Source organism: Novosphingobium sp. DS6-6 (genome assembly GCF_057784975.1).
The window spans coordinates 1-48461 of record NZ_JBYNTS010000016.1; the positions used below are offsets into that span (position 1 = coordinate 1).

The following is a 48461-nucleotide window of genomic DNA, read 5'->3' on the forward strand; positions in this document are numbered from 1 at the left end:
GCAAATCCTCGGATATCGGTCTCACCATGCCTGCTGGCCTCCTATCCAGCAAACAGGATGAATCAGATTTTCAGCGCCAAGGGAACCGCAAACGACTCTATCAGGTCGGATTATGCTCTAGTCGCTGGGCATCTGGAGGACCGGCTGCTCGACCCAGCACGGCTAGAGGAGGTGCTGGCGACGGTTCTCGACCGGCGACAAGAGCGCACCGAGCGCCGCCGCGATCACATCGCCGAGCTGAACAAGCGGGCGACGGAGACAGACCTGCGCCTCAAACGCTTTACGACGCCATCGAGAGCGGCGTTGCCGACTTGGATGACCCTGACCTTAAGGACCGGATTGCCAGTCTCAAGGCCATACGAGACCAGTCGCGCGTTGACGCCGACCGCGCATCGGCCATTCTGGAAAGCGCGGGGCAGAGAGCCATCACCGCGCCGATGCTCGCGAAGTTCGCGCAGACCGCTCGCCACCGGATGCGTTTACCCGGTGGCGGCTATCGCCGAGACCATCTCCGCGCCCTCGCCCAGCGCGTTGAGGTAAACGACGGTGAGGTACGTATCATGGGATCGAAGTCCGACCTGTTGCGGACCCTTGCCGCCGCAGGGGGCTCCGGAACACTGCCGGGCGCAGTGCCCAGCTTTGTTCCGAAGTGGCGGAGAGGGTGGGATTCGAACCCACGGTACGGTTGCCCGTACACCGCATTTCGAGTGCGGCGCATTCGACCACTCTGCCACCTCTCCATGAAGTGCCGTGCAATGGCAGCGCTGGCACTGCCCCGGTCGAGGCCCGGGCCACTAGCGTAGGTTTCAAGGCTTGCCAAGAGGAAAGGCGCTTTTTCCCCAACCACACTTTCCCAAAAGGCTTGCTTGTTTCGCAAGTGCCGCAAACCTATATCCCGACCATGTCGACCTTTGCCGAGAACACCAGTTACTTTTCGTATCAGGCCGGACGCCAGATCTCGGTGCCCGCAGTGAGCGAGGCGCGCTTTGCCATCGGCGATGTGGTGCGTCACCGCCTGTTCGGTTTTCGCGGCGTGGTTTTCGATGTCGATCCGGTTTTTGCCAATAGCGAAGAATGGTATGAATCCATTCCCGAGGACTTGCGCCCCCTGCGCGATCAGCCATTCTACCACCTTCTGGCCGAAAACGACGATAACAGCTACGTCGCTTATGTCAGCCAGCAGAACCTGACAGCCGATGCCGAGGCGGGGCCGGTCGATCATCCTTCGCTGCGCGACATGTTCGAAGGCTTTGCCGATGGGCGTTATCGCCTGCGGCGCAGCCTTTCGCACTGAGCCTGTCCGCAGCGCATAGCACCTCAGCGCTCGTTACTGCCCCGGCCGCTTGTTCAGGCCTTGAGCTTCCACCCGGAACGCAAGAGACCATACAGCGCGAGGCCCAACACCAGATTCAGAACGCCGAGGCCGATTGCGCCGTGCAGCACGGCCATGTTGCTGCTGCCGATGTCGCTCTGGCCCAGGAAGCCGTAGCGGAAGCCCGAGATCACGTAAAAAATCGGGTTCAGGCGGCTGACGGTCTGGAATGCCGGGGCCAGCCGGTCGATCACGTAGAACGTGCCGGACAGCATCGACATGGGCGTGATGATGAAATTGGTGACGGCGGCATTGTGATCGAATTTCTCCGCCCACAGTGACGTGAGCACGCCGATCAGGGACAGGAGAATCGAACCCATCAGGCCGAACCAGACGACCGCCCAGGGGTGGCGCACTTCCAGCGAAACGCCAGGCCAGAACACCATGGCCGCCGCCACGGCCAGGCCCACCAGGATCGCGCGGGTAACGGCCGCGCCCACCAGCGCCGCCAGCAGTTCACCCTCAGAAATGGGCGGCATAAGATAGTCGATGATCGTGCCCTGGATCTTGCCGCCGAGCAGGCCGAAACTGGCATTGGCAAACGCGTTGTTGATCATGCCCATCGCAATCAGGCCGGGGGCCACGAAGCTGGCGAAAGGCACGCCGAGCACCATCCGGCCGCCGCCGCCCAACGCCAGGGTGAAAATCATCAGGTACAGCAGCGTGGTAATCGCCGGCGCCCAGATCGTCTGGGTCTGCACCTTGAAGAAGCGGCGCACCTCCTTCATATAGAGGGTCCAGAGCCCGACACTGTTGAAGCTGCGGAAAATCGGCTGTCCGGGCGGCGGAAAACCGGCTAGATGCCCGTAAGCCTGACCTGCGGCGATGCCTGATACGGCAGTACCGGGGTCGAGCGGTTGCGTTTCTCCGGCAGGGGACGGGAATTGATTGGCCATGGGCTGCGCGGTATCGCGCGCCGGGGCCGATGGCAAGACATGGAAAAGGCAAGGGTCACGCCCACGCCGATGCAAGGGTTTTTGAACGGATGAGCTGGACCGACGAGCGGATCGAAAAACTGACCAAGATGTGGGAAGGCGGCGCTACCGCCAGCCAGATTGCCGAGGAACTTGGCGGGGTCAGCCGCAACGCCGTTATCGGCAAAGCGCATCGGCTGGGATTGAAGGCGCGCCCTTCCCCGGTGAAAGCGAACGACCTCAAGGCCAACGACCCCAAGGCCAACGACCCCAAGGCCAACGACCCCAAGGCCAACGACCTCAGGGCTAACGACCTCAGGGCCAGCGACCTCAGGGCCAGCGACAGGGCCGAAGCAGCACCGGCCGCGAGGCCCGCAAAGCCTGTGCCGCCCGCCCCCACCGTGGCCGCGGAGGCCCGTGCGCCCGCGCCGAAGTCCGCGCCCGCGCAAGTGGCCGCAGACGCCCGGCCCGCGCCAGCCCGTCCGGCTGCGCCCATTGCCGCTCCAACCTCGGCAACCGCCGATGCCGCCGGCCAGACCGACGCGGCCGCCCCGCCGGCACCGCGCGTCGTTTCCGTCGGCCCTGGTGGTTTCCTGCGGCAGGGCCCAGGCGATCAGCAGGCCCCGATCCCCCCTGCCCCGCCCCGCCGTCTGGTGCCGGCCCGGCCCAGCCCCGAAATTGCCGACAAGACCAGCCTGCTCGATCTCAACGATCGTATCTGCCGCTGGCCGATGGGCCATCCTGGAGAACCCGATTTTCATTTCTGCGGCGAAAAAGTGAATCCCGGTTTCCCGTATTGCGTGGACCATTGCGGCCGGGCCTATCAGGCCCAGTTGCCGCGTGGTCATCGGCGCCCGCCCCCGCCCATGCCGTTCGGCGGGCCACGCGTTCGCTGAGGCTGCATTACGCGCGATCGCCAGGTTTTGGCGCTCAATTATCAGGTGTTTCAGGGCCGCGCTCTTAACAGGAGTGCGGCCCTGTCGTTCTGGCCGGCATGGCCAAGCATGACCGGCGAGCGGATAGCCCCTTCCAGCGCCTGTGGCAAAAGCTGGGCCTGGGGCCTGGGACAAGCGATTGTGCCGATGTGGCCCGCACCGCGAAAGCCCTGGCAGCCCGCCGCGCCCTGCTGGCACGCATCGCGGCCCTGCTGGTCGATCACGATCTGCCGATCACGCCTTTCACGCTGGTCATGGCCCATGATTGCGTAACCGGTGCCAATCCCCGGCTCGCCGAACTGCTGGTGCGGCGCATCAGCGCCGGGCTGATCGTGGACGTTGCCTGGCTGGAACAGGCCTTGCGCCATCCCACGCAGGGCCTTGCCGCCGAGCAACTGGTCGTACTGCTGTGCCATGTTCGCGAAAACCTGGCGGCGTTCGATCGCAGCACCCATGGCGCCATGCAGGCAAGCGACGATTTTTCCGACACGCTGCAAAGCCATCTTGCGGACATGGCCAAAACGGGCGCCGACGAAGCGCTGGTACGCGATCTGGCCCAGGCCACAAAAGCGATGCTCGATCAGGCGAGCGCATTGCACGCCGAGCTTGCCGCCAGCCGCAAGCGGACCGCCGAACTGCAGAACATGCTCGAGCAGGTGCAACGCACGGCCGACGAAGATCACCTGACCGGCCTCGCCAACCGCCGCGCGTTCGAACGCCAGTTCGCGCAAGCCCTCGAAATCGCCCGCGCCGATGCGACGCCGCTCTGCGTGGCCGTCGTCGATATCGATCATTTCAAGCGGATCAACGATCGTCACGGGCATACCGCCGGCGATCGCGTGCTCCAGGTGATGGCCGAAACGATTGGTGCCCTGCAAGAGGTGGGGTGCATCGTCGGGCGGATCGGTGGCGAGGAATTTGGCGTGCTGTTTCCGGGGCGCGCGCCTTCCCAGGCGCAGGCCTTGCTCAACAGCGTCCGGATCAAGATGGCGAAGCGGCGTCTTATCAACCGCACCAATGGACTGCCCTTCGGCCATGTCACGTTTTCGGCGGGGATTGCCGACGCGGTGGCGTGCAATGACCTTGAAAGCGCGCTCACGGCGGCAGACGGCGCGCTCTATGCAGCCAAAGGCGCTGGCCGCAATCGCGTGGTATTGACCGACTGCGTTTGACCGGTCGCGCGCTGAAACGCGGCGACAGAGCGCATCATGGATCTTTACTGCATCTTCTTGCCCCGGCTGCGTTGACCGCCGCCCCGTTCACCCGCGCGCACGCAGCGACAGTCCTCGACGAGGCTTGCACCGGCAGGGATTTCTAGGTCCGGGCATCTGGGGGACCGTGACTCACGACATTTCCGCGACCTGCGTAGCGAGCAAGCCGTGATCGCAAATCCAGATATCGCAGGGCATCGACAGGAAAGGCTCGCACCGGGTGATGCGAGCCTTCCTTGTTATTGCCTTATGTCGGCGGAACCTCAGTCGTCAGACTTGAGGAACGCCGGCATGTGATCGGGCGCCGGGCCTTCGTCGCGGTCTCGACGCGGGCGGTCACCGCCTTCGCGGCGGGGGCCGCGATCGCCGTCGCGGCGCGGGCCGCGATCACCGCGGGGGCCGCGACGGTCGCCACCCCGGTCACCCCGGTCGCTGCGCGGTTCACGCGGTTCGCGCGCGGGGCGGGTGTCTTCCAGCGCTTCGCCGGTTTCCTGGTCCACCACGCGCATCGACAGGCGCACTTTGCCGCGGTTGTCGATCTCGAGGACCTTGACCTTGACTTCCTGGCCTTCCTTGACCACGTCGCCCGGCTTTTCCACGCGCTCGTTCTTCATTTCCGACACGTGGACGAGGCCGTCCTTGCCACCCATGAAGTTCACGAAAGCGCCGAAATCGACGATGTTGACGACCTTGCCGTTATAGACCTTGCCCACTTCGGGTTCTTCGACGATGCCGAGGATCCAGTTCTTGGCCGCTTCGATCTGCGAAAGATCGGACGACGAGATCTTGATCAGGCCTTCGTCGTCGATGTCTACCTTGGCGCCGGTTTCAGCAACGATCTCGCGGATCACCTTGCCGCCGGTGCCAATCACTTCGCGAATCTTGGACTTGTCGATCTGGATCGTCTCGATCCTGGGCGCATGGGCCGAAAGCTCGGTCCGCGCCGTGCCTAGGGCCTTGGTCATCTCGGCAAGGATATGCGCGCGGCCTTCCTTGGCCTGGGCCAGAGCCTGACGCATGATTTCCTCGGTGATCCCGGCGATCTTGATGTCCATCTGCAGCGAGGTGATGCCTTCGCTGGTGCCGGCCACTTTGAAATCCATGTCGCCGAGATGGTCTTCATCGCCCAGAATGTCGGAAAGGACGGCAAAGTCCTTCCCTTCCAGGATCAGGCCCATGGCAATGCCCGAAACCGGGCGTGCGATCGGCACGCCGGCGTCCATCATCGAAAGACAGCCGCCGCACACCGTGGCCATCGACGAGGAACCGTTGGACTCGGTCACGTCGGACAGCACGCGGATGGTGTAGGGAAACTCGTCCTTCGTCGGCAGCACGGGGTTGAGCGCGCGCCAGGCCAGCTTGCCATGGCCCACTTCGCGGCGGCCCGGCGCGCCGAAACGGCCCACTTCACCCACCGAATAGGGGGGGAAGTTGTAGTGCAGCATGAAGCGCTGGTAAGTGAGCCCGTCGAGCCCGTCGATCATCTGTTCCGCATCCTTGGTTCCAAGGGTGGTGGTGCAGATGGTCTGAGTCTCGCCGCGGGTGAACAGCGCCGAACCATGGGTGCGCGGCAGGAAGCCGACCATGGATTCGATCGGGCGCACCTGGGTGACCGAACGGCCGTCGATACGCTGCCCGTCCTTGAGGATCGCACCGCGCACGATTTCCGCTTCCAGTTTCTTGAGCGTCTTGATCGCCACCATCTGCGTCTGCGGGGTTTCATCCGCGAACAGCACCTTGGCCTTGGCGCGCACCTCGTTGAGCGCGTTGGAACGAGCAGACTTGTCGGTCAGCTTGTAGGCGGCGGCAATATCGCCGCCCACGCCCGCCTTGAGTTTCGCCTTGATGTCGGCGGTGTTGTCCGACAGGTCGATTTCCCAGGGGTCCTTGGCGGCCTTTTCGGCCAGGTCGATGATCGCCTTGACGACCTTGCGGCTTTCCTCGTGGGCAAAGACCACCGCGCCGAGCATTTCTTCTTCGGTCAGTTCCTTGGCTTCGGATTCCACCATCATCACGGCGGTGTCGGTAGCAGCGACGACCAGATCGAGCCGCCCGTTGGCCGTTTCGGCCAGCGACGGGTTGAGCTGATATTCGCCATCCTTGAAGCCGACGCGCGCCGCACCGATCGGGCCCATGAAAGGCACGCCGGAAATGGTGAGCGCAGCAGATGCGGCGATCATGGCGACGATATCGGGTTCGGTTTCGCCGTCATAGCTCATCACCTGGGCAATGACGTTGACTTCGTTGTAGAAGCCTTCGGGGAACAACGGGCGCACCGGGCGGTCGATCAGGCGCGAAACCAGCGTTTCCTTTTCGGTGGCGCCGCGTTCACGCTTGAAGAAGCCACCGGGAATGCGGCCGGCGGCCGAAAACTTCTCCTGATAGTGCACGGTCAGCGGGAAGAAGTCCTGTCCTTCCTTCACCGACTTGGCGGCGGTCACCGCGCAAAGCACCACGGTTTCGCCATAGGTGGCCAGAACGGCACCATCGGCCTGGCGCGCGATGCGGCCGGTTTCCAGAGTGAGGGTTTTTCCGCCCCACTCCAGCGATACGGTCTTGACGTCGAACATGAATATTCCTTCAGCCCGCAGCCCTATTGCCGGCGGGATTTGCTGCCGGGGTGCCGTCCCGGTCCGGTTTGGGGCTTGGCCCCGCGGTACCCGCGCCGAATTGCCGGGCATCTTGCTGTTACCATGGATCGGCATGGGTCCGAATGCCTTTTGCATCGGGCTGTCCGACCATGGGGTTTGCCGCGAAACGGCAGATGCGAAACGGCCCGCCAGCGGCGGGCCGTGGGGAAACTTACTTGCGCAGACCGAGCTTCTGGATCAGCGCGTTATAGCGCTCGACATCCTTCCGCTTGAGGTAATCGAGCAGCGAACGGCGCTTGTTCACCAGCTGCAACAGGCCACGACGCGAATGGTTGTCCTTGTGGTGGCTCTTGAAGTGCTCGGTCAGGTTGACGATGCGTTCGGTAAGAATGGCCACCTGAACTTCGGGCGAACCGGTGTCGCCGGGGGCGCGCGCGTTGTCCTGGATGATTTCCTGCTTCTTTTCCGGGGTCACCGACATAACATTTCACTCCGCGACATGCCTAAAGATTGAAACCCCGCTCGACGCGCAACGCGCCGCCTGAAAGCGTGACCAGCGCCACCGGCATTCCGCCCGATCGCGCCCACCACAGTCCATCAGGAAAGGGCAACCCCGCCAGAACGCGGCCGTGACCGACCGCCCTTGCCTGTTCGGGGTCGAGGTCAAGAGCCGGGATGTCGACCAGCCCTGCCTCAAACGGCAAGATTACGTTCTCAAGGGGCGCGCCTTGGCCCCAATCGTTCAATTTGTCCAGCGAAATCGCCTGGGCCATGGCAAAAGGCCCGGCTCTCAGGCGATGCAACATGGTGACGTGGCCACGCGTGCCCAAAGCCAGGGCCAAGTCTCGCGCCAGGCTGCGGATATAGGTGCCTTTGGATACATCGGCTTCCAGCGTGGCGCCGTGCAAGGCATCGTCGGGGCCGGCCGTTGCAAGCACGCGCAAGGCATGGATCGTGACGTTGCGCGATGCCAGTGTCACCTCCTCCCCCGCGCGCGCCAGATCATAGGCACGCCGGCCATCAACCTTGAGCGCGGAATAGGCTGGCGGCACTTGCGCGATCGGCCCGGTAAATGCGGCCAGCGCCGCGTCGAGCGCCGCGCGCGCGGGGCGCGCCGCGCTGTGCCCGGCGACCGCCCCCTCCAGGTCGAGCGTGTCGGTCTCGGTGCCGAACGCAACGGTGAAAGCGTAAGTCTTGCTGGCGTCGAGCATGCGGCCGCAGAGCTTCGTTGCCTCCCCTACCGCAATCGGCAAAACGCCGGTCGCCAGCGGATCGAGCGTTCCCCCGTGGCCTACCTTGCACCTGCCCAGGCCCCGCGCGCGCAGATTGCGCTTGGCCGCCGCAACGCCCTGGGTCGATCCCAGGCCGCGCGGCTTGTCGAGAATGATCCAGCCGTCCGCCATTGCCCAGCCCCTAGCGGCCCCGCGCCGACGTGTCAGCCCTCGATCAGGCGGGGCGGCGGCGGATCAACCCAGCGGACGCCCGGCGATGAGGCCGGCCAGAGCCCAGAACTTGTCCGCCAGCCACATGACCGGGGGGACAACCACGGTGCGCAATGGATCGAAGCCGGGCGCCAGCCAGGGCAGGACCACCAGCAGCACCAGCACCAACGGCAGGCCCAGCGGCCGCAGCCGGGCATATCCGCGCGCGGCGCCCGCAGGCAACAACCCTTCAACGATGTGCGAACCGTCGAATGGCGGCAACGGAATCAGGTTGAAGCACGCCAGAAAAAGGTTGATCGTCAGAAAGTTGATGAGGTTGTCGGCCACGAAACGGGTCATCGCGCCAGGCGAACCTTCTGCCCGGGCCAGCAGGCCGATGGCCAGCGCCGCCAGCGCGGCAAGGGCAAAGTTCATCGCCGGACCGGCCGCACCCACCAGCATCATCGCCCGCCGTGGATTGGGCAGCGCGCGTACGTCCACGGGCACCGGCCGGGCCCAGCCGAACACCGGCGCGTGGGCCAGCGCCAGCATCCCCGGCAGGATCACTGTGCCCACGGGATCGACATGTCGCAGCGGATTGAAACTGAGCCGTCCCATTTTCTGCGCCGTCCGGTCGCCCAGCATCCTGGCCACCCGGCCGTGGGCCACTTCATGGAACACGATCGCCACGATCATCGGCACGGCGATCGTGGCCAGCGCATAAAGCGTGTCGGTCATGGCCGCGCCAGCCATTCTTCGCGCAGGATCGAAAACATCACGGTATCGCGCACGCGGCCGGTCCATGTCAGGCGTTCATGGCGCATCGTGCCCTCTTCCACCCCACCCAGTTTGCGCACCGCAGCCTGGCTGCGCGTGTTGATCCGATCCACTTTGAAAATCACCCGTTCCAGCCCGCAGGCAAACGCATGATCCAGCATCAGCCGCTTGAGCCGCCCGTTGAATCCGGTACCGCGCAGCGCGGGAACGATGAAGCTGTTGCCGATCTCGATCGACCAGCCCGGCGCACCGTGCTCGATCCAGGCGGTCATCCCCACCACCACGCCATCGGCCAGAACGGCATAGGCGCGGCGCTGTGGCATGCCATCGAGCAGGCGATCGAATTGCGGATCGAAACCCTCGCCCAGGTAATTGAACGGATAAATCGCCCAGATCGCGGTATCCTGCGCGCAGGCATGGCGCAGTGGCTCGCGATGGTGGGCGGCCAGGGGTTCGAGGGCCAGGTCGCTCTCGTTCAAAGGCAGGTAAAGACCATCGGTCATCGGCGTTCGTCCAGACGCAGCGCCGCGCTGAAATGGGCACGGCACAAAGAAAGATAGCGTTCGTTGCCGCCGATCTCGGTCTGCGCGCCTTCGCTCACCGGCCGCCCATCGGCATCCACGCGCAAGTTCATGGTTGCCTTGCGGCCACAATGACAGACGGCTTTCAACTCGATCAGGGCGTCGGCAAGGCCAAGCAACGCGGCCGAACCTTCGAACAGATCGCCGCGAAAATCGGTGCGCAGGCCATAGCACAGTACCGGAATCCCGGCACGATCGGCAAGGTCGGCCAGTTGCCAGACCTGGGCACGGGTGAGAAACTGCGCCTCGTCCACCAGCACGCAGGCGAGCGGACCTTGCGCCAGCTCTGCCGATACGGCTTGCCACAAGTCCGTCGCCGCGGAAAAGCGATGGGCATCGGCGTGAAGCCCCACGCGGCTGGCAATGGCCCGGCCCGCCCCCTGATGCTCGGCCCGATCGTCGACCGCCGCCGTCCACAGCATCGCCGCCATGCCGCGCTCGCGGTAATTGAACGCCGCCTGGAGCAGGTTGGTGGATTTGCCGGCGTTCATGCTGGCGTAATAGAAATAGAGCTTTGCCATAGCGTTAAAAGGGCCTCAGCCCTCTCCTTCGCCCTTGGGCTCGTCCAGATCGCGGCGCACGCGCGGATCGGCCAGCAAGGCATCGATGCGGAACGCCTCGTCAAAGCTTTCGTCGGCCAGAAACCGGATCTTGGCCGCATATTTCAGCTTCAGCCGCTGTGCCACTTCCTTCTGGAAGAAGGCGGTATTGGTGCGCAGGGCCTTGAGCACTTCGTCTTCGTCCGTGCCGAGCAGCGATTTCACGAAAACCGTTGCGTGGCGCAGATCGGGCGACATCCGTACTTCGGTGACCGAAACGGTATGCGCGCTCAGCACATCGTCATGCACCTGCTGGCGGGTAAGCAGTTCGGAAAGCACGTGGCGTACCTGCTCGCCCACTTTGAGCAGGCGGACAGACCGTTGTTCGGGAGAAGCATTCTGGCGGTTCATCCCCCGTCATATGGAGCATTGCCGGCGATTGCGCCAGAACCCGCGATCAATAGCGGGAAAAGACCTTGCGCACGAGTTGCCCACGCCAGGGAAATCCGTGGTAATTGAAAAAGAACCAGCCGAAACAGCGCACCGCCAGCCACACCGGCAATGCCGCGGGATCGCCCTGCGCGCGCAAGGCGCGATAGAACGCCGCATCGGCCCGCCGCCGATCCGATTCCTGCCCGCCGCCCGCCATGCCATAAGCATTGTCGTGCTTTCTACACGATCCATTGCGGTTATACTTAAATCCATTGAGGAACAGACAATAGTTCCTCTGCCCCGGTTCGCACATGCCAGCCCCCTGCATCCGTGATAAGACGTCGCGGGGAATTTGGCGGGGCAGGGGCAATGTTCAAGCGGAAAGTGTTCTATATTGGCGGCTTCGATCCGCGTGGCGCGCGCTTCTATCATGATCTGATGCAACAACAGATCGCTTGCCACAACGCGCGTGATTGCGCAGGCAATCCCCTTATCCTGTCACCGCAACGCCGGATAACCAACATGCCCGGTTGCCGGGGCGATACCGCCTGGACGGTGACCGACGCGGCCGGCAGGATCGAGGCTGCTTTCCATTTTCTGGCATGGGACGATCTCGTGCGCCGCGCCTGGATCAGGGGCCGCCTGCGCCTGCTGCCGGCGACGGCGGGCGCTTATGCCCGGCTTCTTCTCCGATCGGACCTGTCGTGCCTGCGCCGCGTGCCCCGGGGCAGCCGCATCGCCTTGTTCCTGCCCGCGCTGACCTTGCTGGCACTGCCTGCCGCGGCCGGGCTGTTCGCCGCGGCGATCGCCCTGATCCTCGGCCATGCCGTGCTGGCCGCCACGCTTGCCGTGCTGCTGGCTCCTTTGGCGGCAATGCCGGCACTTGCCGGTGGGGGGCACCTTGCCTGGCTGGTGCAGTTCGTCATTTTCAACGACGCGCTGGCGGCGGGCCGGTCCAATCCGGCCCTCGGTGCCCGTGTCGACCGCTTCGCCCGGGCTGTCGCCCATGCCTTGTGCGACGATCCGGCCTGGGACGAAGTCCTGCTGGTCAGCCATTCCAACGGGGCGGTTCTGGCGGCGGACGTGATCGCGCGCCTGCTCGATGCGGGCGAAGGCGTGCTGCCGCCCCGGCTGGCGCTGGTCACGCTGGGGGCCAGCCTGCCCCTTCTGGTATCGCGCCGAGACGCGCTGGGATTTGCCGCCACCATGGCCAGCCTGGAACGCGGCCGCTTTGCCTGGCTCGATATCGGCTCCCCCACCGATGGCGCCGCAACACCGCTCGTCGATCCGTGGCTGGGGCGGGCCGAACGGCGCGCAGAGGGGCTGGTGCAGGTTTCGCCGCGCTGGTTCGCCTATTGCGACAGCGCCACATATGCCGCGCGGCGCAAGGACAAGTACCTTACGCATTTCGACTATCTGCGCCGGCTCGACCGCCCCTCGCCGCTCGATTACCTTGGCCTTACCTGCAGCGACCGACCGCTGGCCGCCAGTATCGCCGCGTTTCGCGCAGGGGCGGCGGCATGACGGAGCGCGGCGCTTTTTCCGTCCCCCCGTTTCCGGCTCCCCTGCGGCACAAGGCGGGGTTGCTGCGCCGCTTCGTGATCGGCTGGGGAAGCTGGATCCACACGCTGTTCGAAAAATCCTATCGGATGAAGATGGGCATGGTGCGCTTTCCGCTGCTGCGCTTCTTCATCGTCAACGACCCGGCCCTGGTGGCCGAGGTGCTGGAAGAACGGCGCTGCCCGTGGCCCAAGCACGGGTTGATGACCGAACTGCTGCGCCCCCTGATGGGGCAAAGCGTGTTTTCCGCAAACGGCGCGCAATGGCAGGCCCAGCGCGCGATGATGGGGCAAGCCTTTGCCCACGCCGGCCTTGCCCGCGCTTTTCCCGCGATGCGTGCCGCGGCCGAGGCCATGGCCGTCGATCTGCGGCAGGCCGCGATAAACGGCGCCGTGGACATGGAACGCGCGATGACGGCAGTCACCGCCGACGTGATCTTTCGCACGCTGTTTTCCCGGCCCCTGTCTCCGCAGGCGGCCGACCAGGTCTTTGCCGCCTTCGCCCGTTATCAGCGCCATGCGCAGCGCTATGCCATGCTGCGGTTGTACCGGCTGCCCCTGCTGGGCCAGGGCGCAGGGCTGCATCGCGCGGCGGCCAGTATCCGGGCCATCTTCGCCCCGCTGGTCGATGCCCGCATAGCGGCGCGGGCGGGGCTGGCGCAACCGGAAGCGGCGGCCGACATTCTCGATGCCCTGCTCGATGCGCGCCATCCGGAAACCGGCGCGCCGTTCACCGGGCCGGCGCTGCTCGATCAGCTTGCCACGCTGTTTCTGGCGGGCCACGAAACCTCGGCGTCGGCCATGGCCTGGGCGGCCTATCTGCTGGCCTGCGATCCGGCTTTGCAGGATCGCCTGGCAAGCGAGATCGCTGCCGTCGCCGCCGATCATCCGCTGGCTCCAGACCATCTGAAAGCCGTGCCCGGCTTGCGTCACCTGTTTCAGGAAGCGCTGCGGCTTTATCCGCCGGTCAGTTTCCTGATGCGTGAAGTGGTGGAGCCTCAGACCATGCGGGGCAAGGCACTGGAACCGGGCGATCTGGTCGTGGTTTCGCCATGGCTGATCCAGCGCAATGCCGATCACTGGGCATGCCCCCATGCTTTCGATCCCGATCGCTTTGGCCGCCCGGAAAATGCCATGGCCGCGCGGCATGCCTGGCTGCCCTTCGGCAAGGGGCCGCGCGTGTGCATCGGCCAGGGTTTTGCCATGCAGGAGGCCATGATCGTTCTGGCGACGCTGCTCCGCCAGTTTCACCTGGCCCCGGCGCCCGGCCCCGCCCCCGAACCGCTCAGCCGCCTGACTCTGCGCGCCCGACGGGGCATTCCTCTGGTCCTTACACCGCGCGCGACCACGCCGGCCGCGTTTCATCCGCAGGACGCGGTTGACGTTGAATCCACATATGTCGATTGTTCCCCATGACACGCGATAGGCGGCTTCCAGACGAGTGCTGCCTATGCTTCGGGTCGCCGCCACCGCCGCAGTCTCGGCACTGTTTCACCCGATCGTCGCAGCACCGCTGCTGCGCAAGTTGCGGTACGCGATCCCTGCCCGGATGACGCCCTGAGCCAGCCGCGCGCCAGCTACGTCCCGCCTGGCTCTCTTTGGCGCTTGGCCTTGGCGATGGTTCACGGCAATAGTGCGCCGATGGAACCGGTCATTACCGCCTTTGCTCGGTCGCCCGATCGTGGCAGAGGACTGGCGCGTGACATGGCGGTGCGATGGGCGCTCGAGGAAGTCGGCAAGCCCTATGCCGTGCGCCTGCTGTCCTTTGCCGATCTCCAGGCCCCCGCTCATCTTCGCCTGAACCCGTTCGGCCAGATACCCACATACGAAGCGGACGGGCTGGCGCTGTTCGAATCCGCCGCGATCGTGTTGCACATTGCCGAGCAGCAAGGGCGGCTGCTGCCGCAAGCGGGCGATGCGCGGGCGCGGGCGGTCATGTGGACGTTCGCCGCCAAAAGCACGATCGAGCCGCCCATTGTCGAGCGCAGCATGGCCGTGATGCTCGAAGCGGATGAGGCGTGGCACGATCAGCGGCTGGCCATGCTGAACCGGCGGGTGGCGCAGAGGCTGGAACAATTGGCAGGCCATCTTGGCGACCGAGAGTGGCTCGACGGGCCGTTCAGCGCGGCCGATCTCGTCATGATCACGGTGCTGCGCCGCCTGGCTGGCACCGGTTTGCTGGAAGCGCAGGCAACCGTTGCGGGCTACATCGCCAGGGGCGAAGCGCGCCCCGCGTTCCGTCGTGCTTTCGCCGCGCAGGAAGCGATTGCCAGAGCGGCCGGCCAAGCTGCGCCGCCGCCCGCATGAACCATGCTGGATGCTATATAAAAGGCGGCCTTTCCAAATGGAAAAGCCGCCTTCCTGATAAATGATCGCAAGATCAAAGCGTGCGTTCGCGCTCTTCCACTTCGAACACTTCCAGCGTGTCGCCCGCCTTGATGTCGTTGGTATCCTGCAGCACCACGCCGCATTCCAGGCCCGCGCGCACTTCGGGCACGTCGTCCTTGAAACGGCGCAGCGAAGCGATCGTGGTCTTGGAAACGATGACGTCGTTGCGGGTAAGGCGGGCATAGATACCCTTGCGGATATAGCCTTCCAGCACCAGCAAACCAGCCGCCTTGTCCTTCTTGCCCGCCGGGAACACTTCCTTGACCTCGGCACGGCCGACCACGGTCTCGATACGCTCCGGCCCCAGTTCGCCCGCCATTTCCTTGGCGATGTCATCGGTCAGCTGATAGATCACATCGAAATACTTCATCCGCACCTTGTTGCGCTCGATCAACTCGCGCGCCTTGGCATTGGGGCGGACGTTGAAGCCGACGATCGGCGCGCCGGAAGCCTGGGCCAGGCCCACGTCGCTTTCGGTGATGGCGCCCACTCCCGAATGCAGCACGCGCACTTTGATCTCGTCGGTCGACAGGCGATTGAGCGCATTGACGATCGCTTCGGTCGAACCCTGCACATCGGCTTTCACCACCACCGGATATTCGATCACGGTCTGCTTGGCCGCCAGCGCAGAGAACATATTCTCCAGGCTCGACGGAGCAACGGCGGTACGCTTGGCGGTTGCCTTTTCGTGGCGATAAGCGGCAACTTCGCGGGCCCGCGCTTCGTTCTCCACCACGGTCAGCGTATCGCCGGCCATCGGCACGCCGCCAATGCCCAGCACTTCCACCGGCAGCGACGGCGGCGCCGATTTCACCTGTCGGCCCTTGTCGTCCAGCATGGCGCGCACGCGGCCCGATTGCGTGCCGACGACGAGAATGTCGCCCACATGCAGCGTGCCGCGGTTGATCAGCACGGTGGCCAGCGGCCCCTTGCCCTTGTCCAGCTTGGCCTCGATCACCGTCGCTTCGGCGGCACGATCGGGGTTGGCCTTGAGTTCCATCAGTTCCGCCTGCAGCAGGATCTTTTCGATCAGCGTATCGAGACCGGCCCCGGTCTTGGACGAAACCTCCACGTCCTGCACATCGCCCGACATGTCTTCCACGATCACTTCGTGTTCGAGCAGGCGCTCGCGGATCTTCTGCGGATTGGCCTCGGGCTTGTCGCTTTTGGTGATCGCCACGATCATCGGCACGCCGGCCGCCTTGGTGTGATTGATGGCTTCCACCGTCTGCGGCATGATGCCGTCGTCCGCAGCCACGACCAGAATGACGATGTCGGTGACGTTGGCCCCGCGCATGCGCATTTCGGTAAAGGCTTCGTGGCCTGGCGTATCGAGGAAAGTGATGTAATCGCCGCCCTTGGTCTTGATCTGATAGGCGCCGATGTGCTGCGTGATGCCGCCTGCTTCGCCGCGCACCACGTCGGTGCCGCGCAGCGCATCGAGCAGGCTGGTCTTGCCATGATCGACGTGGCCCATGATCGCCACGACCGGCGGCCGCGATATCAGCGTCATTTCGGCGTCGATGTCCGAAGCGGTATCGATATCGACGTCGCTTTCGTTCACGCGCTGGATGTTGTGCCCGAATTCGGTGACGAGCAATTCGGCGGTATCCTGGTCGATGGTCTGGTTGATCGTGACCATCATGCCCATCTTGAACAGCGCCTTGACCAGGTCCGCAGCCTTTTCGGCCATGCGGTTGGCCAGATCCTGCACCGTGATCGCTTCGGGAACGATCACGTCGCGCACCTGCTTTTCGCGCTGCTGGGTCTGCCCGGCAAAGTGGGCGCGGCGTTCCTTTTCCCGCGCGCGCTTGAGCGCGGCAAGCGAACGGGCGCGAGCACCCTCGTCGTCATTGAGCGCGCGGGTGACGGTCAGCTTGCCCGCCTGGCGGCGGTCGCTGGCATTCTTGTCGCGCGGGGCATGGGCGGGCTTCTTGGCCGGCTCGGGGCGCTTGGGCGCGGCCACCGGGGTGAAGCGCCGAGGGGCCGGCGCGGCAGCCGGCCGGGCAGCGGCAGACGGTTGCATGTCCGCTGCAGCCTGTTCAGGCTCTTGCGCCCGCGCGGAAGCAGGTGCGGCGTCGAACGCCGGCGTGGCTTCCGGCTCGGGCACGGAGCGCGGCTCGCCCAATGCGGGATCGCCCGTCGGCGCCGGTTCGGCGCTCGCAGAACCGGGGCCCGCTTCGTCCTTGCCGGGCGATGCCGCGGTCTCCTTTTCCTCGGCGCGGCGGCGCTCTTCCTCCAGCGTGCGCAAGCGCTGTTCCTGCTCGCGGCGGTTGGCGGCCTCGAGCGCGGCAAGGCGGGCCTCCTCGGCCTCGCGCAGCAGGCGGGTCTGCACTTCCTGGCGCGTCTCTCGCGAGGCGGCAGACGAAACCGGCGGCGGTGCAACCGGTGCACGCTGAGCGGGCGCAGCGGCAGGGCGCGGTGCGACCGCCGGCGCGGCGGCGGCCGGCGCAGCGGCGGCGGGAGCCGCACCCGGCCCGCCGGGCATCAGTTTGCGGCGCTTGACCTCGACCACCACCTTGTTGGTGCGACCATGGCTGAAGGTCTGCTTGACCTCTCCGGCCTCCACCGCGGTCTTCAGGCCCAATGGCCTGCGGCCCAGAGTCGGCTTCTTGTCGCTATCGCTCATCGAACTCATTCGCCCTTCGTATCCAAATCGTCGTTCGCTGCTTGCGCAGCCGGTGCGGCGGCAGCAGTCGGCCCGCCCGGGATGTCGATCCCGGATGGCCCTTCCGGTGCCGCAGCCCCGATAAAGTGCATCAAACGGCCTAGTGGCCCGGCAATCCGCTTTGCCGCGCCCACATCGGTAACGCCCAGGTGAACGACGTTGTCGCGGCCCAATGCCACAGACAGCGCCGCCCGGTCCAGCGGCAAGATGACCCCGGCCATGCCCGACCCTTCGGCCATTTCGCCCACGCGCCAGGCCTGCGCCAGTTTGCTCACGCCATCGGCGCGTGCATCGCTGGCATGGGCCAGCCATGCAACCGCCCCGGACCGGGCAGCCTGGGCGATCTTTTCGGTGCCCAGCACCAGATTGCCGGCGCGCAGTTCGATACCCAGCCGGTCGAGCGCGGCGCGTTTCAAGCCTTGTTCGATCAGGTCGGGAAGGTCGGCAGGAACAGTCAGCGGCACGCCTTTGAACGCACGCGCCAACGCTCCTTTCAGTTTGCCATTGGCCAGCGCGATTTCAAGGTCTGCGCGGCAAACGCCGATCCACGCCCCACGTCCCGGCGCGCGCGCCAGCGGATCGGGCAGAACCAGGCCTTCGGGCGAAATCGCCAGGCGCAGCAGAGTGCCCCGGCCATCGTGGCGGCCGGTGAGGATGCATTTCCGCTCCGGCAAAGCCTTTCCTGGCTTTGCCGGGCGGCCTTGCGGTGCCTGCGCGCTCAGCGCCTCATTGTGAGGATTCCGCATCGGCGGCCTCCTCGATTGCCGGGGCATCGGCCTCCGGTTCGTCGTCGAACCAGTGGGCGCGCGCCGCCATGATGATTTCGTTGCCCTGCTCTTCGCTCAGGCCATATTCGCCCAGCACGCCGCCCTTGTCCTCGCTGCGCTCGGAACGCTCGCGCTCGCGGCGGTCGTTGCGGCGGCGCTGGTCGTTGTTGCGCTTCCTGGCGATCAGTTCGTCGGTGGCAAGGTCGGCAAGATCGTCAAGCGTCTTGATCCCCGCCTTGCCGAGTGTGACGAGCATGGCTTCGGTCAGATGCGGCAGTTCGGCCAGGGCATCCTCCACGCCCAGGGCGCGACGTTCCTCGCGCTGGCCTTCCTCGCGGCGCTCGAGCGCTTCAAGGGCGCGGTTCTGCAGTTCGGCCGCCAGTTCCTCGTCAAAGCCTTCGATCGAAGCCAGTTCGCTGATGTCGATATAGGCCACTTCCTCAAGCTCGCTGAACCCTTCGGCCACCAGCAGCTGCGACAGGGTTTCATCGACATCGAGCTCTTCCTCGAAGGTCTTGGAGCGCTCGGAAAATTCCTTCTGGCGCTTTTCGCTCGCTTCGGCCTCGGTCATGATATCGATGGCAGAGCCGGTGAGCGCCGAAGCCAGGCGCACGTTCTGACCACGGCGGCCGATGGCCAGGCTGAGCTGGTCGTCGGGCACGACAACTTCGATGCGGCTTTCCTCTTCGTCGATCACCACGCGGCTGACAGTGGCCGGCTGCAGCGCGTTGACCACGAACGTGGCGGTATCTTCGCTCCAGGGGATGATATCGATCTTCTCGCCCTGCATTTCCTGGACCACCGCCTGCACGCGGCTGCCTTTCATGCCGACGCAGGCTCCCACCGGATCGATCGAGCTGTCGCGGCTGATGACGCCGATCTTGGCCCGGCTGCCCGGATCGCGCGCGGCGGCCTTGATCTCGATTATGCCGTCATAGATTTCCGGCACTTCCTGGGCGAACAGCTTTTTCATGAAATCGGGATGCGCGCGGCTGAGGAAAATCTGCGGACCACGGTTCTGGCGCTCGACCTTGAGGATCAGGGCGCGGACCCGCTCGCCCACGCGCGGCACTTCGCGCGGGATCTGCTGGTCGCGGCGGATCACGCCTTCGGCACGGCCCAGGTTGACGATCACATGGCCGAATTCGACCGACTTGATCACGCCCGTGATGATCTCGCCCGCGCGGTCCTTGAATTCGTCGTACTGGCGGTCGCGCTCGGCATCGCGCACTTTCTGGAAAATGACCTGCTTGGCCGACTGCGCGTCGATACGCCCAAGGTCCACCGGTGGCAGCGGATCGACGATGAAGTCTCCCACTTTCGCCCCGGGCTGCAGCTTTTCGGCCTGCTTGAGATCGACCTGCTTGAAGTAGTCCTCGACATCCTCGACCACTTCGACCACCCGCCACAAGCGCAGATCGCCGGTGCGCGGGTCAAGCTTGGCGCGGATGTCGTTTTCGGCGCCATAGCGGTTGCGCGCCGATTTCTGGATCGCCTCTTCCATCGCCTCGATCACGATGGACTTGTCGATCATCTTCTCGGCAGCGACTGCGTTGGCAATCGCCAGCAACTCGGCACGGTTGGCGGAAATCGCACTGGCCATGGCTTAGTCTTCCTGTTCCTCAAGAAAGGCGTCGGTTTGCCCCGAAACGTCTTCGACTTCGAAATCTTCCTCGTCCGCCCCGGCCGTATCGACCGGACGCGAAGCAGCGATCAGCCGATCTGTAAGGATCAGCTTGGCATTGGTCACAAGAGCGAAAGGCACCTTGTAGACCACCCCTTCGTCCGCGATCGAAATCATCGCGGTATCGGCATCGAACGCCACCAGATCACCGCGAAAACGCTTGCGCCCGTCGAGCAGCTCGATCAGCTCGATCCGCGCTTCGTGCCCGATCCAGGCCGCAAAATCCTTTGGCCGGGTCAGTGGGCGATCGATCCCGGGCGAGCTCACCTCCAGCCGATAGGCGTCTTCGATCAGGATCTCGCCCGCGTCTTCCAGCGCATCGATGCGATCGGAAATGCGGTGCGACAAGGCAGCGCAATCCGCGATCAGCAGTTGCCCCGTCTCGGGCCGCTCAGCCATGATCTGAAGCGTGTGCTCCTCGTCGCCCACTTCGCTTTTGCCATAGAGACGCACGCGCACGAGATCGAATCCCAAGGCTTTCGCCTCGGGCTCCACGATCTCGATAATCCGCGCGATATTCGCCATGTGGTCTCCGGTGGTCCGTCCATGTCAGCCGCTGCCGATCCGTGCGGGCAATGGAACTTCGCGCCGGCCCCTTTCGGCGCCAGCCCGCTCTTGCCTTCACAATGTCGGGATTGATGTGCTTTTAGGCCCGGCGAAGGAAAATTGCAAGAACAAAGCGCCGACGCCCGGCGATCGCGCAAATGAGGCGGGAGCCGCCGGATTGCTCCGGCAGCGTCTGGCATGCGGCCCGCCCGGCCACCGGCCCGACGCCTGCCTTCAAGGGGACAGAAGGCCGGCCCCGCCCTCAAAAGCTACGCGGCATGCGAATCGCAGCAGCCATGCCGGCGAGTTATGCAAATTTTCGGTGAATAATCCCAAGCCTTGGCATTCACTCGGCATTCACTCGTCTAAAAGGCTTGGCAAAACCCGCGGATTGACGTGCTTGTCTGATTTGGCACGCTGTGTGCAGAGGAGGGAGCGTCGCTGGAAACTTTCTTTCAGCGTTACGTCAAGGGAGTTATTGTCATGCAGATTATTCGCGCCATAGCCGGCCGGGCCTCGGCTGCCGTTGCCGCCCTCGCCCTTTCGCTCGCCCTGATCGGCCAGACCGTGGCAACGCCCTCGGCCGTCGCGCAGGGCAGCACGCCCGTGATGGAGATCGCGTGATGGCCGACCTGCGCTTTGAAGATAGCCCCGTGCGCCCTTCCCGCCGTCGGGGCAGCCTTTTCCGCCGCAACCGCGAGAACGGCAAGATTTTCGGTGTCTGCGCCGGCATGGCCGACGCGTTGGACGTGGACGTGGTCCTCGTCCGCGTAGCATGGATCGCGGGGACCTTGCTGGGCTTCGGCTCGTTGCTGCTGATCTATCTGGCGATTGCCATTCTGGCTGACTGACCAAGGCCGCCCGGCCCGCCTGCTTCAGACCGAAGCGGCGCGGGCAAAGGGCGAAAAATCGATATCGGTATCATAGATATCGACACCCTCGCGCCGCTTGAGAAAGCCGATCACCGCATAAGTCACAGGCGTCAGCACCACCTCCCAAAGCACTTTCAAGGCCCAGTTGGTAATCATCACGTGGATCACGTCGGCATTGGTCCAGGTACCCAGGAACGCCACGGGATAGAAAATCACGCTGTCCACCGCCTGCCCGAAAATGGTCGAGCCCCAGGTGCGGGTGAACAGGTATCTGCCGCCCGTCCACACTTTCATGCGCGCCATCACGAACGAATTGACGAACTCGCCGGCCCAGAACGCGGTGACCGAGGCAAGCACGATGCGCCAGGTGCTGCCGAAGACCGAAACATAGGTCGTCTGGCACAGGGCGCCGGCCGAACTCTTCGCCACTATCGCGGCAAACTGCGGATCGCCGCTCGATGCGCAACCCCAGTCGGCCGCCGGCGGCATGGCGACGACCACGAAGCTCATCAGCGCCATGAACAGCAGCGCAAAGAAACCGACCCACACGCAGCGCCGCGCGTTGGCATAGCCATAGACCTCGGTGAGCACGTCACCCAGCACATAGGAAACCGGGAAGAACAGGATGCCCGCGCCAAAGGTGAACCCGCCCAGGCTCGACAGCTTTGCCGCGCCGATCAGATTCGACAACAGCAGGATCGCCACGAATGCCGCCATCATGTAGTCGAAATAACGGAAATGGTGGCGGGCGCCGACGGTGCCACCGATCTTTTCGAGCGTGGCCGATGCGGAAACTGGTTCGGTCATGGGGTACATCTGCTATCGCCATTTGCGCCAAACGCAAAGCCGTCTTATGGGGCACAACATCGCGCGCCCTTAGCTCAGCTGGATAGAGCATCGGCCTTCTAAGCCGGTGGTCGCAGGTTCGAATCCTGCAGGGCGCGCCACTTCGGTTTGAAACCACGAACGCCTCGGCCGTAAACTCATCAGAGGTAGCGGTGGTGATCGACGGACCTTCTTGGACTGCAGGTGGTGCGAGATGAACCCGGATGTATGCGGTGTACCGCTCAGACCGGCCCTCTTATCACATGCGGTTTCACTCGTGCGGATGCTGGCCGCAGATCAAGAATGATCACTTCGGGACGACCGCCCACCTCCCCTGCAACCGGCTTGAAACGGACAAGTACCGATCCCCGGGCGATCAATTCCCGATAACGCGAAGCTCCAACCGAAAATCGGGTCTGTTCCGCTGCATAGCGGGCGTGTTCCGTAAGGATCGCGAAGTCGGTGCGACATGTCCCCTGCTTCGCCTCTGGCACGGCGGCATAGTCAAGGTTGGACTGTCCGCCGCGTAGCGCGTCGACCTCTTTGTAGTTTATCTGGCCGCGCAGTACTTTGCGTGCATCGAGACAGCCCGCGGTGCCGATCGGGAAGACGATTTCGAAGGGGCTGTCCACGAGGTCGAACGCAAAGTGCTCGACCATCAGGCTTGTCCCGGCCGGCAGGTGCGCGCGCGCCCAGTCGGTCGCGAGCCGGCGGTTGTCCACGATCCGCTCGCGCGCGCCCGCGTACGTGGCCCAAAGAACGGGAGCAAGCATGGCGCCTGCAAAAGCCAGCGAGCCGGTCAGGCGCATGATCAAAGGACGTGATCTGAACATCGCGCCAATCCTTTCCGCACCGAAACCAGCGGCGATCGAGATCGCAGGAGCGAACGGGATTGCCCAGCGCTCCCAGACAACTGGCTGCGTCACGATGACCGCCAGAAGGAAGCCCGTGGGTATTCCGATCAGCGCCCAGAACCGCAGGTTGCGGCGCAAAATGAAGAAGCCTGCAATCGCAAGAGCTGCGCCGACCGGGCCCGTGCCGCGATACAGCGGATCCTTGAGGTAATAGACGAAATTCTCGATCAACCCGCCTTTGGTGCCGCCGAGGTGCGCGACCTTGGCCTCGCCCTGAAGGTTCGAGATCAAGGTGGGGTAATCGAGCAGGAGGTACGGCGATATCGCCAGGACGAGCACGACGACGAGTGCCCCTGACGCCACCACTTCTCGCGCCAAGCCAGCGGCGCCTGCGGCCAGCGCTTTCTCCTGGCTCGAGCGGCGCAGCGCCAAAGCACCGAACACGGACAGGAAAGCGACGGCAAAGGGCCACTTCGAGGTTATCGCAAGCGCCGTGTAGAAGCAGGCGAGCAAGCGGTCCCGCCATCTGCCGTGTTCGAGCAACGAAAGGCTGGCGTGCGCCGCGAGAAGCAGAAAGGCAAGCGCCATCATGTCGGAGCGGATCACCTGCGACCATGCGACCTGGACGGGGTTCACCGCCATGAGTCCACCGGCGACCAGCCCGGCCGTGCGCCCGCCGCCCAGGCGGGTCGTCAGACGCGCCGTAAGCGCCACACACGCCACGCCAAAGCAGGCCATGACGATCCTCGTCGGAAGAACGACAATACCCGGATCGAGGAACATGGCATGCGCAAAGGCATCGGGGGTGGCAAAGGCTCCGGTGGCCATGCCCGTGCCCATTACTAGAGCGGCAACTAGAGCCACGACATAGATCGTCGTGGTGGCGGGATGACCGAACCAGCCCGGGTTGAAGTTTCCACTGGCATAAAGCTGGTGCGCACCGCCGACGAAGATCAACTCGTCGGGGTCAAGCAGCGCCGGCAAGCCGAAGTTGATCCCGTAGAGGCGGAGCGCCGCTGCCACGAGCAGGATCGCTGCCATCGGCCAGAAGCGCTTCGGCTCGCGCGTGACGAGCGCGGATAGAGCTCCCTCGGTCCCTGCGTGGCTCATTTGTCGATCGATCGTTCCTCGCTGGCAACGGGCGCTTTTACCCACGGCAGCAGTGGTGCGTCATCGCGATACCGCCAGCGCCCCGCCCAGCCTTGATGGCGAACGTCGATCCACACTGTGCGCAATGTCGAACACGCTAGGGCGATAGCGATCAGCTGGACAAGTAGCGGACGCAATAACGGCCACACTGTGAGGTTCATTTCTACAATCACAGGCCTGTCGAAGATGTAGCTGTAGCGTTCCAAGGTTGCGATATTCGAGATGGAGATATCGTAGGAACAAGCCATAAAATAGCAGCAGATGATCGCAAAGCGCGGGCCGATCCCCTGCCACTTCTCGACCATCACAAGCACGATCCAGAATACCGGCGTGTACCCCCCTCCTTCTGTGGTAACGAGCGCGAACAGTGTCCCCAAAAGGTAGACGCGATAGCGGGTCACAACTTCGGGGCGCAACCATGTTGCTGCCATCGCGAGCAGCAGCACTGCCTGTGTTGCGCGGAGAACGATCATGATAACGACCGGTAAAGTTTCGATCGAGCGTGATCCGACGATCAGCAAGGCCGGGAAGATCTCGTCCTTGCTTTCCAGCAACGAGGTAAGTCCCTGGTAGGTCGTCGCTGGCCAGAAATCGAGTGGGTTGGTGATCGTGTTCTGGCTCCAAGCGGAGAGATTTCGGAAGATTTCAGACGGCGTCCCTGCACCGAACATCGCAAAGCTTGCGAGGTAGATGATGATCGTTGTGATCAGCGCACCTTCGACCCAGCGCCACCGACGCATGATGAGCTGAGCAGTAAAAGGCGCGATTAGATATACTTTGAGATTGATGGCCATGGCCGCGAAGATCCAGCGTGCACGCGCCGACCGCACAAGCGGCATTACTGCGAGCAGGAACAGCGGAAAGGCAATCAGAACGAGATTGCCACGCTCGACGCCGTTGAGCATCGGCCAGCCAAGCGCCACGCATATTGTCCGCGGGGCCGCGCGCCTTGCATCGAAGCGGCGCAGCGCGAGATACGTCAGCACCGCGCCCAGAACCCAGAAGCCGTAGATCGCGACGTGCCCCAACCAATCGCAATCGCGTGCAGCATAGCCGGGGCTCGCCTCGAACCCGCGCACCCGCGGGTAGCACGTACCGATGCTGAGAACTCGGAGAATCAAGAAGGAAAGCGGGGGATATAGGGTGGTCCACGTATCGAACGCGCCATCAGGGTGGCGGGCCCAGAAGCTCGTATTGAACCAGTCCCCGTGGACGTCGCCCGGTTCGTAGAAGAAAGGCGGGGGTAGATATTGGAACGTTAGCAGGAACCATATTGTGCGTACGATGCTGAGCAATATCATCCCGGCCAGCAGCCACTCGACGACAAGCCCGTTTTGCCAGTATCGCTTTAGCATGAATCTTGGCTGATCGAGGCGCGAAAAACAAAACGCTTGAGGATCGCAAAATTAACGACAGACACAGTAATTATCGACAGCAGCCCTGCCAAGTAAGGCGATTTCATTACATGCGACAACGCCCATAGTGAGCCGAGGCTGAGCAGATAATTGACAGCGTACGACAGCACGAAACGCACGAGCGAGCCGGATTCTTCGCGGAAGGTGTAGCGGCTGTAGGTCAGGTAATTGAATATTGTGCCGAGTATATGACTGACCAGTTGCGCGACGAACATGTCGAGCCCCAACCAGACCAGTGCGGCAAAGCAACCATAGCCGAATAGTGTGTTGATAATCCCGGCTTGGTAGTAGCGCAGCAACTGCCACCAATCGATCCACCGGCCTGGGTGGGATGACGGATTAGGCGAAGCCTGCGACATGTCAGCCCTCGCAAGTGTATTCGGGCGGGAAATTCACCCGCTCACGCTCAAGCACCAGCGGCTGGTTCCGGGTCCGTTCCGAGATCAGCCCGACCTGCACTCCAAGCAGACCGAAGAACAGGAAGGTCAACGTCATCTGGCCTTCCAGCAGCGCGGCGAACAGCCAGAACTGCCACGAACCGTTCCAAAGCGGCGACAAGGCTGCGCCCGCAAGGCTCGCCAAGGTGATCAGGCCGAACAGGAAAGCCACATAGAGTGGCGCACGCAGCATGCCCTTCGAGGACCCCGCCAAACCATTGAGAGCGAAATCGAGCAGCGTGAAGAAGTTGTTCTTCGAGCGGCCTCCGGCGCGTGCCGGACGATCGAAGGGGATCGTCTCGATCTTAAATCCGGTTTCCACCAGCATGCCGCGCACGAAGGGTTCAGGTTCATTGAGTCGCTTCAGCGCATTGACGACCCTGCGATCGTAGATGCCGAAGCCGGTGGCGTTGGGAATCACCGGATAGTCGCCGAACCGGCGCTGGAGGCCGTAGGAAAGATTGCGGAAGAAGCTCAGCATCATGCCGCTCTTCTCGATCTTGCGCACCCCCAACACGATCGGGGTTCCCGCCCGCCAGCGGCGTACGAATTCCGGCAGCAGCGCGGGTGAGTCCTGGAAATCGGCGCACATCGAGATGACCGCGCGGCCGCCCGCTTCGTAAATGGCGTGCGTGGGCGAACGCATCTGACCGAAATTGCGCGTGTTGACGATCAGCTTGATGCGCGGATCGCGGGCGCACATCCCCTTCACGATTTCCACGGTACGATCGGAGGATTCGTTGTCGATGAAGATGATGTCGAACTGCGCGTCGACGCTCTCCATCTCGGCGATCACCGCGGCTGCTATCGCTTCGGCATTCTCCTCCTCGTTGCGGCAGGCAATGCACACCGTCACCTCGGGCGCGGTCACGAGGTCATAATCCCCGCGGCTCACTCACTTGCCTCCCGAACATCGTCGCTTGATGTGCGCATGCGGCGCGGCGATACTTGCGCACCGAGCGGCGGCCGCAGACGGTAGAACTCGATCGCAATCCACAACAGGACCAGCGCGAGCGCGGCCGTCACTAGCGGCCAGCGGTATTGCCGCTCAGTCGAGACGTAGGGCTGCTCGAGCAGGCGGATATTCGCTGTCGAGGTCAACTCCTCAACCGTCGTGCCCTGGAGATAGCGAAGGTAATTGGCGTAAAGCGAACGTGAAAGGTTGAGTTCCCGTTCCAGCTCGAAGATCTTAGTCGATACATTAACCGCCTCGCCGACGGTACCGGACTGGCTCGCGGGGCGGCTGTCGAGAGCCAGGCGCAGCTGCGCTTGAAGCGCGTCGCGATCCGCCTGAAGTTGAATCACCGTAATATTGTCGGACGTGAACATCCGGCTTGCTGCCGCGATCTTGCGGTCGGTCTCGTCAATGGCGGCGCGCAAGCTCGGGACCTTTTCGCCGAGGATCTGAACCGAACGTCCGGGGTCGGAATAGCCATTGCGTAAACGGAAATCATCGAACTGCGACTGCGCCTTGGATAGCCGCAAACCAGCATCGGCAACCAGCTTCTCGAGCACTACGCGCTTGTAGTTTGTCTGCCGCAAAGTAATCTGCGCCAGCTCGTAACGGGTCGCGTCAGTGAAAGCGGTAACGATATCCTGCGCGAGCCTGCGATCGGTGCTGTCCATCTGGATAAGGATGATGCCTCCCCTGAGGGAACGCATCACCAACTTGTCTTCGAGCCAGCGGTGCAGATCGATCCGCGCCATGCCCAGCCGCTTTTCGAGGCCGAGCTTGTCGATCACCTTGTCGCGGGTGTAGATGCTCGTCCCGATCCTCAATGCCACCTCAACATCGGCCTGTTTGCCGAATACCGAGTTGAGCGCACCCAATTGTCCAAGCGTGTCCGAGAGCCCAAGGGTTGACGGATCGGCAGGGGTAAGCGTCGCTTCTGCCCGGAATTTTTCGGGAAACACCGAAAAGGTCAGCAGAACGGCCGCCGGCAGGCCAAACAGCACCGCCCGCTTCCAGAACCGATCGAGAGGCTGCAGAGCGGCGAGACGCCCGATGGCGGAGTGGCGCGGGGTCATCAGTCGATCGCCGCCACGGTAGCAGCTGCAATGCCGAACTGGAACAGAATGGTCGATACCTGGGCAATTTTGGCGAGAATGTCCCGGGTCTGCGTGCGCACCGGCACGAAAACCACGTCACCGGGCAGCGCCCGAGCCTTGAGCGCTCCCCCGGATCGGGTCAGGACGCTGCCATTGGCGCGAACCACGAAGATATCACCCCGATCGGCAGCGCGCATCATTCCTCCAGCCAGCTCGAGATAGTCGCGGATGCGACGCGGCTTTGATTCGTCGAGCTGGAAAGAGGCAGGGCGATAGACGGCGCCGAACACCCCAACACTGGTTGGCCGGGGCGGGATCAGGAGTCGATCGCCGTTTTCCAGCAGCAGATTGCCCGGCAGGCCTTGCGCTTCGGGTTGCAGCTCAAGCACAAGACGGCCGTCAGGCTGCGCCTCACGCAACTTGGTGAGCGTGGCCCGGGCGGCAAGCAACTGGGCTTCAGCCCGTCCGCTGTTGATGCTGCTGTCGCTCGTGAGCGGTGCCGTTGCGAGTGCCAGTTCGAACAGATTCAGTGCTTCCTCAAAGCTCTTCTTCTGTTGCTCCATAATGCTCTGACGCTTGAACTGGGTGCCGAAGATAAAGGCGCGCGGACTTGGCCCGCCGGCAAGCCGCAGCAGGTCGGGCAGTGGCGTATTGGGCATCACGTAATAGTTGCCGGGCTTGGCTACCTCGCCCTCGATCCGCACAAGCACGGACTGGCGATCGACCGACCGTACGAGGTTCCCTTCGGGCAGGACTTGAATTATGTCCCCGGGGCGCACTCGCGCCGTGGCCAGTTCCGCAGCCGGAACCACCCTGGGCCCCGGTGTTCCGTCAAGATCGGTGCTATAGACGATCACGCGGGTCGTTTCGGCAAGTTCGTCGGCCCCGCCAGCCATGCGCAAGGCATCCGCGATCGTTTCACCGCCGCGCAGCTCGAAAACGGCTTCGCGTCTCACGCTACCCCACACCGCGATCTGCGGTGCTGTCGGCGGGATGACGATCACATCCTCGTTCTCGAGCACCGCATCGAGCGACCGGTTGCCGTTGATCAGGATTTCATAGAGATCTATATTCGCGATCTCCGCGCCGTTTCGCACGAGCTTGGCACTGCGCCAACTGCCGCCCGATGCCGGGCCACCGGCCTGGAGAATAGCGTTGAATGCGGTCGACAGGCTGCCCACCGAAAAGGCGCCAGGGTTCACCGCGAAGCCTGTGACGAAAACCCGCAGGCCGCGCAGCTGCGTGGTGCGCACACCGACACGGAAGTTGCGGAACTGCGTGCCGATCGCGCGCATCAGGACGCTTTTCAGATCGCCCTGACGGACGCCGGCGAGTTGGATCTCCCCGACGGAGGGCAAGAATATCCTCCCATTCTGGTCGACCGTGCGCTCCACGCTTCCCTCGGCCGATCCTGTGAGAGAGATCGAAATCGTGTCGCCGACGTTGATCCGGTAATCAGACGGGATCGTCGCGTCAGCTGCGCGTGCGAAATCGCGATCGCTCGGAAGAACGAGGTCGGCTCCGAAACGCTTGAGGGGCCGCCCGATAACGCGCGCCACATAGAGCTCGAACTCGTTCGGTTGCGCCACCCGAAGTGCGGCCGGCGAGCGATCGAGAACCGTGCCGCGGGCGCGGTCGTCGCCCTGTTCCTCGCGGCGCATCGCCTCGTCGCGAATGCGCGATGGTTCGAAGGCGGTTGAACGCTCAGGCTCATTATTGCTTCGCGACGCTTCGGGAGTTTGCGATTCACGATCCGAGCGCGCGGCACGGTCACGATCCGTCTCGCTCGCGTCCGGAACAGTCTGCGCAAGCACCGGGGCTTGTAGGGCGCTGAGCGCGAGGCATGCGATGAACGTGGCGAGATTGATACGAAACATAGGGACTCGCAAAGGATCGATGACAACGGCGGGAGGTGCGTTCAAGGGTGAGCTGTGCGACTACTGCATGCTCCCGCTCGGTTGGTACGCGTGGTAGTCATTCCTGCACGCCATGTCAGCCCGAATCGCACTGGTAGGCGAGCGAAACGGTCGTCTCGCGTATCTGTTGCCCTAGCGACACAGCTGAGATGCCCGCAGCTTTCAGCATCGAGGCATAAGGCTCGGGAGAGCCGGCATAGACGTTGTCGTTGTCCACGGTGACGGGCGCGCGCTCGACGCTCCCGCCCAGCTGTAGCGCTACTTCAGCAGCGACCTCGGCCAGTTCCAAAGGCAGTCCGCCGCTATCGTATCGGTAGACGGAGTAACCTGATCCCTGCAGAGACTGAACGAGTACCAGTGACACAAGTTCACGGATTGCGACATAGCTGCGCACCACTCGCATCGGTGCATGAACGGCGATCGGGCGATTGGCCAAGGCGTCAATGATGAAGCTCGCCAGGGCATATGTGTCGTGCTTGTTGATATAGGGGCCGGACAGACTGTAGATGCGCGTGATTATGGCTCGCCTTGAGGTGTCAGCCGCTGCCCAGCCGGCGAAGCGATCCTCGTCTTCTCGCTTGAGCGCACCATAAAGACGCAGATCCTCGCTTGCCTCCGGATCGTCCGCGTAAGCAGCGGCGCCGGAGGACGCGACGAACACCCGGTCGACGCCGATCGGATCGAGCGCGCGATAGACGGCTGCCGAAAGCGCGCGATTGGCTGCGCAGTATTCATCCCGGTCCATCCCCGCGACCTTGTCCTTGGTCAGAAAAGCAAGGTGAAAGAGCACCGTCGGCTGGGAAGGTAGTTCGGCCAGTTCGCTCAGCGGGCGCTGTTCGACGCTTATGCCGTCCAGGAGATCGATGATTCGGGCCGAGGATCCGAAAGCCACGACCCGAGTGGCGAAAGCCTCCCTGCCCAAGGCCGTATGAAGACCGCGCATTGCGGCGCGCCCGATCCAGCCGCCCGCTCCGACGATCACGATCCGGCGCCCATCGGCCTTGAGGCCCGCAATTGCCGCTGGATCAAGCGCCGTCGCTGAAGTCAGATCGGGAAGCTCACGCATGGGCAAATCATGCGATGCCGAGGGGAGAGAGATAATCGATTTCTGGCGTCATCCGATCGATCGGATTGGACTCCATCGATCCGCTCTCGGTCACCCGGCTGCTGATCTTCGGGAAGTAGGTTTGTTCGGGATCCACCGGAACGATGAAAGCGTGAAGCCCCTGGCCTGCCATCGCGGCGAGGAAGTCGGCATCCTGGGTGAAGTTAACCGGCAGGCGCATCACCGGGATGTCCCAGGCAGCGAACAACTTGTCCCACGACGGCAATCCGAGGCCTGAGCGAGTGTCACAGCCCAGATACTTCCCGCCGAAATAATTCTTCTGCGTCATGCGTATCGAGGCGTGGCCTTGATCATCGAAGATGAACATCTTGAGGTTCAGGTCGTTGATTCGCGCGGTGCCCAGCTCCTGCAGGTTCTGCGCGAACCCGCCATCGCCCTCGATAAGGATGGTGCGCCGCCCCTTGCCCGCGATCGCCGCGCCGATCGCCCCCGACAGGCCATAGCCCATCGAGGCAAGCGACTTGTTGGTGATAAGCCGCTGGCCGAGCTTCTGCTGGAAAAGCTGCATCGACAGCGTGAAGGCGCTCCCACTCGAGCAGGGGATCACCAGATCCTTTTCGTTGGTCAAGGTTTCGAGCCCGACGATGAAGTCGTAAGGCGAAAGGTAGCCCTGCCCGGTGTTGTTGACCGCCTCGACTCGCGGCACGGCGGCGCGAATGCGACGCGCCTGGCGCAGCCATTCGGGCTTGGACTGCACCCCTTGCTCCAGCATACGCCGCAGGAAGTCGTTCGCATCGGCATTGATGGCCATGTCAACGCGTGGATGGCCCTTGGCCAGCTCCGCGGGGTCGATCTCGACCTGGACGACCTTCGCCTCACGCCCGAATTCCTGCCAGTTGAACCCGGTCTGCTGGAGCCCTAGTCGCGTTCCGAGTGCGACGATGAGGTCCGCTTTCTGGATGACGATATTGGCGCTGCGCTGGCCCCAGGTGTTGGGGCGGCCAAGGTAATAGGGCGCCTCGCCATCGATGCGGTCGGCGCCGTTGTAAGTCGTCATGGTCGGCAGGGCGAGCGCATCGAGAGTTTTCCGCAGCGCGTCCATTGTGGCGAGTTCGATCCCACCGCCGACTAGCAGCACTGGGCGCTCGGCACCATTCCAGAGCCGCGCCACTTCGACTACCGTTTCTGCGCTTGCCGTGGCAAGAACCGGGGCGGGGATTGCCGGAAGCGGTTCCTCGTTCCGCTGCGCGGCCTGCACGTCCAGCGGGAATTCGATGAACACCGGTCCCTTGCGCGGAGTCCAGCTCGGCTCGATCATCGCGAGGAACTCGGCTGCCGATACCGGCTGCTCGAGCCGCATCGAAAGCTTGGTCGTGGACTGCATCAAGGCCACGCCGTCGATCTCCTGGATCCCCCGCGAACGCAGTTGGCCGCGCGCAAGATCGGCGGTCTTCACCTGCCCGCCAATCACCAGCAGTTCGCGGCTTTCCAGCCACGCACCGCTGATGGCCGTAACGATGTTGGTCTGTCCCGGCCCGGCGGTGACGAGCGCCAGCGCCTTGGCAGGTGCGGCGACAAGGTTGAAATACTCGGCCGCGATGCCGGCGGCGACCTCATGCACCACCGGAATTCCGATAAGATAACGGTCGAGGCTCTCGGTGAGGTGCATGATGTTGCCCCCGCCGACGTAGAAGTAATGCGTATAGCCTGCCGCAGCCAGCCAGGCGCCGATCTGATCGGAGTATTTCATGCCGCGCTTCTTTCGCTCTGGTTGTTGGACAGGGCAAGCAGCGAGCGGAAGATCGTCATCACCTGGTGATCAGACAGGCTGCCAGGCGTCGAGCGGTCATAGCCCCAGTCGGCATGAAGCGGCAGGTGCACCGCCCCCTCGAAGGGTTCGAGATGGCTGTTCATGTCATCGAGATATACCGCGAGGTGCACGCCCTTCTCGAGCCAGCCGTTCTCGCGCGCGACCGCCAGCTTGCTACCGCACCGCCGGATGTCCTCCTGCCCGAACACCGGAATAACGTCGGCGTCGTGGAATGCCAGGGTCTGCCTGATCGACTTTACGTTGCGGGTCGACAGAATCGCGAACTGGTCGGGATGGGCGAGGAGCAGCGGCTTCAGGCGCAGGAAGAAATCATAGGGCGGCATCAGCTTGGGCCACTCTTCGTCCGCCATCAACTCAGCGCGTGCCGCGAAGAAATCGCGCGCGAAATCCCAGTCCTCCTGTTCTGCTGTCACGTGCGGCAGGGTATCGCGCGCGGTAAAAGCGTGGCGAGAGAACAGGCGGCGGTATTGCCAGGCATCCGTGACGACGGTGCGATACCCGAGGAATTCCTCGTAGTCGACGTCTTGCCGGTAGAGATCATTGCCGGCCACTACTCTCTTCGAGACGGTATATGCCTCGTAGGCGCTGTTGAACAGCACGCCGTCGAAATCGAGAATGAAAAGGACGTCCATCGCGTTACATCCGCGCTCGGATCTGGACCAGCCGATCGTCGGCTGCTGTAGCGATGGCACCGTGGTAGCGCGACTGGAGTTCGAGCAGCGCGGTCTCTACCGCAAACGCATCGGCAAGCGCACCCTCTTCCAAGAAATCCTCGGTAGCCATGATGCACTTGCGCGTTTCCACCGCCGCGACGAGATCACGAAGCTCAGCATCCTGCTCCAGCAAGGTACGGGTCGCCGTGCTGATGGTGCCCCCCATGGTGGTGGGCAGGCCACGCCGTCCCGCCGCGCGCGCAACATGTTTCACCATAGCGATCGTCTGGTCGCATTCCACGCCCTGCCCGCCGAAACTCGCCGTCAGATCGGAACGCCCGACCGTCACCTCGGTCAGCTCGGTGCCCGCGTCGAGCAATTCTTCGATCCGTTCGACCGCATTGCGTGTCTCGACGGTCACGCCGACATGGTCGAACGCGCCTTCGGGGAGCATCGCCATGTACTTGTGCATGGCGAAACCACTCTCGATCATCGGTGCGACGACCTGGCGGACTCCGATCTGATGAAGAAAACGGATGTCGGCCTTGGCCTCGCATCCACCGATCTTGACCAGGTATCCGACGCCATGCCGCGCGGCGAAGACGACCTCGGCGGCGAGCGTGTCGCGCGCCAGGGCCTCTGCTTCGAATTCGCCCTTGAGCCCGGAAATTCTGTCGAAGTTCAACATGTCTGACTGTCCCGAATGGATTGGAGCTATCCTCAGCGCCGCACGAACTTGGTGATGGTGTCAGTCATGTAGCCGATTTCGGCCTCACCGAGCCCCGGATAGACCCCGACCCAGAAAGTGCGCTCGGTGACGATGTCGGAATTGGTGAGTTCGCCGACTACGCGATAGTTGCGGGCCTTCATGTAGGGCTGCCGCGTGATGTTGCCGCCGAACAGAAGACGAGTCCCGATCTTCATGTCGTTGAGGTGCTTGACGACATCGTCGCGCGTGAAGGTTGCCCCCTCGCGAACGGTGATCGGGTAGCCGAACCAGCTCGGATCCGAGCGCGGGGTCGCCTCGGGAAGGATCAGCACGTCCTCCAGCGGGCGCAGCAGCTCGGTGATCAGCTTGAAGTTGCGGCGGCGGGCGGCCACGAAGTCCTCGAGGCGGTCCATCTGCGCAAGACCGACCGCAGCCTGCATGTCCGTGATCTTCAGATTGTAGCCGCAGTGGCTGTAAGTGTACTTGTGGTCATAGCCGAATGGCAGGTCGCCGAGGCGGCGGCAGAACCGCTTGCCGCAGGTATTGTCTACCCCCGGCGCGCACCAGCAATCACGACCCCAGTCGCGCATGGATTCCATCACCCGCTTCAGACGGGGCTTGTCGGTGAAAACCGCGCCGCCTTCACCCATGGTGATGTGGTGCGCGGGATAGAAGCTCAGGGTTCCCATGTGACCGAAGGTGCCGACATGCTTGCCGTCGTAAGTCGCGCCGAGCGCGTCGCAGCAGTCCTCGACCACGAAGAGGTTGTACTTCTCGGCTACGCGCATCACCTCGGCCACGTCGAAAGGGTTGCCGAGCGTGTGTGCGATCATGATCGCGCGGGTCTTCTCGGTGACCGCCGCCTCGATCATCTCGGGCTTGATGTTGTAGGTCGGGATGTCGACGTCGACAAACACCGGCACGATCCCGTACTGCAGCGACGGGTTGATGGTGGTCGGGAAGCCCGTGGCGACGGTGATCATCTCGTCACCAGCCTTGAGCGCATCGTTGCGCAGGTAATGGCTGGTGAGGGTCGAGAACGCAACGAGGTTCGCCGACGATCCCGAGTTGACGGTCAATGCGTGATCGACGCCGATATACTTCGAGAGGCGTGCTTCGAACTCGGTGTTGAAGCGACCGGTGGTCAGCCAGAAGTCGAGCGCGCTCTCGGCAAGCAGTTGCATGTCCTTGGGCCCATAGACTTTGCCCGACACCGGAACCACGCTCTTACCCGGCACGAAGGCCTTGGGCGCATGGTGCACCTCGGCATACTGCCCGACGAGATCGACGATCAGGTTGCGGAATTCCGCCTCGCTGAGATCGCGCAATTCCTGGGGGCCCGAAGGGATTGGCCGGTTCATGCAGATTCACTTTCTTTTGATAGCGTGGCGTTCATCAGCGCCTGGTAGGAAGCGAGCTGACCGCGAGAGATGGAAAGGGCATCCGCACCGTTCGCGACGGCTTGATGCCAATCGATGATATGGTTGATAGTCGTGCCAAGATCAAAGCTTGGTCGCCAGCCAAGGTCCGCGTACGCCTTGGAACAATCGAGCGTGAGAAGCTTCGCCTCGTGCTTGGCGCTGTCCTCGACCACCTCGTAGGAGCCCCGGCCCCAGCGCTCGATCATGCGCTTGACGATCCACAGCACGGGCCGCGCGTCGCCCGGCGAAGGACCGAAATTCCATGCGGAGGCGACCGAGGCATCGCCCGTGGCGAGCCGCTGCGCGATGAGGAGATAGCCGCCCAGCGCCTCGAAAACATGCTGCCAGGGCCGCAATGCGCCGGGCGAGCGGATCACCACCGGCCGACCCGCCACCACCGCACGGACGATGTCCGGAACCAGTCTGTCCTTGGCCCAGTCGCCGCCGCCGATCACATTGCCCGCTCGTACCGAAGCAAGCAGGGCGCCCGCCGAGTCATTGAAGAACGACTTGCGCCACGAGGCAATGACGATCTCGGCCGCGGCTTTGCTCGCACTGTATGGATCATGCCCGCCGAGGGGATCGGTTTCACGGTAGGGCCATACCCATTCGCGGTTTTCATAGCACTTGTCGCTTGTCACTGCGACAATAGCCTTCAGACCCGGCTGGCGGCGACAGGCATCGAGCACATGTGCCGTGCCCTGTACGTTGGTAGCGAAGGTTTCGCACGGCTCGTCGTAAGACAAGCGCACCAGCGGCTGGGCCGCAAGGTGAAACACGACCTCGGGGCGCGCTTGCAGCATGACCTTCTCGACAAGGGCCGCATCGCGGATATCGCCCTCGACGCTGTCGACGAGATGGTTGATGTGTGCTTGTCGAAACAGGCTCGGATCCTCTGCCGGCAGCGCAAAGCCCGTCACCTCGGCGCCCAGTTCGGCAAGCCAGAGCGCCAGCCACGCGCCCTTGAAGCCAGTATGTCCGGTCAGGAAAACGCGGCGCCCGCGCCAAAAATCCGGATCTACCAGCATTTCCAAGGCGCACCCTTGTTCCAAAGTTCCTCGAGATGGAGCTTGTCGCGCAATGTATCCATGGGCTGCCAGAAGCCGGTGTGATGGTAACCGTAAAGTTCGCCGGCGCTGGCAAGCCGCTCCATCGGCTCACGTTCCCAGGTGATCGCTGGCCCCTCGACATAATCGTCGAGCACGGAAGGGTCGGCGACGAAAAAGCCACCATTGATAAGCCCGCCGTCGCCCGCTGGCTTCTCGCGAAAGCCTGTCACCTGGTGGTCGACGAAATTGAGCGCGCCGAAGCGTCCCGGCGGCGCCACGGCCGTAACCGTGGCCTTGCCGCCGTGCGCGCAGTGGAACTCATAAAGCTTCTTCACGTCTATGTCGGCAACGCCATCACCATAGGTAAAGAAGAACGGCTTACCGTCGGGCAGGTATTGACGGATCGCCTTCAAGCGACCTGCGGTCATCGTCTCCAGTCCCGTGTCGACAAGCGTGATGCGCCAACCCTCGTTGCGATTGCGGTGAACCTCGGTCGTGTTCGCGGCAAGATCGATCGTCACGTCTGCCAAATGCAAAAAGTAATTTGCGAAGTACTCCTTGATGACATAACCTTTATAACCCAAGCAGATAATGAAGTTTTTCACGCCGTGAGCGGAATAGATCTTCATGATGTGCCAGATTATCGGCATGCCGCCGATCTCGACCATCGGCTTGGGACGGACGCTCGTCTCCTCACCTAGTCGCGTGCCAAGGCCCCCCGCCAAAATGACGGCATACGTATCACTAGAAATCATTCGAGAGTGACCTCAGCGGATGCAAACTGGACAGTATATTTCGAATGGACCGACATAGTACATCGTCCGGCCCGGCGGGCGGCCTTCTAGACAGGACTCCCGGTTGGCGCAAGAGGGGGGTAAGTACCTGTAACCGAACGGCGATGGCATATGTTGCAGAAAGTCAACTGGTGCTTGCAACGAGGCGGCCGGGCGCGGCCTACTTCCGATGCCGGCGTGGCGAAATCGCTAGATATAAAACATTTTGCCTGCCCCACCTGCGGGGTCGGAACTATCGGAAGGGGCTTGGCGGATCGCCATATGTCGCCTCTTCGCCCGATATAGCGGCATTCAAAGCAACGCAGGATACAGCCACGGAACTGCCTGCATCCCGAGACCATTGCGACGGGAAATGCAATGCAGGAGATCAAGCATGGCAGTTACAACGAGCGAGCAAGGGAATCTGGGCGACGCCCTGCGCGACGACACCCGCACTATCGCCGCAAACGCCAAACAGCGGCTCTATGGTGAAATCGACGCCCGCAAAGGCGGCGCGTCGCAACAGGTCAAGGCCGTATCTTCAGCGCTGGACCGCGCCGGCAGAGAGCTTGGACAGGAAGGACCGTCGTGGTTGCGCGCGACATTCGAAAGCGCGGCCAGAGCCGCACAGAATTTGGCGGACACGGTCGAGCACAAGGATGCGCGCACGATTTCCAGCGAAGTCCAGCAAATCGCGCGCAACCATCCGGGCAGCTTCCTGGCCGCCTGCGCCTTTGCCGGATTTGCGGCAGCGCGCGTGATGCAGGCGGGCGCCAGCAGCGGCACGGCCGCAACCTCTGCCCGTCAGGAGCAGGAACGCGGAACGCCGCAATCGTTTGCGGGCACTTACGCGCCATCGCCTGCCTCGTCCGCCGGAGCATCGTTGTCATGACCGACACGCGCACTTTTCCGACGGAAGCACCGCATGTGACCGGCCAACCCGAAGGCAACGACAATCTGTTGGATCTCATCCGCCAGTTGACGGGCCAAGGCGCGCATCTGGCAGAGCAGCAACTGGCACTCATCAAAGCCGAACTCCACCAGTCCGCCACCGAAGTCAAAACCGGGATAGCGGCGCTGATCGGCGCGGCGGTGGTCGGCATTGCCGGGCTCGGCGTCGTGCTGATGGGGCTTGGCTATCTGCTGGGCGATGCTCTCGACGATCTCAAGCTCGGCGTCCTTATCGTCGGCGGGGCCACACTGCTGGTCGCCCTGGTGATGTACGCCGCCGCGCGCAGCAAAATGAACAGCACCCAGCTTACCCCGGACCGCAGCCGTGAAACCCTTGCCCGCACGCCCCAGGCGGTGCGCGGCGACCTGAACCCGGAGCACCACGCATGACCGACACCACCCAAACCCACGATCCCGCCGCCATCGAGCAGGACATCCGGCGGACGCAGGAAGAAATGAGCCGCACCGTTGACCGGATCGGAGACCAGTTGACGCCCCGCAACCTGCTGAACGCGCTGCTCGACAAAGCCGAAAGCGGCAACGTCGACGGGCGCATGCTGCTCGACGGCGCACGCCGCAATCCCGTCGCGCTGGCGATGATCGCCTGCGGCGGGATCTGGCTGGTCAGCGAGCACGATGCGAAACTGCCGTCGTTCCGGCGGGACAGATCGCACCAGCAGCCAGAGCAGGACTTTCCCCACCGAGACTATGTGGCGCATATGCAACAAGTCGAATGGCGCGATGGCGAAGATCTGGCCAGCTACCAGCGCCGTCGCGATATTGCCCGGGGCAATTTCTTCATGTGCGAGCGCCGCCACGACGAGGATGAAGCGGGCTGGCGCCAGCGCCTGGACGGATTGACCGAAACGCTTGGTCAAAAACGCCAGGCCCTGGCCGACCAAGGTGGCCAGATTGCCAGCTCGGTGAGTGACAAGACCCGCTTCGGCGTGGCGTCGGTGAGCAATGCGGCCGGCACGGCCAGCACGCGAGCCCGCGAGATCTTCCTGGACAATCCGCTGGTCGGAGGCCTCGCCGCAGCGGCGATCGGGACTCTCCTGGGAACAATCGTGCCCTTGACGGAACCGGAACAGGAAAAACTGTCTGGCGTAGGCGAAAAAGCCCGCGACCTTGCCATGCGGGCCAAGGATGAAGTGACCGGTGCGGTGAACGAACAACTCGCGGGCGAGGAAGAGCAAAGCCCGCAAGGTACCCGCCCGGTCGAACCAGTCGGCAACGCACAGTTCCACCGGGTCGATGCCGAGTCGCCGTTCGTCGCGTAACACCGGCAGCCGGCTCGGCACTGCCAGCGGATGAAACCAGACGTGATTCCAGGGGGCGCGGCCGCAACCTGGAATCGCTCTTTGGCAAGGCTGCGGTGCAGGCCGCGACGCCAGCAAAACCAGGCGATCCGGGCGATGTCCGCAAGCGTGACAATTCCGAAACGCCAACGGTAGACGGCGACACTCACGGCAGCCAGAAGGTGACGATGCGCCGATCAAGCATGCTACTGGAACTCCAGAAGCGCCGACGGAGCGGCCCGGGCCTGCTTCTGGCCCGGCGCGCCCTGATCGCAGGCCACCAGACCAGACGGCTGCTCCGCACCCGGCAATGGCGCGTCGGCAACTGCTGCGATCCGCGATCGATCAGCTTGCGGCCCCCCCCGGGAAGTCAGGGTTTTTCCGATCCGACGGGCGTTCCCGCGGACGCCGGACGGCTGTTGTCGTCATATACCGTAGACCATGGGCCGGTGGCCGTGCCGATGATGATCGTGTCTTCGTCAGCGCCGTCGAAATGGACCGTCCCCGCTGGCACGATCAGATAGCTTCCCGCGCGGTAGGTTTGCGTTGCCGACCGGTCTCCAACGGCCCCAAAACCGATTCTTAACGCACCCTGCACGACAAAAACGCGCGCATCGGCAGTGTGATAGTGCGGGGAATCCCAGACGCCTGCCGGTATGTGGAATGCATAGGAAAATGCCTTTCCGGTTTTGTCCCGCACACCTTCCAGCAATGCGAACTGCGTGCCGTTCGGTGCGGCGGCCTGCCAGCGGATTTCCGATGGCCTGACGGCATAGGCAACCGTTTGGGCATCGGCGGGCAGACCGCTGAAAAGCGCTGAAAGCAGTATGACGAGTTCGTGTGGTCTGTGCATTTCGTTTTCCTTTCCGGCCGATTATCCCGGAATCCCGGGAGCGGACGTCCCGCTTCTTGCGGTCGAATCCCGATGCTCGGCGTGGGTCAGGCATCGATGCGCGAAGGACGTCGGCACCGCTTGAATTCTTTCTGGCAATGTTGCATCAGCGAACAGCGCCGGGGCAGAGCAACCCCCCGGTAAAGCGCAGCGCGCGCTCAAGTGTTGCTTCATTGATCGGTCTTTTGGCTGCGGTGGAGCGTATCTTGAAGTCGTTCAGCCAATCTTTCGCTGCGGCGCTTTGCTTGTTTTCCGGCGTCGTTCATCACGCCCGTGCCGAGGCACCTCACCTGCAAGCCTTGCTGGGCAATCCTGACAACCTGACGGTCAGCGGCAGCCTGCGCTTGCGCTATGAAACGCTGACGGGTCAGCCGCGGATCAACCTGCCGCCGACAGACCGGCAGATCGCCTTGCGGACGACTCTCGCCATCGAATACAGGCCGGCACCGAACGTCCGCCTCGGAGCCGAAATGTTCGACAGCCGGGCATGGCTTGGCCGGCCGGGCAGTTCCATCAGTGCAAACGATGTCAATGCGCTCGAACCTGTGCAGGGCTATGTCGCGGTGGATTTCGCGCCGGTGAAAGGCGTCAAAGCCACGGTGGAGGCCGGCCGTTTCATCCTGAACCTCGGCTCGCGCCGGCTGGTGGCGGCGGACGACTATCGCAACACCACCAATGGCTACACCGGCTTGCGCGCCGATCTGAAAATGCCTGAGGGCATCCGCGCCACGCTGATCTATACCCTGCCCCAGATCCGCACGCCCGGGGACCAGGCCTCGGTGCTTGCCAACCGTGCCGCGCTCGACAAGGAAAGCTTCGATCTGCGCTTGTGGGGCGGGCTGGTCTGGCGCCCCAGAACCCTGCTCGGCGCGACCGCGGAAGCATCGTATTTCCGTCTGCAGGAACATGACAGCCCATTACTGGCAACCCGCGACCGCAATCTGCACACCGTCGCTGCCCGCCTGATCCGCGAGCCCAAAGCGGGAAAGCCCGATTTCGAAATCGAGGGGGCCTGGCAGTTCGGCACCGTAAGCGAAAGCCTGAGGCCGGATGCGCGTCGGCTCGATGTCGGTGCCTGGTTCATTCACGCCGATGCGGGATACATGTTTCCCGGGCCTGCCCGGCTGCGCCTGTCCATCGAATACGACCGTGCGAGCGGCGACGGACCCAGCCGTTCCTATGGCCGGTTCGATACGCTGTTCGGCATGCGCCGCGCCGATTTCAGCCCTGCCGGGGTACTCGCCGCAATTGGCCGCAGCAATATCGACAGCCCCGGGGTGCGCGCGGAAATCGCGCCGCACAAACGCCTGGACGCGTTCCTCTCCTACAGACCGATGTGGCTTGCGGAAAGGACCGATTCGTTCGCCTCCACCGGCGTCCGCGATCCCGGCGGAAAATCGGGCTCCTTTGCCGGACATCAGATCGACGGTCGCGTGCGCTACTGGCTTCTCCCGGCGTCCTTGCTGACCGAAATCAACGCTTTCTGGATGCCGAAAGGGCGATTTCTGTCAACCGCCCCCAATGCCCCGCACACACCGGATACCACCTATGTCAGTACCGCACTGATCGCCACGTTCTGACGCAGGCCCCCTGCATGCCCTCGTCAACGCTGCCAGCATCATGGCGCTGGCAGCGCTTGCGCGCGCGACACCGGCGCCGGACCAGGCGGGGAAATGAATTTGTTTGGCAAAGTTCATCGCGGCATCCTGATGTGTCTGCAAGGTATTGAGACGTAAAATGTCCCAAGCACTGCAGGAGGGGAGGATACCGATGAAAATTTTCGGTGCCAGAGGTCGCGCATAGCGGCCTGTCTGCTTTCGACGGCTACTTTTGCAAATCCGGGTAGTGTCACAGCTCAAGCTGCTGACAACGAAGCAAGCGCCACAAAAGTGCCAGACATTATTGTGACAGCACAGAAACGCGCGGAAGGTCGCCAGGATGTTCCGATCGCGATCACGGCGATTACGGCAGAAGCGATCGAGGCGCACGGCATCCGCAACGCGGCGGACATCGCGCAACTGACACCCAATCTGCAAGTCGATGCAGGGCGCTCTTCCAATGATGTCAAGATCTCGCTGCGCGGCATATCTTCGGCCGGCATCATCATCGGTCAGCCCGAAAGCGTCGGCGTCTATGTCGACGGCGTCTATGTCGACGGCGTCTATTACGGCGGGCGCTCGCTTGCCAATCTCGATTTCTCGAACATGGAACGGATTGAAGTATTGCGCGGCCCCCAGGGAACGCTGTTCGGCCGCAATACAATAGCAGGGGCGATCAGCTAAACCACCCGCAAGCCCGGCAACACGTTCGGCGCGCGTTTCGAGGGCAAATATGGCAACTATGATGCCTATCGCGTTCGCGGCAGCATTGAAGGGCCGATCGTGCGCGACGCCCTGTTCCTTGGTGCCTCGGGCACCTATCTGAAACGTGACGGGTTCCAGCGCAATCTGGCGGGCGGTGCCGGCGCGCCGGCGCAGGACGCGACCGAACTGGGAAGCGGCTGGGCGACGCTCGCCATACACGATCGTCAATGCCGATATCGGTGTCGACAATGGCCGGTTCGGCGTCACGTTCTTTGCCCGCAACCTTTTCGACCGCAACTATTTTGTGGCGTTTGGCGATAGCCTGGCCCTTTACGGATCGCCAGGTGCGCCAACCTATATCGCCGGAAATCCGGCGCCCTCCGGACTGCGCGCCACCCTGCGTTTCGGCACGCGGGCTGCCCGGTAAGCCAATCCCGAGACGCGGGCGACTGCTGGTTTGCAGTGTGGTCGCGATAGGTGCCCTGCCAATTATCGTAATGTCAATGGCCATTGCGATTATAATTCGAATTATTAACTCCTCTGGCCGATTTTTAAGTCTGGATAGTTTTTTCTACAGCGGCAAATATCCAGTCCATTGTTTCGGCCAATTAGGGAGTGGGTAAATGCAAGACAATTTGGCACTGGTAAATCGTTTCATGGCATCGACCGCAGCGAAAGACTTTGAAGCAGCGATTGCATGCTTTTCCGAAGACGCCGTTGTTCAGAGCCCGATGGGGCCGCAAAAAGGCAGGAAGCAAATTCTCGACGGCCTCAAGATGATGGCCTCGATGCCTGCCCCGGCCGCCGCGGCACCGCCCGAACCGCGTATAGAAGGTGACGATATCGTCATGGACATGAAAACGCCAATGGGCGCTATCCGCATGACGTTTTCTTTCAAAGACGGCCTGATCTCGCATCAGGCGATCAAGATGGGCGGCTGAAACCAGGCATCGACAAAGGAAAAGACGATGGAATTCTCTACGTATATGTCGCCCATCTCGCCCAGCCCCGATCAAGACAAGGCGATTCTCGATAATCTGGTCGCCAATGCGCTGACGCTCGAAAAGGCTGGCTTCCGCTGCTTTTATCTGGGCGAACATCATTTCAGCAATTATTCGACTTATTCGAACAATTACATGATGCTGACTCATATCGCCGCGAAAACGGAGCGCCTTTTTGTCGGCACGTCGGTCACCACGCTGCCTCTGCATCATCCGGTCAATCTTGCCGAAGACGTCAATCTGCTCGACAATCTGTCGAACGGACGTTTCGTGTTCGGAATCGGCTCGGGCGGCATCCCGTTCGAACAGATGGGTTTCGGGATCAGCATCGACATCAAACCCGCCGACGAAGCGCTCAAGATTCTCAACACGGTCTTCGATCTGTGGGAACTGGACGAGGAAAAGACCGCCGAAACGCCTTACGAGTTCGATACCGGGCTCTACCGCGGCAAAGTGGTGGGGCGGATCATGCCCCGCGCGCTCACGCGCCCGCATCCGATCATCAAGCGGGCCTGCCAATCTGAATCGGGCGTGCGCATGGCCGCGCGCAACGGCTGGCCGGCTCTGCTGTTCCCCGTGTTGATGGGCGGCGACCCGTGGCCGAAATTCATTGCGTGGTGGGACTTGTACCGCCGCGGCCTGGAAGAGGCGGGCCATGACGACGAGACGATGGAACGCTGCCTGAAATGGTCGAGCCCCTATGTCATGGTCGAAGTGGGCGATGATACCATGTCGGCCGTGCAATCCATGATGGGCAGCATGATGACCTACGGCGGTTGGGTGCAACGGCAGATGATGCTCGAACAGCGCCATCTCGGCCGCAATCCCGTGATGGAATCGACCGGGGGCAGCCCCGGCGACATGGCCAGCGCGCCAGGAGAAGGCTTCCCCCCTCCACCGGAGCACGGCCTGACGATCGGCACGCCGGAACAGATTGCCAAAGGTCTGAAGGATTTCCGCGATCTGGGTTTTCAGGAAACGATCGTCGGCTTCGGCATGGGCGTATTCGACGAACACCAGCGAGAGCGCAAGGATCGTTCGATCGAGCGCTTCACGAACGAAGTTATGCCTTTGATGTAATTTATTTTTATCTGGAGACTGATAATGGCTCGTGTCATGAACGATTTTCCGCCGCCTCGGCCGGTCAGCCTTGGCGACGCCGAATACGGTATTGCGCCAGGCACCGAGATCGAAGGCGCCGGCGCGATGGCAGTCGGCGATGTGATAACCGCAAAGCTCGGCGATACCAGCGTGATCGTCCGGCGCCACGACAATGGCATCGACGTTTTTCTGAACCGTTGCCCCCATATGGGATCGCCGCTCGATCTGCGCGGCCCCAACAAGGTGCTGAACGACGCGGGTACGCATTTCTTCTGTCCGCGCCACCGGGCCGATTTCACGCTCGATACCGGCACGGCCATAAACGGTCCCTGCATCGGCCTGCATCTCGTGCCCGTGAAGACGACATTGGCAGAGGGCACGCTGCGCACGGCGTGACCATCCCAGGCGCCGGCGCCTGCGGTATCGCTTCCCGATGCCGTTGGCGCCGGTCCGCTGCCTCAGGGTGCCCGCATCGCCGCCTCGTGCAGGCGCATCACCGCTGCCCACACCGTGGCGAATTGGGCATCTGCCAGCCCATGATAATCATGATCGCTTTCCAGCGACACGATGATGCCGGTATCGGGCATGAACCGGCCGGACGCGGCCGGATCGCCCCCATAGGCGTCTTGCCGCCCCTGGATCACGACCAATGGCCTGGTTATGCCGCGCAGGTGCCGGGTCCGATAGGGCTCGCGGTTTCGCTCGGGATGCCGGAATGGATATCCGATACAGGCAATGCCGGCCACCTTGGGATTGGTGGCGATGCGTGTGGCGGCAATCCCGCCGGCGGAATGGGTGATCAGCACAACGCGATCGAACGGGATCCGGCGCACGAAACGATCGAGTTCCTGCGCCGCGATCATCCAGTGGGGCAGAACGGCAGCTTTGAAAAAATCGCGCCGCTGCGCGCCGGCCCAGGCCAACCAGGTCTTGATCACATAACGCAGCACGCGCCGATCCAGCCTGTGGCCGAGGCCGGTGCTTCGGGCAATCGCGGGCCAGGCCCGGGCCAGGCGGGCGTTGATCCGCTCCGACGCACGATGGCGTTCGGATTCGAAAAAGAACACCGGGTATCCCTGCTGCGCCAGCCCGCGCGCGATCCTGGTCAGGATGTCGGATCGCTTGGCCCTGTTGCTGCGTTCGGCAAACACGAACGCGCACGAATGGTTCATGGTCGTTGGCACCAGGCTGGATTGCAGGTTTCCTTGGGAACCGAACCGCATCGCCTGTCAAGATACCGGGCCTGTCAAGATACCGGGCCTGTCAAGATACCGGGCCTGTCAAGATACCGAGATTGCCGCCGCGCCTCCGGCATGGCAGGCAAACCGTTCCCGCGTGCCGTCGACAGGAGCCTGCATGCCCGAAAAGCCCCCGATCGGTCGCGACACGCGCCTGTGCATGTCGCTTTCCGGGCGTCCCGGCAATGCCGGATCGCGGCTGCACAACTATCTTTACCAAGCGCTGGGGCTGGATTTCATCTACAAATCCTTTTCCACGCGCGATCTGCCGGCGGCGGTGGCGGGCATCCGCGCGCTGGGCATTCGCGGCAGCGCCATCTCCATGCCATTCAAGGAAGCCGTGATTCCCCTGCTGGACAAGCTGGAGCCCTCGGCCCTTGCGATCGACAGCGTCAATACCATCCTCAACGACGACGGATGCCTTACCGGCTACAACACCGATTATACCGCCTGCCGCCAGTTGCTGGAGGCCGGACCTGCCGATCCGGCGCGGCCTTTCGTGCTGCGTGGCAGCGGCGGCATGGCCAAGGCCGTGGTGGCCGCTCTGCGCGATGCCGGTTTCACGCAAGGAACGATCGTCGCCCGCAATCCGCTCGCCGGTCCGGCGCTTGCCCGGCGCTATGGCTTCGCCTGGTCGCCGGAGTTGCCACCGGGCGGGGCACCCCTGCTGGTCAATGTCACGCCGCTGGGTATGGAAGGCAGCGACGAGAATGCCCTTGCTTTCCCCGCCGCCATGATCGCCGACGCCGAGGTGGCTTTCGACGTGGTGGCCCAGCCGGCGCAGACGCCGTTTATCGCGATCGCCCTCGCGGCTGGAAAGCCTGTGATTTCAGGTGCGGAGGTGATCGTGCTGCAGGCGATCGAACAGTTCGTGCTCTACACCGGGATGCGCCCTGAGCCGGACCTGGTGATCGAGGCGGCCCGTTTTGCCCATGGCGATGCCACTGCGGCGCGGCTGGCCGCAGCGGGGCTGGCACCGAGGATGTGACCGGCCGCCGCGGCCCGGGACAGTCCGCCCCCCCGCGACAATCGCCATTGCCCCCCTTTGCGTGGCGGGGGTCCATCCTATATGATGCGCCATGGCCAGGCTGCCTCTGGCACAAAAGGACATGAGGGATATGGGCAAGGCCGAGATGGAATTTCCCGAGCCGCCGTTTGCCGTCGACGATGTGGTTGCACGGTTGCGCGGCGCGCGGGAAAACTGGCGCGATGCCCGCAGCAAGCGGGGCGATTATGGTGCCGTCGGTTTCCCCTCGCGCCATGCGCTGGGCCGGATCATCGATGTTCTGGCCGCCGCACTCTTTCCGTTGCGTCTCGGCCCGGCCGAAGTGACGGCCGCCAACGAAGATATCTTCGTCGCCGCCAGCCTGCAATCGGCGCTGCCCCTGCTCGCCGCGCAAGTGCGCATGGAACTGCATTACAGCCATCCGCAGGATGACGACGCGACGATCGAAAGCGACGTGGAGCGGATTGTCGGCACGCTCGCAGCGCGCCTTCCCGAAATCCGCCGCCTGCTCGACAGCGATGTCGAAGCCGCGTTCGACGGAGACCCGGCAGCCCGCTGCGTCGATGAAGTGCTGCTGTGCTATCCTTTTGTCACGGCCGTGCTGCATCACCGCGTCGCGCACGAACTTTACAAGCTGGGCGCGCCCCTAGTGGCCCGGATCATTGCCGAAATCGCGCATTCCCGCACGGGGATCGACATTCACCCTGGCGCCACCATCGGCGAACGCTTTTTCATCGATCACGGCACCGGGGTGGTGATCGGCCAGACGGCAATCATCGGCAAGCGGGTGCGGATCTATCAGGCCGTCACGCTGGGTGCCCGCAGCTTCAGCACCGACGAAGAAGGCCGCCTGGTGAAAGACGAACCACGCCATCCGATCATCGAGGACGACGTGACGATCTATGCCGGCGCCACGATCCTGGGCCGTGTCACGATCGGGCGCTGCTCCGTCATCGGCGGCAATGTCTGGCTCACCCGCTCCGTTCCCCCGGGCAGCCGCGTACGCCAGACCCAGGCCAGCGTCACTGTGGAAGCCGGCGATCCCTGCGATCCGTGCGACTGATCGTCACGGCGTAAGACGGCCGCTCGTTTGATGCGGCAGGAACGCACGCCAAAAAGCACGGCAGGGCCAAATGACCCTGCCGTGCCGCTCAGAGCTTGCTCACCAGTTCGGGTACGGCAGTGAAGATGTCGGCCACCAGGCCCACGTCGGCCACCTGGAAAATCGGTGCGTCCTCGTCCTTGTTGATGGCGATGATGGTCTTGG

48 protein-coding genes, 2 tRNA genes and 1 pseudogene are annotated in these 48461 nt (G+C 63.2%); 20 read left to right on the top strand and 31 right to left on the bottom strand.

Going from position 1 to position 48461, the window contains the following annotated elements; all coding sequences use genetic code 11:
• Nucleotides 1-650: 650 nt before the first annotated feature.
• Nucleotides 651-740, bottom strand: a tRNA-Ser gene (locus tag AC3EDY_RS14795).
• 161 nt (nucleotides 741-901) lie between these two features.
• On the opposite strand from AC3EDY_RS14795, the gene hspQ reads away from it, so the two are divergent.
• Nucleotides 902-1294 (top strand): heat shock protein HspQ, encoded by a 393-nt coding sequence (gene hspQ, locus AC3EDY_RS14800; RefSeq protein ID WP_488573268.1) that lies wholly within the window; start codon nucleotides 902-904, stop codon nucleotides 1292-1294.
• 53 nt (nucleotides 1295-1347) lie between these two features.
• Here the strand turns inward: hspQ and AC3EDY_RS14805 are convergent, their stop codons facing one another.
• Nucleotides 1348-2268: an ABC transporter permease gene (locus AC3EDY_RS14805; protein ID WP_488573269.1), complete on the bottom strand. Its 921-nt coding sequence runs from the start codon at nucleotides 2266-2268 to the stop codon at nucleotides 1348-1350.
• A gap of 89 nt (nucleotides 2269-2357) precedes the next feature.
• Between AC3EDY_RS14805 and AC3EDY_RS14810 the strand changes: the two genes are divergently transcribed.
• Together AC3EDY_RS14810 and AC3EDY_RS14815 are read left to right on the top strand one after the other, a co-directional pair.
• Nucleotides 2358-3182 (top strand): GcrA family cell cycle regulator, encoded by an 825-nt coding sequence (locus AC3EDY_RS14810; RefSeq protein ID WP_488573270.1) that lies wholly within the window; start codon nucleotides 2358-2360, stop codon nucleotides 3180-3182.
• 98 nt (nucleotides 3183-3280) lie between these two features.
• Complete coding sequence (locus tag AC3EDY_RS14815; protein ID WP_488573271.1) at nucleotides 3281-4393, top strand: GGDEF domain-containing protein; 1113 nt, start codon at nucleotides 3281-3283, stop codon at nucleotides 4391-4393.
• Between the two features lie 302 nt (nucleotides 4394-4695).
• Here AC3EDY_RS14815 and pnp read toward each other — a convergent pair whose 3' ends face one another.
• The 8 genes from pnp to AC3EDY_RS14855 form a co-directional block, all read right to left on the bottom strand.
• Nucleotides 4696-7002 carry a polyribonucleotide nucleotidyltransferase gene (pnp, locus tag AC3EDY_RS14820; RefSeq protein ID WP_488573272.1) on the bottom strand — a complete coding sequence of 769 codons (2307 nt, stop codon included), beginning with the start codon at nucleotides 7000-7002 and terminating at the stop codon, nucleotides 4696-4698.
• A 232-nt stretch (nucleotides 7003-7234) separates the two neighbouring features.
• The gene (rpsO, locus tag AC3EDY_RS14825) at nucleotides 7235-7504 is read right to left on the bottom strand and encodes a 30S ribosomal protein S15 (RefSeq protein ID WP_488573273.1); all 270 of its coding nucleotides are present in this window, start codon (nucleotides 7502-7504) and stop codon (nucleotides 7235-7237) included.
• Nucleotides 7505-7526: 22 nt separating this feature from the next.
• Complete coding sequence (gene truB / locus AC3EDY_RS14830; RefSeq protein ID WP_488573274.1) at nucleotides 7527-8426, bottom strand: tRNA pseudouridine(55) synthase TruB; 900 nt, start codon at nucleotides 8424-8426, stop codon at nucleotides 7527-7529.
• Between the two features lie 63 nt (nucleotides 8427-8489).
• Complete coding sequence (locus AC3EDY_RS14835) at nucleotides 8490-9182, bottom strand: site-2 protease family protein (RefSeq protein ID WP_488573275.1); 693 nt, start codon at nucleotides 9180-9182, stop codon at nucleotides 8490-8492.
• Entirely contained in the window at nucleotides 9179-9724 is a 546-nt protein-coding gene (locus tag AC3EDY_RS14840) for a GNAT family N-acetyltransferase (protein WP_488573276.1), read from the bottom strand. Before AC3EDY_RS14840 ends, AC3EDY_RS14835 begins: the two co-directional genes overlap by 4 nt.
• Nucleotides 9721-10323 (bottom strand): thymidine kinase, encoded by a 603-nt coding sequence (locus AC3EDY_RS14845; protein ID WP_488573277.1) that lies wholly within the window; start codon nucleotides 10321-10323, stop codon nucleotides 9721-9723. Before AC3EDY_RS14845 ends, AC3EDY_RS14840 begins: the two co-directional genes overlap by 4 nt.
• A 15-nt stretch (nucleotides 10324-10338) precedes the next feature.
• Nucleotides 10339-10752, bottom strand: a complete 414-nt coding sequence (gene rbfA, locus AC3EDY_RS14850) for a 30S ribosome-binding factor RbfA (RefSeq protein ID WP_488573278.1) — start codon at nucleotides 10750-10752, stop codon at nucleotides 10339-10341.
• 46 nt (nucleotides 10753-10798) lie between these two features.
• Nucleotides 10799-11086: a hypothetical protein gene (locus AC3EDY_RS14855; protein WP_488573279.1), complete on the bottom strand. Its 288-nt coding sequence runs from the start codon at nucleotides 11084-11086 to the stop codon at nucleotides 10799-10801.
• Nucleotides 11087-11103: 17 nt separating this feature from the next.
• Here AC3EDY_RS14855 and AC3EDY_RS14860 point away from each other — a divergent pair, with 17 nt between their 5' ends.
• The 3 genes from AC3EDY_RS14860 to AC3EDY_RS14870 all read left to right on the top strand — a co-directional run bounded on the left by AC3EDY_RS14860 (nucleotide 11104) and on the right by AC3EDY_RS14870 (nucleotide 14639).
• On the top strand, nucleotides 11104-12297 hold the full coding sequence (locus tag AC3EDY_RS14860; protein ID WP_488573280.1) for a hypothetical protein: 1194 nt from the start codon (nucleotides 11104-11106) through the stop codon (nucleotides 12295-12297).
• A complete protein-coding gene (locus AC3EDY_RS14865; RefSeq protein WP_488573281.1) occupies nucleotides 12294-13748 on the top strand; it encodes a cytochrome P450 in 1455 nt (484 codons plus the stop codon). Before AC3EDY_RS14860 ends, AC3EDY_RS14865 begins: the two co-directional genes overlap by 4 nt.
• Nucleotides 13749-13973: 225 nt before the next feature.
• Nucleotides 13974-14639, top strand: a complete 666-nt coding sequence (locus AC3EDY_RS14870) for a glutathione S-transferase family protein (protein WP_488573282.1) — start codon at nucleotides 13974-13976, stop codon at nucleotides 14637-14639.
• A 73-nt stretch (nucleotides 14640-14712) separates the two neighbouring features.
• On the opposite strand, the gene infB is transcribed toward AC3EDY_RS14870, so the two are convergent.
• From infB to rimP, 4 genes are read right to left on the bottom strand one after another with little or no spacing between them, the layout of a single operon-like run.
• The gene (infB, locus tag AC3EDY_RS14875) at nucleotides 14713-17349 is read right to left on the bottom strand and encodes a translation initiation factor IF-2 (RefSeq protein ID WP_488573283.1); all 2637 of its coding nucleotides are present in this window, start codon (nucleotides 17347-17349) and stop codon (nucleotides 14713-14715) included.
• A 5-nt stretch (nucleotides 17350-17354) separates the two neighbouring features.
• On the bottom strand, nucleotides 17355-18134 hold the full coding sequence (locus AC3EDY_RS14880; protein ID WP_488573284.1) for a DUF448 domain-containing protein: 780 nt from the start codon (nucleotides 18132-18134) through the stop codon (nucleotides 17355-17357).
• Complete coding sequence (nusA, locus tag AC3EDY_RS14885) at nucleotides 18115-19758, bottom strand: transcription termination factor NusA (RefSeq protein WP_488573285.1); 1644 nt, start codon at nucleotides 19756-19758, stop codon at nucleotides 18115-18117. The genes AC3EDY_RS14880 and nusA overlap by 20 nt, the downstream gene beginning before the upstream one ends.
• Nucleotides 19759-19761: 3 nt before the next feature.
• Nucleotides 19762-20364, bottom strand: a complete 603-nt coding sequence (gene rimP, locus AC3EDY_RS14890; RefSeq protein ID WP_488573286.1) for a ribosome maturation protein RimP — start codon at nucleotides 20362-20364, stop codon at nucleotides 19762-19764.
• A 504-nt stretch (nucleotides 20365-20868) separates the two neighbouring features.
• On the opposite strand from rimP, the gene AC3EDY_RS14895 reads away from it, so the two are divergent.
• Both AC3EDY_RS14895 and AC3EDY_RS14900 read left to right on the top strand, forming a co-directional pair.
• Nucleotides 20869-21009: a hypothetical protein gene (locus tag AC3EDY_RS14895; protein WP_488573287.1), complete on the top strand. Its 141-nt coding sequence runs from the start codon at nucleotides 20869-20871 to the stop codon at nucleotides 21007-21009.
• On the top strand, nucleotides 21009-21236 hold the full coding sequence (locus AC3EDY_RS14900; RefSeq protein ID WP_488573288.1) for a PspC domain-containing protein: 228 nt from the start codon (nucleotides 21009-21011) through the stop codon (nucleotides 21234-21236). Before AC3EDY_RS14895 ends, AC3EDY_RS14900 begins: the two co-directional genes overlap by 1 nt.
• Before the next feature lie 24 nt (nucleotides 21237-21260).
• Here AC3EDY_RS14900 and AC3EDY_RS14905 read toward each other — a convergent pair whose 3' ends face one another.
• Nucleotides 21261-22064: a queuosine precursor transporter gene (locus AC3EDY_RS14905; RefSeq protein WP_488573289.1), complete on the bottom strand. Its 804-nt coding sequence runs from the start codon at nucleotides 22062-22064 to the stop codon at nucleotides 21261-21263.
• Between the two features lie 63 nt (nucleotides 22065-22127).
• On the opposite strand from AC3EDY_RS14905, the gene AC3EDY_RS14910 reads away from it, so the two are divergent.
• Nucleotides 22128-22204 (top strand) — tRNA-Arg (locus AC3EDY_RS14910).
• 120 nt (nucleotides 22205-22324) lie between these two features.
• Here AC3EDY_RS14910 and AC3EDY_RS14915 read toward each other — a convergent pair.
• The 13 genes from AC3EDY_RS14915 to rfbF form a co-directional block, all read right to left on the bottom strand.
• Nucleotides 22325-23977, bottom strand: a complete 1653-nt coding sequence (locus AC3EDY_RS14915; RefSeq protein ID WP_488573290.1) for an ArnT family glycosyltransferase — start codon at nucleotides 23975-23977, stop codon at nucleotides 22325-22327.
• Nucleotides 23978-24042: 65 nt separating this feature from the next.
• On the bottom strand, nucleotides 24043-25440 hold the full coding sequence (locus tag AC3EDY_RS14920; RefSeq protein WP_488573291.1) for a hypothetical protein: 1398 nt from the start codon (nucleotides 25438-25440) through the stop codon (nucleotides 24043-24045).
• Nucleotides 25434-25859: a GtrA family protein gene (locus tag AC3EDY_RS14925; RefSeq protein WP_488573292.1), complete on the bottom strand. Its 426-nt coding sequence runs from the start codon at nucleotides 25857-25859 to the stop codon at nucleotides 25434-25436. Before AC3EDY_RS14925 ends, AC3EDY_RS14920 begins: the two co-directional genes overlap by 7 nt.
• Before the next feature lies 1 nt (nucleotide 25860).
• On the bottom strand, nucleotides 25861-26832 hold the full coding sequence (locus tag AC3EDY_RS14930) for a glycosyltransferase family 2 protein (protein ID WP_488573293.1): 972 nt from the start codon (nucleotides 26830-26832) through the stop codon (nucleotides 25861-25863).
• A complete protein-coding gene (locus AC3EDY_RS14935) occupies nucleotides 26829-27965 on the bottom strand; it encodes a GumC domain-containing protein (protein WP_488573294.1) in 1137 nt (378 codons plus the stop codon). The genes AC3EDY_RS14930 and AC3EDY_RS14935 overlap by 4 nt, the downstream gene beginning before the upstream one ends.
• Nucleotides 27965-29863: an SLBB domain-containing protein gene (locus AC3EDY_RS14940; RefSeq protein ID WP_488573295.1), complete on the bottom strand. Its 1899-nt coding sequence runs from the start codon at nucleotides 29861-29863 to the stop codon at nucleotides 27965-27967. The genes AC3EDY_RS14935 and AC3EDY_RS14940 overlap by 1 nt, the downstream gene beginning before the upstream one ends.
• A 115-nt stretch (nucleotides 29864-29978) precedes the next feature.
• Complete coding sequence (locus tag AC3EDY_RS14945; RefSeq protein WP_488573296.1) at nucleotides 29979-30968, bottom strand: NAD-dependent epimerase/dehydratase family protein; 990 nt, start codon at nucleotides 30966-30968, stop codon at nucleotides 29979-29981.
• Nucleotides 30969-30975: 7 nt separating this feature from the next.
• Nucleotides 30976-32718 carry a thiamine pyrophosphate-binding protein gene (locus tag AC3EDY_RS14950; protein WP_488573297.1) on the bottom strand — a complete coding sequence of 581 codons (1743 nt, stop codon included), beginning with the start codon at nucleotides 32716-32718 and terminating at the stop codon, nucleotides 30976-30978.
• On the bottom strand, nucleotides 32715-33431 hold the full coding sequence (locus tag AC3EDY_RS14955) for a hypothetical protein (RefSeq protein WP_488573298.1): 717 nt from the start codon (nucleotides 33429-33431) through the stop codon (nucleotides 32715-32717). The genes AC3EDY_RS14950 and AC3EDY_RS14955 overlap by 4 nt, the downstream gene beginning before the upstream one ends.
• A 4-nt stretch (nucleotides 33432-33435) precedes the next feature.
• Entirely contained in the window at nucleotides 33436-34140 is a 705-nt protein-coding gene (locus AC3EDY_RS14960) for a hypothetical protein (RefSeq protein WP_488573299.1), read from the bottom strand.
• Between the two features lie 32 nt (nucleotides 34141-34172).
• Nucleotides 34173-35522: a lipopolysaccharide biosynthesis protein RfbH gene (gene rfbH, locus AC3EDY_RS14965; protein WP_488573300.1), complete on the bottom strand. Its 1350-nt coding sequence runs from the start codon at nucleotides 35520-35522 to the stop codon at nucleotides 34173-34175.
• Nucleotides 35519-36610, bottom strand: coding sequence for a CDP-glucose 4,6-dehydratase (gene rfbG, locus AC3EDY_RS14970; protein ID WP_488573315.1), 1092 nt, complete (start codon nucleotides 36608-36610; stop codon nucleotides 35519-35521). The genes rfbH and rfbG overlap by 4 nt, the downstream gene beginning before the upstream one ends.
• Nucleotides 36601-37386 (bottom strand): glucose-1-phosphate cytidylyltransferase, encoded by a 786-nt coding sequence (rfbF, locus tag AC3EDY_RS14975; RefSeq protein ID WP_488573301.1) that lies wholly within the window; start codon nucleotides 37384-37386, stop codon nucleotides 36601-36603. Before rfbF ends, rfbG begins: the two co-directional genes overlap by 10 nt.
• A gap of 412 nt (nucleotides 37387-37798) precedes the next feature.
• Between rfbF and AC3EDY_RS14980 the strand changes: the two genes are divergently transcribed.
• Genes AC3EDY_RS14980 through AC3EDY_RS14990 form a run of 3 tightly spaced genes read left to right on the top strand, consistent with a single transcriptional unit; the run spans nucleotide 37799 to nucleotide 39635 of the window.
• Nucleotides 37799-38296, top strand: a complete 498-nt coding sequence (locus AC3EDY_RS14980; protein ID WP_488573302.1) for a hypothetical protein — start codon at nucleotides 37799-37801, stop codon at nucleotides 38294-38296.
• Nucleotides 38293-38745, top strand: a complete 453-nt coding sequence (locus tag AC3EDY_RS14985) for a phage holin family protein (protein ID WP_488573303.1) — start codon at nucleotides 38293-38295, stop codon at nucleotides 38743-38745. The genes AC3EDY_RS14980 and AC3EDY_RS14985 overlap by 4 nt, the downstream gene beginning before the upstream one ends.
• Entirely contained in the window at nucleotides 38742-39635 is an 894-nt protein-coding gene (locus tag AC3EDY_RS14990; protein ID WP_488573304.1) for a DUF3618 domain-containing protein, read from the top strand. Before AC3EDY_RS14985 ends, AC3EDY_RS14990 begins: the two co-directional genes overlap by 4 nt.
• Before the next feature lie 388 nt (nucleotides 39636-40023).
• Here AC3EDY_RS14990 and AC3EDY_RS14995 read toward each other — a convergent pair whose 3' ends face one another.
• Nucleotides 40024-40506: a cupin domain-containing protein gene (locus AC3EDY_RS14995; protein ID WP_488573305.1), complete on the bottom strand. Its 483-nt coding sequence runs from the start codon at nucleotides 40504-40506 to the stop codon at nucleotides 40024-40026.
• Between the two features lie 284 nt (nucleotides 40507-40790).
• Between AC3EDY_RS14995 and AC3EDY_RS15000 the strand changes: the two genes are divergently transcribed.
• The 6 genes from AC3EDY_RS15000 (at nucleotide 40791) to AC3EDY_RS15025 (ending at nucleotide 45346) form a co-directional block, all read left to right on the top strand.
• Nucleotides 40791-42125 (top strand): alginate export family protein, encoded by a 1335-nt coding sequence (locus tag AC3EDY_RS15000; RefSeq protein ID WP_488573306.1) that lies wholly within the window; start codon nucleotides 40791-40793, stop codon nucleotides 42123-42125.
• Nucleotides 42126-42449: 324 nt separating this feature from the next.
• Nucleotides 42450-42827 (top strand): TonB-dependent receptor plug domain-containing protein, encoded by a 378-nt coding sequence (locus tag AC3EDY_RS15005; RefSeq protein WP_488573307.1) that lies wholly within the window; start codon nucleotides 42450-42452, stop codon nucleotides 42825-42827.
• A gap of 145 nt (nucleotides 42828-42972) precedes the next feature.
• Complete coding sequence (locus tag AC3EDY_RS15010; protein ID WP_488573308.1) at nucleotides 42973-43275, top strand: hypothetical protein; 303 nt, start codon at nucleotides 42973-42975, stop codon at nucleotides 43273-43275.
• Between the two features lie 196 nt (nucleotides 43276-43471).
• Complete coding sequence (locus AC3EDY_RS15015; protein WP_488573309.1) at nucleotides 43472-43789, top strand: nuclear transport factor 2 family protein; 318 nt, start codon at nucleotides 43472-43474, stop codon at nucleotides 43787-43789.
• A gap of 27 nt (nucleotides 43790-43816) precedes the next feature.
• Nucleotides 43817-44929 (top strand): LLM class flavin-dependent oxidoreductase, encoded by a 1113-nt coding sequence (locus AC3EDY_RS15020; RefSeq protein WP_488573310.1) that lies wholly within the window; start codon nucleotides 43817-43819, stop codon nucleotides 44927-44929.
• A 36-nt stretch (nucleotides 44930-44965) separates the two neighbouring features.
• On the top strand, nucleotides 44966-45346 hold the full coding sequence (locus AC3EDY_RS15025; protein ID WP_488573311.1) for a Rieske (2Fe-2S) protein: 381 nt from the start codon (nucleotides 44966-44968) through the stop codon (nucleotides 45344-45346).
• 62 nt (nucleotides 45347-45408) lie between these two features.
• On the opposite strand, the gene AC3EDY_RS15030 is transcribed toward AC3EDY_RS15025, so the two are convergent.
• Nucleotides 45409-46122, bottom strand: coding sequence for an alpha/beta family hydrolase (locus AC3EDY_RS15030; RefSeq protein ID WP_488573312.1), 714 nt, complete (start codon nucleotides 46120-46122; stop codon nucleotides 45409-45411).
• A gap of 184 nt (nucleotides 46123-46306) precedes the next feature.
• Between AC3EDY_RS15030 and AC3EDY_RS15035 the strand changes: the two genes are divergently transcribed.
• The gene (locus AC3EDY_RS15035; protein ID WP_488573313.1) at nucleotides 46307-47176 is read left to right on the top strand and encodes a shikimate 5-dehydrogenase; all 870 of its coding nucleotides are present in this window, start codon (nucleotides 46307-46309) and stop codon (nucleotides 47174-47176) included.
• Between the two features lie 121 nt (nucleotides 47177-47297).
• Nucleotides 47298-48257 carry a serine O-acetyltransferase EpsC gene (epsC, locus tag AC3EDY_RS15040; RefSeq protein WP_488573314.1) on the top strand — a complete coding sequence of 320 codons (960 nt, stop codon included), beginning with the start codon at nucleotides 47298-47300 and terminating at the stop codon, nucleotides 48255-48257.
• A gap of 88 nt (nucleotides 48258-48345) precedes the next feature.
• On the opposite strand, the pseudogene AC3EDY_RS15045 reads toward epsC, so the two are convergent.
• A pseudogene (locus tag AC3EDY_RS15045) lies at nucleotides 48346-48461 on the bottom strand (electron transfer flavoprotein subunit alpha/FixB family protein); the annotation flags it as partial.

Excerpts from the sequence above, each read along its gene's own strand:
- hspQ (WP_488573268.1), top strand. The coding sequence starts at position 902 with ATGTCGACCTTTGCCGAGAACACCAGTTACTTTTCGTATCAGGCCGGA.
- AC3EDY_RS14805 (WP_488573269.1), bottom strand. The coding sequence starts at position 2,268 with ATGGCCAATCAATTCCCGTCCCCTGCCGGAGAAACGCAACCGCTCGAC.
- AC3EDY_RS14810 (WP_488573270.1), top strand. The coding sequence starts at position 2,358 with ATGAGCTGGACCGACGAGCGGATCGAAAAACTGACCAAGATGTGGGAA.
- AC3EDY_RS14815 (WP_488573271.1), top strand. The coding sequence starts at position 3,281 with ATGGCCAAGCATGACCGGCGAGCGGATAGCCCCTTCCAGCGCCTGTGG.
- pnp (WP_488573272.1), bottom strand. The coding sequence starts at position 7,002 with ATGTTCGACGTCAAGACCGTATCGCTGGAGTGGGGCGGAAAAACCCTC.
- rpsO (WP_488573273.1), bottom strand. The coding sequence starts at position 7,504 with ATGTCGGTGACCCCGGAAAAGAAGCAGGAAATCATCCAGGACAACGCG.
- truB (WP_488573274.1), bottom strand. The coding sequence starts at position 8,426 with ATGGCGGACGGCTGGATCATTCTCGACAAGCCGCGCGGCCTGGGATCG.
- AC3EDY_RS14835 (WP_488573275.1), bottom strand. The coding sequence starts at position 9,182 with ATGACCGACACGCTTTATGCGCTGGCCACGATCGCCGTGCCGATGATC.
- AC3EDY_RS14840 (WP_488573276.1), bottom strand. The coding sequence starts at position 9,724 with ATGACCGATGGTCTTTACCTGCCTTTGAACGAGAGCGACCTGGCCCTC.
- AC3EDY_RS14845 (WP_488573277.1), bottom strand. The coding sequence starts at position 10,323 with ATGGCAAAGCTCTATTTCTATTACGCCAGCATGAACGCCGGCAAATCC.
- rbfA (WP_488573278.1), bottom strand. The coding sequence starts at position 10,752 with ATGAACCGCCAGAATGCTTCTCCCGAACAACGGTCTGTCCGCCTGCTC.
- AC3EDY_RS14855 (WP_488573279.1), bottom strand. The coding sequence starts at position 11,086 with ATGTGCGAACCGGGGCAGAGGAACTATTGTCTGTTCCTCAATGGATTT.
- AC3EDY_RS14865 (WP_488573281.1), top strand. The coding sequence starts at position 12,294 with ATGACGGAGCGCGGCGCTTTTTCCGTCCCCCCGTTTCCGGCTCCCCTG.
- AC3EDY_RS14870 (WP_488573282.1), top strand. The coding sequence starts at position 13,974 with ATGGAACCGGTCATTACCGCCTTTGCTCGGTCGCCCGATCGTGGCAGA.
- infB (WP_488573283.1), bottom strand. The coding sequence starts at position 17,349 with ATGAGCGATAGCGACAAGAAGCCGACTCTGGGCCGCAGGCCATTGGGC.
- AC3EDY_RS14880 (WP_488573284.1), bottom strand. The coding sequence starts at position 18,134 with ATGCGGAATCCTCACAATGAGGCGCTGAGCGCGCAGGCACCGCAAGGC.
- nusA (WP_488573285.1), bottom strand. The coding sequence starts at position 19,758 with ATGGCCAGTGCGATTTCCGCCAACCGTGCCGAGTTGCTGGCGATTGCC.
- rimP (WP_488573286.1), bottom strand. The coding sequence starts at position 20,364 with ATGGCGAATATCGCGCGGATTATCGAGATCGTGGAGCCCGAGGCGAAA.
- AC3EDY_RS14895 (WP_488573287.1), top strand. The coding sequence starts at position 20,869 with ATGCAGATTATTCGCGCCATAGCCGGCCGGGCCTCGGCTGCCGTTGCC.
- AC3EDY_RS14900 (WP_488573288.1), top strand. The coding sequence starts at position 21,009 with ATGGCCGACCTGCGCTTTGAAGATAGCCCCGTGCGCCCTTCCCGCCGT.
- AC3EDY_RS14905 (WP_488573289.1), bottom strand. The coding sequence starts at position 22,064 with ATGACCGAACCAGTTTCCGCATCGGCCACGCTCGAAAAGATCGGTGGC.
- AC3EDY_RS14915 (WP_488573290.1), bottom strand. The coding sequence starts at position 23,977 with ATGGCAGCGATCCTGCTCGTGGCAGCGGCGCTCCGCCTCTACGGGATC.
- AC3EDY_RS14920 (WP_488573291.1), bottom strand. The coding sequence starts at position 25,440 with ATGCTAAAGCGATACTGGCAAAACGGGCTTGTCGTCGAGTGGCTGCTG.
- AC3EDY_RS14925 (WP_488573292.1), bottom strand. The coding sequence starts at position 25,859 with ATGTCGCAGGCTTCGCCTAATCCGTCATCCCACCCAGGCCGGTGGATC.
- AC3EDY_RS14935 (WP_488573294.1), bottom strand. The coding sequence starts at position 27,965 with ATGACCCCGCGCCACTCCGCCATCGGGCGTCTCGCCGCTCTGCAGCCT.
- AC3EDY_RS14940 (WP_488573295.1), bottom strand. The coding sequence starts at position 29,863 with ATGTTTCGTATCAATCTCGCCACGTTCATCGCATGCCTCGCGCTCAGC.
- AC3EDY_RS14945 (WP_488573296.1), bottom strand. The coding sequence starts at position 30,968 with ATGCGTGAGCTTCCCGATCTGACTTCAGCGACGGCGCTTGATCCAGCG.
- AC3EDY_RS14950 (WP_488573297.1), bottom strand. The coding sequence starts at position 32,718 with ATGAAATACTCCGATCAGATCGGCGCCTGGCTGGCTGCGGCAGGCTAT.
- AC3EDY_RS14955 (WP_488573298.1), bottom strand. The coding sequence starts at position 33,431 with ATGGACGTCCTTTTCATTCTCGATTTCGACGGCGTGCTGTTCAACAGC.
- AC3EDY_RS14960 (WP_488573299.1), bottom strand. The coding sequence starts at position 34,140 with ATGTTGAACTTCGACAGAATTTCCGGGCTCAAGGGCGAATTCGAAGCA.
- rfbH (WP_488573300.1), bottom strand. The coding sequence starts at position 35,522 with ATGAACCGGCCAATCCCTTCGGGCCCCCAGGAATTGCGCGATCTCAGC.
- rfbG (WP_488573315.1), bottom strand. The coding sequence starts at position 36,610 with ATGCTGGTAGATCCGGATTTTTGGCGCGGGCGCCGCGTTTTCCTGACC.
- rfbF (WP_488573301.1), bottom strand. The coding sequence starts at position 37,386 with ATGATTTCTAGTGATACGTATGCCGTCATTTTGGCGGGGGGCCTTGGC.
- AC3EDY_RS14980 (WP_488573302.1), top strand. The coding sequence starts at position 37,799 with ATGGCAGTTACAACGAGCGAGCAAGGGAATCTGGGCGACGCCCTGCGC.
- AC3EDY_RS14985 (WP_488573303.1), top strand. The coding sequence starts at position 38,293 with ATGACCGACACGCGCACTTTTCCGACGGAAGCACCGCATGTGACCGGC.
- AC3EDY_RS14990 (WP_488573304.1), top strand. The coding sequence starts at position 38,742 with ATGACCGACACCACCCAAACCCACGATCCCGCCGCCATCGAGCAGGAC.
- AC3EDY_RS14995 (WP_488573305.1), bottom strand. The coding sequence starts at position 40,506 with ATGCACAGACCACACGAACTCGTCATACTGCTTTCAGCGCTTTTCAGC.
- AC3EDY_RS15015 (WP_488573309.1), top strand. The coding sequence starts at position 43,472 with ATGCAAGACAATTTGGCACTGGTAAATCGTTTCATGGCATCGACCGCA.
- AC3EDY_RS15020 (WP_488573310.1), top strand. The coding sequence starts at position 43,817 with ATGGAATTCTCTACGTATATGTCGCCCATCTCGCCCAGCCCCGATCAA.
- AC3EDY_RS15025 (WP_488573311.1), top strand. The coding sequence starts at position 44,966 with ATGAACGATTTTCCGCCGCCTCGGCCGGTCAGCCTTGGCGACGCCGAA.
- AC3EDY_RS15030 (WP_488573312.1), bottom strand. The coding sequence starts at position 46,122 with ATGAACCATTCGTGCGCGTTCGTGTTTGCCGAACGCAGCAACAGGGCC.
- AC3EDY_RS15035 (WP_488573313.1), top strand. The coding sequence starts at position 46,307 with ATGCCCGAAAAGCCCCCGATCGGTCGCGACACGCGCCTGTGCATGTCG.
- epsC (WP_488573314.1), top strand. The coding sequence starts at position 47,298 with ATGAGGGATATGGGCAAGGCCGAGATGGAATTTCCCGAGCCGCCGTTT.